The organism is Candidatus Methylobacter oryzae, assembly GCF_003994235.2.
Lineage (GTDB): Bacteria > Pseudomonadota > Gammaproteobacteria > Methylococcales > Methylomonadaceae > Methylobacter_A > Methylobacter_A oryzae.
In genome coordinates, this window is sequence record NZ_RYFG02000014.1 from 1 (window position 1) to 45,491 (window position 45,491).

Annotated in this window: 36 protein-coding genes and 1 riboswitch; of the genes, 24 read left to right on the forward strand and 12 right to left on the reverse strand. The window is 51.8% G+C overall.

Annotated features, from left to right (window positions below; all coding sequences use genetic code 11):
- Positions 1-719: 719 nt before the first annotated feature.
- From EKO24_RS02910 to EKO24_RS02995, 17 genes are all read left to right on the forward strand, one after another.
- The gene (locus tag EKO24_RS02910) at positions 720-2,360 is read left to right on the forward strand and encodes a Na+/H+ antiporter (protein WP_127030743.1); all 1,641 of its coding nucleotides are present in this window, start codon (positions 720-722) and stop codon (positions 2,358-2,360) included.
- Positions 2,361-2,579: 219 nt separating this feature from the next.
- Positions 2,580-2,805: riboswitch (cobalamin riboswitch) on the forward strand.
- 120 nt (positions 2,806-2,925) lie between these two features.
- On the forward strand, positions 2,926-3,123 hold the full coding sequence (locus EKO24_RS02915; RefSeq protein ID WP_127030742.1) for a CbtB domain-containing protein: 198 nt from the start codon (positions 2,926-2,928) through the stop codon (positions 3,121-3,123).
- Positions 3,123-3,800 carry a CbtA family protein gene (locus EKO24_RS02920; RefSeq protein WP_127030741.1) on the forward strand — a complete coding sequence of 226 codons (678 nt, stop codon included), beginning with the start codon at positions 3,123-3,125 and terminating at the stop codon, positions 3,798-3,800. Before EKO24_RS02915 ends, EKO24_RS02920 begins: the two co-directional genes overlap by 1 nt.
- Entirely contained in the window at positions 3,797-4,099 is a 303-nt protein-coding gene (locus EKO24_RS02925) for a (2Fe-2S) ferredoxin domain-containing protein (protein ID WP_127030740.1), read from the forward strand. Before EKO24_RS02920 ends, EKO24_RS02925 begins: the two co-directional genes overlap by 4 nt.
- The gene (locus EKO24_RS02930; RefSeq protein WP_143733151.1) at positions 4,092-8,129 is read left to right on the forward strand and encodes a cobaltochelatase subunit CobN; all 4,038 of its coding nucleotides are present in this window, start codon (positions 4,092-4,094) and stop codon (positions 8,127-8,129) included. The genes EKO24_RS02925 and EKO24_RS02930 overlap by 8 nt, the downstream gene beginning before the upstream one ends.
- A 178-nt stretch (positions 8,130-8,307) precedes the next feature.
- The gene (locus EKO24_RS02935; protein ID WP_127030425.1) at positions 8,308-10,176 is read left to right on the forward strand and encodes a putative cobaltochelatase; all 1,869 of its coding nucleotides are present in this window, start codon (positions 8,308-8,310) and stop codon (positions 10,174-10,176) included.
- A 96-nt stretch (positions 10,177-10,272) separates the two neighbouring features.
- On the forward strand, positions 10,273-11,454 hold the full coding sequence (locus EKO24_RS02940; RefSeq protein ID WP_127030424.1) for a DUF262 domain-containing protein: 1,182 nt from the start codon (positions 10,273-10,275) through the stop codon (positions 11,452-11,454).
- Position 11,455: 1 nt separating this feature from the next.
- The gene (locus tag EKO24_RS02945) at positions 11,456-12,004 is read left to right on the forward strand and encodes a HEPN domain-containing protein (RefSeq protein WP_127030423.1); all 549 of its coding nucleotides are present in this window, start codon (positions 11,456-11,458) and stop codon (positions 12,002-12,004) included.
- Positions 12,005-12,120: 116 nt separating this feature from the next.
- The gene (locus EKO24_RS02950; RefSeq protein WP_127030422.1) at positions 12,121-12,828 is read left to right on the forward strand and encodes a cobalt-precorrin-7 (C(5))-methyltransferase; all 708 of its coding nucleotides are present in this window, start codon (positions 12,121-12,123) and stop codon (positions 12,826-12,828) included.
- Positions 12,828-14,381 carry a precorrin-8X methylmutase gene (locus EKO24_RS02955; RefSeq protein ID WP_127030421.1) on the forward strand — a complete coding sequence of 518 codons (1,554 nt, stop codon included), beginning with the start codon at positions 12,828-12,830 and terminating at the stop codon, positions 14,379-14,381. Before EKO24_RS02950 ends, EKO24_RS02955 begins: the two co-directional genes overlap by 1 nt.
- 73 nt (positions 14,382-14,454) lie before the next feature.
- Positions 14,455-15,582: a cobalt-precorrin-5B (C(1))-methyltransferase CbiD gene (gene cbiD / locus EKO24_RS02960; RefSeq protein WP_127030420.1), complete on the forward strand. Its 1,128-nt coding sequence runs from the start codon at positions 14,455-14,457 to the stop codon at positions 15,580-15,582.
- A gap of 133 nt (positions 15,583-15,715) precedes the next feature.
- Positions 15,716-16,450, forward strand: coding sequence for a precorrin-2 C(20)-methyltransferase (gene cobI / locus EKO24_RS02965; protein ID WP_127030419.1), 735 nt, complete (start codon positions 15,716-15,718; stop codon positions 16,448-16,450).
- A gap of 106 nt (positions 16,451-16,556) precedes the next feature.
- The gene (gene cobM, locus EKO24_RS02970; protein WP_127030418.1) at positions 16,557-17,324 is read left to right on the forward strand and encodes a precorrin-4 C(11)-methyltransferase; all 768 of its coding nucleotides are present in this window, start codon (positions 16,557-16,559) and stop codon (positions 17,322-17,324) included.
- 81 nt (positions 17,325-17,405) lie between these two features.
- Positions 17,406-18,176 (forward strand): cobalamin biosynthesis protein, encoded by a 771-nt coding sequence (locus tag EKO24_RS02975; protein ID WP_127030417.1) that lies wholly within the window; start codon positions 17,406-17,408, stop codon positions 18,174-18,176.
- Between the two features lie 339 nt (positions 18,177-18,515).
- The gene (gene cobJ, locus EKO24_RS02985) at positions 18,516-20,069 is read left to right on the forward strand and encodes a precorrin-3B C(17)-methyltransferase (RefSeq protein WP_127030415.1); all 1,554 of its coding nucleotides are present in this window, start codon (positions 18,516-18,518) and stop codon (positions 20,067-20,069) included.
- Between the two features lie 139 nt (positions 20,070-20,208).
- Positions 20,209-21,336, forward strand: coding sequence for a CobW family GTP-binding protein (locus EKO24_RS02990; RefSeq protein WP_127030414.1), 1,128 nt, complete (start codon positions 20,209-20,211; stop codon positions 21,334-21,336).
- 2 nt (positions 21,337-21,338) lie between these two features.
- Positions 21,339-22,661, forward strand: a complete 1,323-nt coding sequence (locus EKO24_RS02995) for a cobyrinic acid a,c-diamide synthase CobB (protein ID WP_241674375.1) — start codon at positions 21,339-21,341, stop codon at positions 22,659-22,661.
- A 40-nt stretch (positions 22,662-22,701) separates the two neighbouring features.
- Here EKO24_RS02995 and EKO24_RS03000 read toward each other — a convergent pair whose 3' ends face one another.
- From EKO24_RS03000 to EKO24_RS03035, 8 genes are all read right to left on the reverse strand, one after another.
- Positions 22,702-25,512 carry a methyl-accepting chemotaxis protein gene (locus tag EKO24_RS03000; RefSeq protein WP_143733152.1) on the reverse strand — a complete coding sequence of 937 codons (2,811 nt, stop codon included), beginning with the start codon at positions 25,510-25,512 and terminating at the stop codon, positions 22,702-22,704.
- A gap of 250 nt (positions 25,513-25,762) precedes the next feature.
- Positions 25,763-27,469, reverse strand: a complete 1,707-nt coding sequence (locus EKO24_RS03005; protein WP_143733153.1) for a methyl-accepting chemotaxis protein — start codon at positions 27,467-27,469, stop codon at positions 25,763-25,765.
- 21 nt (positions 27,470-27,490) lie between these two features.
- Positions 27,491-28,057 (reverse strand): chemotaxis protein CheW, encoded by a 567-nt coding sequence (locus tag EKO24_RS03010; protein WP_127030788.1) that lies wholly within the window; start codon positions 28,055-28,057, stop codon positions 27,491-27,493.
- 14 nt (positions 28,058-28,071) lie between these two features.
- Entirely contained in the window at positions 28,072-29,586 is a 1,515-nt protein-coding gene (locus EKO24_RS03015; RefSeq protein WP_143733154.1) for a methyl-accepting chemotaxis protein, read from the reverse strand.
- A gap of 107 nt (positions 29,587-29,693) precedes the next feature.
- On the reverse strand, positions 29,694-31,883 hold the full coding sequence (locus EKO24_RS03020) for a chemotaxis protein CheA (protein ID WP_127030526.1): 2,190 nt from the start codon (positions 31,881-31,883) through the stop codon (positions 29,694-29,696).
- Positions 31,880-32,212 carry an STAS domain-containing protein gene (locus tag EKO24_RS03025; RefSeq protein ID WP_127030527.1) on the reverse strand — a complete coding sequence of 111 codons (333 nt, stop codon included), beginning with the start codon at positions 32,210-32,212 and terminating at the stop codon, positions 31,880-31,882. The genes EKO24_RS03020 and EKO24_RS03025 overlap by 4 nt, the downstream gene beginning before the upstream one ends.
- 28 nt (positions 32,213-32,240) lie before the next feature.
- Positions 32,241-32,609: a response regulator gene (locus tag EKO24_RS03030; protein ID WP_127030528.1), complete on the reverse strand. Its 369-nt coding sequence runs from the start codon at positions 32,607-32,609 to the stop codon at positions 32,241-32,243.
- A 34-nt stretch (positions 32,610-32,643) separates the two neighbouring features.
- Positions 32,644-33,492, reverse strand: coding sequence for a hypothetical protein (locus EKO24_RS03035; RefSeq protein WP_127030529.1), 849 nt, complete (start codon positions 33,490-33,492; stop codon positions 32,644-32,646).
- A gap of 164 nt (positions 33,493-33,656) precedes the next feature.
- On the opposite strand from EKO24_RS03035, the gene EKO24_RS03040 reads away from it, so the two are divergent.
- The 5 genes from EKO24_RS03040 to EKO24_RS03060 are packed head-to-tail and all read left to right on the forward strand — an operon-like array spanning position 33,657 to position 37,605.
- A complete protein-coding gene (locus tag EKO24_RS03040; RefSeq protein WP_277752486.1) occupies positions 33,657-34,454 on the forward strand; it encodes a CheR family methyltransferase in 798 nt (265 codons plus the stop codon).
- Positions 34,445-35,071, forward strand: a complete 627-nt coding sequence (locus EKO24_RS03045) for a chemotaxis protein CheD (RefSeq protein WP_127030531.1) — start codon at positions 34,445-34,447, stop codon at positions 35,069-35,071. The genes EKO24_RS03040 and EKO24_RS03045 overlap by 10 nt, the downstream gene beginning before the upstream one ends.
- An 18-nt stretch (positions 35,072-35,089) precedes the next feature.
- On the forward strand, positions 35,090-36,229 hold the full coding sequence (locus EKO24_RS03050; RefSeq protein ID WP_127030532.1) for a protein-glutamate methylesterase/protein-glutamine glutaminase: 1,140 nt from the start codon (positions 35,090-35,092) through the stop codon (positions 36,227-36,229).
- 15 nt (positions 36,230-36,244) lie between these two features.
- Complete coding sequence (locus tag EKO24_RS03055; RefSeq protein WP_127030533.1) at positions 36,245-36,865, forward strand: methyl-accepting chemotaxis protein; 621 nt, start codon at positions 36,245-36,247, stop codon at positions 36,863-36,865.
- Positions 36,862-37,605 (forward strand): oxygen-binding di-iron domain-containing protein, encoded by a 744-nt coding sequence (locus EKO24_RS03060; RefSeq protein WP_127030534.1) that lies wholly within the window; start codon positions 36,862-36,864, stop codon positions 37,603-37,605. The genes EKO24_RS03055 and EKO24_RS03060 overlap by 4 nt, the downstream gene beginning before the upstream one ends.
- 21 nt (positions 37,606-37,626) lie before the next feature.
- On the opposite strand, the gene EKO24_RS03065 is transcribed toward EKO24_RS03060, so the two are convergent.
- Positions 37,627-39,012, reverse strand: coding sequence for an L-lactate MFS transporter (locus EKO24_RS03065; RefSeq protein ID WP_127030535.1), 1,386 nt, complete (start codon positions 39,010-39,012; stop codon positions 37,627-37,629).
- Positions 39,013-39,467: 455 nt separating this feature from the next.
- Here EKO24_RS03065 and EKO24_RS03070 point away from each other — a divergent pair, with 455 nt between their 5' ends.
- Both EKO24_RS03070 and EKO24_RS22515 read left to right on the forward strand, forming a co-directional pair.
- On the forward strand, positions 39,468-41,969 hold the full coding sequence (locus EKO24_RS03070) for a GAF domain-containing hybrid sensor histidine kinase/response regulator (RefSeq protein ID WP_127030536.1): 2,502 nt from the start codon (positions 39,468-39,470) through the stop codon (positions 41,967-41,969).
- Positions 41,970-41,986: 17 nt separating this feature from the next.
- Positions 41,987-43,936, forward strand: coding sequence for an EAL domain-containing protein (locus EKO24_RS22515; RefSeq protein WP_161990560.1), 1,950 nt, complete (start codon positions 41,987-41,989; stop codon positions 43,934-43,936).
- Positions 43,937-43,955: 19 nt separating this feature from the next.
- Here the strand turns inward: EKO24_RS22515 and EKO24_RS03080 are convergent, their stop codons facing one another.
- The 3 genes from EKO24_RS03080 to EKO24_RS03090 all read right to left on the reverse strand — a co-directional run bounded on the left by EKO24_RS03080 (position 43,956) and on the right by EKO24_RS03090 (position 45,264).
- The gene (locus EKO24_RS03080) at positions 43,956-44,210 is read right to left on the reverse strand and encodes a type II toxin-antitoxin system HigB family toxin (protein ID WP_127030537.1); all 255 of its coding nucleotides are present in this window, start codon (positions 44,208-44,210) and stop codon (positions 43,956-43,958) included.
- The gene (locus tag EKO24_RS03085) at positions 44,207-44,407 is read right to left on the reverse strand and encodes a hypothetical protein (protein WP_143733156.1); all 201 of its coding nucleotides are present in this window, start codon (positions 44,405-44,407) and stop codon (positions 44,207-44,209) included. The genes EKO24_RS03080 and EKO24_RS03085 overlap by 4 nt, the downstream gene beginning before the upstream one ends.
- Positions 44,408-44,541: 134 nt before the next feature.
- On the reverse strand, positions 44,542-45,264 hold the full coding sequence (locus EKO24_RS03090; protein WP_127030539.1) for a hypothetical protein: 723 nt from the start codon (positions 45,262-45,264) through the stop codon (positions 44,542-44,544).
- Positions 45,265-45,491 lie beyond the last annotated feature (227 nt).

Below are 45,491 nucleotides of genomic sequence, written 5' to 3' on the forward strand. Positions count from 1 at the left end.
TCGGTGTGCAGATCAAGTATTCCACATAACGTTGCTTGGTGATCATGCCGGATAACATAACCTATTTGGTTAGGATTGCGAAAGTCCTACTGATGTTACTCATACAGATGATAAAAAGCGTCGTTCACGAAAACCACGAAATCGGTTCCCTCGGCAACTGCTCCTGCATTGCTAAGCCACAAGGATGTGGTGAATGTAGAAAATGCAGGAGCGGTTTTCTGCCGACCTCCTGCGTTCCTGGCAGTCGTACCGATTGCGACACTTCTGACCTCCATGGATGGAGGAAATGCCGGGGACTGCCGGGAGCAGTCTCGGCCCCCATCCATGGCAGTCGTAAAACCTGGAAGGTCTAACCGGCAACGTTCTGATCAGGCGGGACCTATTAATAAATGCCGGATATGACACTGTTGGCAAGAAACCTACGACTGATATTTTTTCGTACTTTTCGTAGACACTGCGTAACATCAGAATTTAAGCTAAATCTATCCATGAATAGCGATTTTTATCGGCAAATGCTAAATTGTACAAAAGCCCGGACGCTGTCGATGTCATGACAAACAACGCCGGCGATTCAACAAACGACATTCATTCCAAAAAATCCAAGTTTTACACGTCAATCTGTATTTCAAGCCTCACTTAAGTACCTGTTTTAATTTTGCCGGCAAATAAAGCTCGATTTAGGCTTTTGAATCCTTGCCGCAAAATACCGAGGATAATATATGGATAACTTTCAACAGCTTAATATAATAATCCTGCTATTGATAGCGGTACTCGCGTTGACGACAATTGCGCGCCGACTTGCCATTCCGTACCCGATTTTGCTGGTCATCGGAGGCTTAGTCTTAAGTTTTATACCCGGCCTGCCCACGATTCGCCTTGACCCTGACCTGATATTCCTGGTTTTCCTGCCGCCGCTGCTATGGGCTGCCGCCTACTTCACATCTTGGCGGGATTTTCGTGCCAACGTTCGCCCGATCACGTTACTGGCGGTCGGACTGGTAATTGCCACAACAGTGGCCGTCGCCAGCGTGGCCCGCGCGGCATTACCGGAACTGGGGTGGACCGGGGCCATTGTTTTAGGAGCCATTGTCTCGCCTCCGGATGCTGTCTCGGCTACCGCGATCATGAAACATCTTCGCATCCCGCGCCGGGCAGTCACGATACTGGAAGGCGAAAGCCTGGTGAACGACGCGACCGCTTTGGTGCTTTATCGGGCGGCGCTTGCAGCGGTGGTCAGCGGAAAATTCGAGTTAAGTCATACCTTCATGGACTTTTTTCTGGTCGCAAGCATGGGCATCGCCGTCGGGATCGTCGTGGGCATTGTGTGCTGCTGGGTTTTAGGCCTGACCGAAGACAGTTTCAGCGAGATCGCGATTACCTTATTGGCGCCTTACATTGCCTGGGTCCTGGCCGAGCAAGCCCACGCCTCTGCCGTATTGGCCTGCGTGACCGGAGGACTCTATATCCGCCAACGCTTCAGCGCAATCGTTGCGCCCATTACCCGCATCCAGGCGCGGGCAGTATGGGATCTCCTGGTCTTCATACTCAACGGCATTATCTTCATCCTGATCGGCCTGCAACTCGATACTCTCCGCGAGGCGGTTCCATCCAGCCGCTTAGCTCAACTGACTATAGACGGCATATTAGTCAGTGCTACAGCCATTGCAGTGCGTCTGGTATGGATTCCTACCGCAGCCTGGGTGCCTCGACTGCTAAATTCTTCGTTACGGGCTCGCGATCCGATGCCGTCCTGGCCGAATCTGTTCATTCTCGGCTGGAGCGGCATGCGCGGCGTGGTTTCCCTTGCGGCAGCCATGGCTCTGCCGTTCGTCACAGCGGACGGTGCTCCTTTTCCGTTTCGAGCGGAAATAATTCTGATCGCGTTCATGGTCATTCTGGTCACTCTGGTGTTTCAAGGTTTATCGCTTCCTTTGCTGATCCGCTTACTGGATTTAGGTGAAGACAAAAGCATTGAATACGAAGTGCGCCAGGCTCGTGAACGTGCTGCAACAGCAGCCCTAAACCTTCTTGATACGATAGTCGATGAAGACTGGCCGGTTCCCGGCCATATCGAACAACTAAGGGTTCACTATGACCAGCGCTTGCAACGTAATGTCGCTACCGAAGCCTCTGATGCGGAATGCACGAAAGAAATCACCGAAGCATTCAGGCGTTTGCGGCACGAAACCCTGACAGCTGAGCGCTTGGCCGTTATTAATCTGCGAAACGAGGACGTGATCAGCGACGAAGTCTTGCATCGTCTTGAGCATGAGCTCGATGTCGAAGCATTACGAATCGGCATCGGCGAGCTGCGAGTCTCACCGGAGCGACAACATACCAAGAAGCCGAAAACATCCTGAAGTTCAAATTCAAACTACTCAGCGTATATTCAATAAAACACGGATTAAACGAATAAACACTGATTTTAAAAGCGTCATCGAACTTGGCTTAGGTTAAAAATCCGTGTCAATCCGTCCTATCTGTGTCATCCGTGTTCCATTTCTTTTTTGCTGCATACTTACCAATACGCACCAACATGACTCATGCTTGCCAGTTCATGGTCGAGTGAATATACTAGCCGCGTATAACTTGCTTCAGGTATTCATGGGCTGTCGTCCCTGGAATTGAAACGGGAAGTTGGTGAGTTTGCTTCACAGAAGCAAATAAAGCCTGCGCTGCCCCCGCAACGGTAAACAAGTAAAAGGTTTGCAATCGCCACTGTGACGTCATGGGAAGGCGCCAACCTTGAAAGCTCAAGACTTTCAACTTGTCAGCCCGGAGACCGGCCTGGAGTAATATTCGTTGTGTGCGCGGAGGGCGCCCGGATGGAAGGCTCTCTCGCGTCCGTCTCGTTTTTCTCCCCATACAGACTATTTCCGCCGCTAAACTACCGGCTTTGCTGTTTCTTTACTCAGGAGAAAACACATGTCATCAACACCCGTTCTGCTCGACAACGATCAAATCCAAGCACGCTCCGACGCATTAAAAGACAGAATATTGCCTGCGATGCTGGCCGCCATGCTGGGTCTGGCGCTGGTCTATGGTGCCGGTTTTGCCGAAACCGCGCAACTCCATAACGCTGCTCACGATGGACGACACTCCGCAAGCTTTCCGTGCCATTAATGATTAATCCGACCGCTTTTAGAGAGCTGGTTATCGCGGCTCTCTGGACAGGCTTGCTGGCGGGTTTGTTACTAACCGCCGTTCAACAAATTCAAGTGATTCCGACCTTGCTTCAAGCTGAGACCTACGAGGAAGCAGCGATTGTTTCCAATATGGAAAACAGCCACGAACACCATGAATGGCAACCTGAAAACGGCTTGGAACGGACCTTTTTTACCGCAGCCGCCAATATCGGCCTGGGCATTGGTTTTGCACTGCTGATCGGTTCGATCATGTGCTTGAAAAGCCGTCCTGCTAACTGGCGTATCGGTTTATTGTGGGGACTGGCCGGCTACCTGACTTTTTTTGTCGCGCCGTCTTTGGGCTTGCCGCCGGAAGTGCCGGGTGCAACAGCCGCTAAACTCGCGGACCGGCAGAATTGGTGGCTGATAACGGTCTTTGATACCGGCTTCGGCTTGTCGCTGCTGGCTTTTGCGCTTACCCGAACCAACAAATTTTTCGGCGCCGTGCTGCTCGTCGCGCCGCATTTAATGGACGCGCCCAAGCCCGAAGTTCCCGGCAGCGCCGCGCCGGTCGAACTGGCGCAATCGTTTATAAACGCCACCGTTTTTGCGAATGCAATCTTCTGGCTGGCTATCGGCGGTTTAATGGGCCGGTTTTACAAAAAGGACTTATGAGAACCCACAACAAGCACGTATTGATGTGTACAGGCCCGCGCTGCTCCGGCAACAATACGGAAGCATTTTTGCAACTGGGCCAAAAAATCGACGCCCGTCCCCGCCTCAAAGTAAAACGCACCCGGTCTCACTGTTTTGCGGTCTGCAAGAATGGCCCTATCCTGGTCGTTTATCCCGAAGGCGTCTGGTATTCCTGCTCCAATGAAGCGGTGTTGGAGCGCATCGTCAGTGAACACTTGGAAAATGACGCCGAAGTCAGCGAGCACATTTTCCACCGTTTAGGCAGCGGCGATGTCTAATATAGCCTTATTGACCCACGCGCCGAACGACTTGACGGTGCTGCAAAACGCGCTCGCACTGGCGCCGGAAGGTTTCCCCGATGTCGCCGGCATCAACCTGCAAACATTGGAAAACGAAGCGCAAATGGCCGAGCTGTTGCAGCACCGGCTCGCATCGGCAGAAATCATTGTATTACGCGTATTGGGCCGGCTCGGCAGCGTACCCGGCTTTAGCGATTTGCTGCGCCATTGCCGCGACCGGCATTTAATCGTCATCAGCGGCACCGGCGAACCCGACCCGGAACTGGCCGCCGCCTCGACCGTTTCGTCGGACGTGTTGCACCAGGTTCAGGCTTATTTCCAGGCCGGCGGCAGCGTTAATATCGCGCAATTGCTGCGCTATTTATCCGATCATTTTTTGCTGACCGGTTTCGGCTTCGAGCCGGCCGTCGAATTGCCGGAGCACGGCATTTACCATCCCGATCTGCCGCAGGATGCCGGCATTGACGACTGGCTGGCATTAACAGATACAACTAAACCCAGCGCCGGCATCGTGTTTTACCGCGCGCATTGGATCAGTGGCAACACCCGCTTTATCGACGCCTTGATCGAACAACTGGAAAAACGCGGCCTGAACGTGCTGCCGGTGTTCACCTCGTCGTTGCGCGCCGGACAAGACGACGACTTGCCGACCGCATTGCGCTTTTTCGACGGCGGCCATATCGACGTGCTGATCAACACCACCGCGTTCGCGATGGGCGAAATAACGTCCGGCGGCGCCACGCCCGCGGGCTGGTCTGTCGGCGTGCTGGAACGGCTGAACGTGCCGGTACTGCAAGCCATCGCCAGCGGCATGATGCGGCAGCAATGGGAGCAATCCACGCGCGGCCTGAATCCGCTGGATGCAGCAATGAACGTGGTATTGCCGGAATTCGACGGCCGTATCGTGACCGTGCCGCTATCGTTCAAAGCCAAAGCGGCTGGTGCCTCGAACGAATTGGTCGGATACCAACCGGTGCCGGATCGCGCCGCGCGCATCGCGCAAGTCGCCGCGCGCTTTGCCCGCTTGAAACACCTGGACAATGCCGACAAGCGCATCGCTTTCGTGTTCACGAACTCCAACAGCAAAGCCTCGCAAATCGGCAACGCGGTCGGCCTGGATGCGCCGGCTTCATTAATGCGCATCCTGCAAGCAATGCAAACGGACGGCTATAACATCAGCGACCTGCCCGACAGCGGCACCGCTTTGATCCACGAACTGGTCGACCGTTGCGCTTACGACAATACCTTTTTGACCAGCGAACAGCTCAACAATGCCGTCGGCCGCGTGCCGGCCGCGCAATACCAAGTCTGGTTCGACGACTTGCCCGCCGACATGCAGCAAAAAATGACCGCGCAATGGGGTCAAGCTCCGGGCGAAGCCTACCTGCACGACGGCCATCTGGCGCTGGCGGGCATCGAACTCGGCAACGCGCTGGTCGTGTTGCAACCGCCGCGCGGCTACGGCATGGACCCGGACGCGATCTACCACCAGCCGGACCTGCCGCCGACGCATCATTATTATGCGCTGTACCGCTGGCTGCGCGATACCTGGCAAGCCGACGCGATCGTTCACGTCGGCAAGCACGGCACGCTGGAATGGCTGCCGGGCAAAGGCGTCGGCTTGTCGGAGAATTGTTTTCCCGACGCGCTGCTGGCTGACCTGCCGCTGTTTTACCCGTTCATCATCAACGATCCCGGCGAAGGCTCGCAGGCCAAGCGCCGCGCCCACGCGACAGTCGTCGATCACCTGACGCCGCCGATGACCACGGCCGACACTTACGGTGCATTGGCGCAACTGACGCAACTGGTCGACGAATACTACCAGGTCGAAGTGCTGGACCCGGCCAAACTGCCGCTGTTGCAGCAGCAGATTTGGGACTTGATCAAGGAAACCAACCTCGATGCCGATTTGCAGGCGCGGCTGTTGCATCATGACCATGATCACGACGATCACCATGACCATCACCACCATCATGAACACATCCACGAACATGGTCACCATCATCATGAACATTGTCATGGACACGATGAACATCATCACGATCATTGCCATGAACTTGATCATGATCACGAGTGTCATCATGACCATCACCACCATGATCATGACGAACACGATCACGACCACCATCACGAGCACGGCGATGACGAACTGCCCGAACCGCTGACTAAAATGGGCGGCGCCGACGTCGCGCATTTGATCGAAGACCTGGACGGCTATCTGTGCGAATTGGGCGCGGCGCAAATTCGCGACGGCCTGCATATCCTCGGCCAAGCCCCGGAAAACGAACAATTGACCGACATGCTGGTGTCGCTGACCCGGCTGCCGAACCAAGACATTCCCGGCTTGCCGGCGTCAATCGCCAAGCTGTTCGGATTGAATCCGGACGAATTGTTGGAACACCAAGGCCGTCGTTTGGCTCAGGCTGTGCCCGAACTCAACCAACTGGCCGGACGTTCGCTCGTAACCCATGCCGACGTGTTGGAAACCATCGAAGCGCTAAGCAAGCAATTATTCGCCGAATTGCTGGCGCACGATTATTCCGAATTAGCCATAGATCAAGCTATTAATAAAGTCCTTAATACCATTACTGATGGTTCCCACGCGGAGCGTGGGAACGATGAAATAGCCCGTGTGCTTAAATACGCCTGTCGCGAACTAGCTCCCAACCTCGCCCGCGCCACCGACGAAATCGACAACCTGCTTCGCGGCCTATCCGGCGGCTACGTCCCGGCCGGCCCCAGCGGTTCGCCGACGCGCGGCATGGCCGGCATTCTGCCGACCGGGCGCAACTTCTATTCGGTCGATCCGCGCAGCGTGCCGTCGCAATCGGCCTGGCGCGTCGGCCGCCAGCTGGCCAACGAAGTGCTGTCGCGTTATGTCCGCGAAACCGGCGCCTACCCCGAAAGCGTCGCAATCAGCATCTGGGGCACCAGCGCGATGCGCACACACGGCGACGACGTCGCGCAAATCCTGGCGCTGCTCGGCGTGCGCCCGGTTTGGCAGCACGAAAACCGCCGCCTGACCGGCGTCGAAATCATCCCGCTGGACGAATTGAAACGCCCGCGCATCGACGTGACGACCCGCATCAGCGGTTTCTTCCGCGACGCGTTCCCGCAACTGATCGATTTGATCGACGATGCGGTCAACGCGGTGATTCAACTGGACGAACCGCTGTCGCAAAATTTCGTCCGCAAGCATTACCTGGCCGAACTGGGCGATTGGATAGGCCAAGGCCTGTCCGAGGACGAAGCCTCGGAGCGCGCCGCGTACCGCATTTTCGGCGCCAAACCCGGCAGTTACGGCGCGGGTATTTTGCCGTTGATCCAGGAAAAAAACTGGCAGGCCGACGCCGACTTCGCCGAAGCTTACGTGAACTGGGGCGGCTATGCCTACGGCCGAGGCCAACAAGGCAACGACCAACGCGACGCATTCCGTACCCGGCTATCCGGCGTCCAGGTCGCGCTGCATAACCAGGACAACCGCGAACACGATATTTTCGACAGCGACGATTACCTGCAATTCCACGGCGGCATGATCGCGACGATCCGCGCCTTGACCGGAACCCAGCCGCGCAAATATTTCGGCGACAGTCACGACCCGGCGCGAGCGCAAGTGCGCGACCTGAAGGAAGAAACCCTGCGCGTGTTCCGCTCGCGCGTGGTCAACCCGAAATGGCTGGACAGCATCCGCCGCCACGGCTACAAAGGCGGCCTGGAGCTGACCGCAACCGTCGATTACCTGTTCGGCTACGACGCGACTGCGCAAATCATGGACGATTGGATGTACGAGCAAGTCGCCGAGACTTACGCAATGGACCCGGACATGCGCAATTTCCTGGAACAAGCCAACCCGTGGGCGCAAAACGCGATTGCCGAGCGTTTATTGGAAGCCGCCAACCGGGGTATGTGGGCCGAGCCAAAACAACAGACGCTGAATGCGTTGCAGGATTTGTACCTGCACAGCGAGACTTTATTGGAGGCGCGCGGCGAGACGTCGCGCAGTACATAATGACTTTTTGTCCACGAAAGGCACGAAAATATCCAAGCAGCTGTCAAGTCTTCATAGACACTAAAATGACATTATCGCTGGAGTGCAGGCTTCGCCTGCTTTGGCAAGCAAAGCTTGCACTCCAAAACACCCTATTGATTTTTTTCGTGCCTTTCGTGGACAAATATTTCTTTTTAAAATGATCCACACCATTTTCCCTTTCTCCGCCATCGTTGAACAAGACCGGCTGAAAACTGCATTGCTGCTGTGCGCAGTCGATCCGTCGCTGGGCGGCGTGCTGATCCGCGGCGACAAAGGCACCGCGAAAAGCACCGCGGCGCGGGCGCTGACCGACATCCTGCCGCCTATCCAGCGCGTTGCCGGCTGCGCCTACAACTGCCTGCCCGGCGCGCCGTATCAACATTGCGAAACCTGCAACCACGAACATGCCGCACCGCAAGCCGACAGCGTGCCTTTCGTCACGTTACCGCTGGGCGCGACCGAAGACCGCGTGATCGGCACGCTGGATTTGGAACAGGCGCTGAAAGGCGGATCGCGCGTGTTCAAGCCGGGCCTGCTGGCTTCGGCGCACCGGGGCATACTGTATATCGACGAAGTCAACCTGCTGCCCGACCACTTGGTCGACGTGCTGCTGGATGCGGCGGCGATGGGCGTCAACGTCGTGCAACGCGAAGGCCTGTCGGTCAGTCACCCTGCCCGCTTCACGCTGATCGGCACGATGAATCTCGAGGAAGGCGATTTGCGCCCGCAACTGCTGGACCGTTTTGGTTTGATGGTCGAAGTAACCGCGCCGCACGACAAAACCCTGCGCGCCGAAGTCGTGCGCCGGCGCATCGCATTCGAAGCCAACCCGGCCGCTTACGCCGCGCAATGGCTGCGCGAGCAGCAGGCGTTGCGCGATCAACTGGCAACCGCGCAGCAATTACTGCCGGGCGTGATGTTGGACGATGCGCTACTCGATTTGATCAGCCATTTATGCTGCGAATTCGAAGTCGCAAGCCTTCGCGCCGACATCGTCATGCATAAAGCCTCGCGCGCGCTGGCGGCGCTGCAAGGCCAAACCGAAGTCACACCTGAGCACGTGCGCGCCGCCGCCGAATTGGTACTACCGCACCGGCGCCGGCGCAAACCGTTCGAACAGCCGGGACTGGATCAAAACCAACTCGATGAATTGATGCAACAAGCCTTGCAGCAGCCGGACGAAACCGAATCCGGCGCCGACAGCGAACAAAACGAAAACGGCGAATCGCAACAAGTCTTCGCCGCCGCGGCCGCCGACGACGCGCGCAAAATAGACGTCGCCGATCCGGTCGGCCGGTTTGCATCCGGCAAGCGCAGCATCACGCAAGACGCGCCGCGCGGCCGTGTCGTCCGCGCCGTGCCGGACCCGAATCCGAGCAGCCTTGCCGTCGATGCAACCCTGCGTAGCGCGGCGCTCAAAGGCCGCGAACCATTCCAGGTCACAAAAGACGACCTGTACCGGCAAGTCCGCGTCGGCAAAACCGCGAACCTGATTTTATTCGTCGTCGATGCGTCCGGCTCGATGGCCGCGCAACGGCGTATGGAAGCGGTCAAAGGCGCGGTATTGTCGCTACTGACCGACGCCTACCAGCAACGCGACCAAGTCGCGGTGATCAGCTTTCGCGGCGAATCCGCGCAACTGCTATTGCCGCCGACCCGTAGCGTCGATATTGCCGAGCAGCATCTGCGCGAACTACCGACCGGCGGCCGCACGCCGCTGCCAAGCGCTTTATCGGTGGCGTTCGAAACGCTGGCAAAAACCGACCTGCCGCCGCTGCTGGTCTTACTCAGCGACGGCAAAGCCAACGTCGCGCTTCAAGACGGCAACGATCCCTGGCAGGAATCGCTACGTTTTGCCGAACTGCTGGCCGAACGCGGCGTACCGAGCTTGGTGCTTGATACCGAAACCGGCTATTTGCGCCTGGGCCGCGCGCGTCAACTGGCGCAGGCTTTGGGAGCCGAATGCCTGGCATTGGAAGAATTGTCGGCGGAAAATCTGGCGTTGACTGTGCGCCAGGCAACTTAAATTTAAAGCGGTAGCGTTGAGTTAGATTGTGTAATACTTGATTTATCTTGCAAATAAGATACTGCTGCGCAAACTAAAAATATTTGGAGATTTTACATGGAAAATAACATTATAGAAGAGCCTGTCTGGATTGATCCTGAAGACGATTTGAGTATTTCATCAGAGGATATAAATTTTACCGAATATGATATTTCAGCATCTCCAAATGACTTTAATATAAAAACATTATTTGATTTTATCGGCTCAGGTATCGTAAAAGTGCCTGGATTTCAGCGCAATTATGTCTGGGATATTAAAAGAGCCTCGAAACTAATTGAATCTATAATTATAGGCATTCCAATTCCTCAAATATTTTTATACGAAGAAGCAAAAAATAAATTTATAGTTATTGATGGTCAACAACGGTATATGACCATCTATTACTTTATGAAAAAAAGATTTCCTAGACATGAAAAGCGCCTTGAACTTCGCATGATCTTTGACCAGAACAAAGGAATTCCTGATTCTATACTAAATAATAATGACTACTTTGTAGACTTTAACCTCAAACTTCCCACTTCTCAACCAGGTCAAATAAATAAACTCAACGGATTAAATTACTTTACCTTAGATGAAGAAGACAAGGTTTCATTTGATTTACGAACCATCAGAAATATCATTATTAAACAAAATGCACCTGATGACGAACACTCTGTCGTATTTGAAATTTTTAATCGTCTTAATTCCGGTGGTGTTAATTTAAAGCCGCAGGAAATAAGAACCAGCCTTTTTCACTCCAAATTCTATGACATGCTTTATAGAATAAATCTTAATCCAGAGTGGAGAAAGTTTACTCCATCTTGTACGCCAGATTTAAACATGAAAGATGTTGAAATACTTCTGAGAGGATTTGCTATGTTGATTGATGGGGAATTTTATAAACCATCAATGACGAAGTTCCTCAATAAATTTTCTCTTAAAGCAAAAAATTTTCCAGACGAAAATATTAATTTTCTCGAATCGCTTTTCATGTCTTTTTTAAACAAAGCAACTACTAATGATGATCGACTTTTCCATAGCAAGACAGGTAGATTTAATATCTCTGTATTTGAATCCATATTTGTTGCTAGCTGCATAAAATCTTTTACAGAAAAAAAAATAGATATAAAAGATATAGATTTTGACAAAGTCGATCTTTTAAAAAACGACACGGGCTTCATTGAAGCAACCCAATCAGATACAGCAAGTGAAAAAAATGTAAAGTTTAGAATCTCCTTGGCAAAAAGTATGCTGGAATAATATGACACCAGTAGAAACATTAAATAAAGAATATGAAACTATCGTCAAGTTTCTGAGAGAACAATCACAACCATCATTGGTCAGCGATGTTGATAGATATTTCAAAAAACTATTCGTTTTGTCTTCTGCTAGTTATTTTGAACATTTAATTCAAGAAATATTGGTTGAATTTATTTCAAAAGAAACAAATAACAACCTAAAAGCAGTTAGTTTTTTCAAGAAAAAAGCTATTGGAATGCAATACCATACTTATTTTAACTGGGGAGAAAAAGGTGATCTTGATAAACCCGGTAAAAATGCTAATACTTTTTTCTCTTTATTCGGAGATGAATTCAAAAAGGAGGTTGAAGCAGAAATTAATACTGATAAAGAACTTGAATTATCAGTTAAAGCCTTCCTTGAAATAGGACATATTAGAAACATATTAATTCATAGTAACTTCGCGGCATATAATCTCGATAATAAAACAGCTAATGAAATCTTTGAACTTTATAAAAAAGGATTTCAATTTATTAATTATCTTAAAACAAAATTTCAGCAAAACACATAGTTACATAATAAAACTCTCAGCCCGGCATTTGGAAAGAAAATTATATAGCACCGGTTCTGTGGAAAAATTATTTAAGGATTTATGACCAAATATTTAGAGATTATCAGAGGGTTGCTATGATTATCTGCATAGGCGCCGGCCCCGGCGATGTCGCTTACCTGACCCAACGCGGCGCGGAGCTGATCCGCAACGCCGACGTCGTGGCCGGGTTCGATGCGGTCGTTAACGTCGTGCAAAGCCTGATTCCCGGAACCGCGCAAGTCGTCACGATGAATTACCGCGACCAAACCGAACGTCTGGCCGAAGTCGCGGCCGCGCACCATGCCGACAAAAACTGCGTCGTCGTGTTCATGGGCGACATTCATTTCAGCGGCTTCCAATACCTGGAACGGGTCGAGCGCGCCTGCGGCCATCCGGTCGAAACCCTGCCCGGCATCTCGTCGGCGCAAATCCTGGCGTCGCGCGCCAAGGTTTGTTTCGATGAAACGACGTTTATTACCCTGCACCGCCGCGGCGACCTGGAACCGTTCAAGCGCCATCTGGTGCATGTGCTGCAAGACTGGCGCAACGCGATCGTAATCCCCTGCCCGTGGGACGAAGCGCGTTCGTTCATGCCGCGCCACATCGCGGCGTATTTGCTGGAACAAGGCATACCGCCGGAACATCCGACCGAAGTTTGGGAAAACCTAACCCGCTCGGAAGCCGAATGGCACGGCACGCTATCCGATTGCGCAAGCCAGGAATTCAGCGACATGAGCATCATGCTGATCCGCACGTTAAGCCCGATGTCCAGTCAGATCGAACCGCCGGGAGCGGCAAGCTGATGCAGAATTACGGCATAGTCATCGCCGGCCACGGCAGCCGCGACGCCGACGGCATACGCGAATTCGAGCAATTGGTCGAACTGGTCAAGCAACGCGCGCCGCAACACTTCGTCAGCCACGGCTACCTGGAATTTGCGACGCCGACCATCGACGAAGCCATTAACCGACAATTGCAGGCCGGCGCGAAACAAATCGTCATGGCGCCCGGCATCCTGCTGGCGGCGACGCACGCGAAAAACGACCTGCCCAGCGAACTGCTAACCGCCGCGCGCGAACATGCCGACACCGATTTTTACTTCGGCGCGCCGCTGGGTTTGCATCCGTTGTTGCTGCAACTGGTCCAGCTGCGCATCGTCGAGGCCGAAGCTACGTCTAGCCAAACCGTGCGTCGCGCCGACACCTGCCTGGTGCTGGTCGGACGCGGCACGACCGACCCCGACGCGAACGGCGAAGTGTCGAAATTCGCGCGCATGATCGAGGAAGGCATGGGCTTTGGCGGCTCTTACGTCTGCTATTCCGGCACCGCCAAACCGCTGATCGCCGACGGCCTGCGCGCGGCGGCAAAACTCGGCTACGCGCGGCTGATCGTGGTGCCGTTTTTCCTGTTCGACGGCATCCTGGTCAAGCGCATTTACGATGCGGCCGATGCGTTGCAGCAACGCGAGCCGGAACTTGAAGTGTTAAAAGCCGGTTACCTCGGCGTGCATCCGAACGTCGCAGATGCGTTGCTGGCCCGTGCGCAGGAAGCCGTCGAAGGCCGGGCGGAGATGAATTGCTCGCTGTGCAAATACCGCGTACAAATCGTCGGCTTCGAACAGCAAGTCGGCGAACCGCAAAAGCCGCATCATTTGCAGGTGCGCGGCGGAAGCGAAAAAACTGTCGAGGCCGAAGCCGAATTCGCGCCTTACGTGCCGCACCCGATAGAAGCCGAAAGTTTCCGCATCATCGCCGCCGGCCGCGACTGGTCGGCGTTCCCGAAAGAACACCTGACCGTGCTGCAACGCCTGGTGCATACCAGCGGCGATTTTAATGCGGTCGACGATATTTATTTTTCGCCCGGCGCGGTCGAAACCGGCATCCGCGCGCTGATGCGCTGCAAACGTGTGGTCACCGACGTGACCATGGTGCAAACCGGCCTGAAACGGCAACTGCTGGAACAGTTGGGCGTCGAAACCTGGTGCGGCGTGCACGACCGCGAAACGGTGCTGATGGCGCAAACGCAAAACATCACCCGTTCCGCCGCCGGCATCCGCCGCGCGTTCGAAAAATTCGGCAACGACATCGTGCTGGCGATAGGCGACGCGCCGACCGCGATTATCGAAGCGGTGCGCTTGATTCGCGAACACGGCTGGCGGCCGCAATTGGTGGTCGGCTTACCGGTCGGTTTTGTCGGCACTTGCGAGTCCAAAGCCGAACTGAAACGCTGCCTGCAAGTGCCGCGCATCACCAACAGCGGCACGCGCGGCGGCTCGCCGTGGGCTGCTACCGTCGTTAACGGCTTGATGATCGATGCGGTCAACCGGCTTGCGGAATATGGTTCGGACGGCGTTTGAAGAATCTTGTTCTGCTGGCTCCCAAGCCAAATAAGGTACGCACTGCGTACCCTACGGAAATTGCCCGAACAGCATGAACCCAAGCAGGCTTAAAGAATTCGACCTTAGCATTCCGGCGCCGAACGGCTTGCGGCGCGGCCGCACGACCGGCAGTTGCGCGACGGCGGCGGTTAAAGCCGCGCTGTATTTGTTGCTGTACGGCGAGCGCCGAGCCCAGGTGCAAATCGTGCTGCCGGACGGCGAGCATTACCTGACTGTGCCGATTCAGCATTGCTACAAAATGGATGAGCAAACAGCCCGAGCCGAAGTGCTTAAAGACGGCGGCGACGATCCGGACAACACGCACGGCGCGACGATTTTCGCCGAAGTGCGCAAAAACGGCCAAGGCCGGCTGCGCTTTTTCTCCGGCGAAGGCGTCGGCACCGCGACCCAACCGGGCCTGCGCGTACCGGTAGGCGAGCCGGCAATTAATCCAACGCCGCGCGCGATGATGCGGTTGGCGGTGCTGGACGTAACGGATAACGACGAAGGCTACGACCTGATCATCGGGTGTATCGGCGGCGAAACGATTGCAAAAAAAACGTTCAATCCGAAGTTGGGCATAGTCGGCGGCATTTCGATACTGGGCACGTCCGGCATCGTCGAGCCGCTGTCGCAGGCGTCGTGGATTGCGTCGATCGAAGTGTATATCCGCGTCGCGCTGGGCGATGACACCGATTGCATCGCGCTATTGCCGGGCAAGATCGGCCGTGTTTATGCTAAAGAAACGCTGGAGCTGCCGGAACATCGCTCTGTGCAAATCGCCAATTTTCTCGGCGATGCGCTGGACTTTACCCAACAGGCGTTGGCAGAACAGCAACGCGAGCTGGACGTATTATGGCTATTGGGCCATCCGGGCAAATTGGCAAAAGTGCTGGACGGCGTATGGGATACGCACTCGGGCAAAAGCGGCATGGCAATGGATGCTGTCGCTCGGGTCGCGGCAGAGCTTGATTTCGATAACAGTATGGTGCGGGCGCTGGAACAAGCAAATACCGTCGAAGCGGCAACGGAGATATTGAAGAATCAGCCGAACGGCCGCGCTTTATGGACGAATATTGAACAGCGCATTGCCGAACTTGCTCAAGCGCGAGTCCCTAATGCGCGAAAGGTTAAAGTGCGGTTGTTTAACTTGCAAGGGGATGGCTTGGGAGCGGCGTGAAAATCAGCGCGGTTTTTAGACCTTCCAGGTTTTAAAAACCTGGAAGGTCTGACTTGACGGACTGTCAACTAAGTAGCAATGCCAAATACTATTTCAAGATGTGTATAACAACACAAGTTTAAAGAGAAACAACATGACTTCATTAGGCACCTTCTGGGGCATAGGCGTAGGCCCCGGCCCGGCGGGTTACATTCCGCTGGCCGCAGTCGAGGCATTGCAGCAAGCCGACATCGTCTATGCGCCCCGCGCCCGCACGGCGGACTCGTCGGTCGCGCTGCAATGCCTGGCGGGCATAGACATCGATCCAAGCCGGATACGCGAAATCGAATTCAACATGGACCCGGACCGCTCCGTGCTCAGCGAGCATTACGCGCAACTGGCGCAAACTATAGCTGCCGATTTGCGCGAAGGCTTTAACGTCGCCTACCTGACTATCGGCGACAGCCTGACTTATTCGACTTACGGCTATATCCTGGCCGCATTGCGCGAGTATCTGCCCGGCTTGCCGCAGCGCACGTTTCCCGGCATCACCAGCTACGCATCCGCGGCCGCGGCAATAGGTTGGCCGTTGGGCGTCGGCAAGGAGCGCACGCTGATCCTGCCCTGCCCCGAAGACGCCGAGGCGCTACGCCAAGACATCGAAACGCACGACATTGTGATACTGATGAAAATCGGCGTGCGCCTGCCGTGGGTGCTGGCGCTGCTGCGCGATATGGGCATCGCCGAACATTGCGCATTCGCCCGCCGCATCGGCTTGGCCGACGAAATGCTGGCCGATGATGTCAGCGATTTATGCGCGACCGAAGCTATGGGCTATCTCGCCACGTTATTGATCCGTAAAACGCCAACCGAAAAACGACACGCATGAATCCGGCAAAATTATTTCATCTACGAAAAGCACGAAAGACACGAAAAATCATCGGGCGAAATTTTCGTTCTTTTCGTGCCTTTCGTGGACAAACAGAGGTTTTAAAATGAAAGTTTACTTTATCGGCGCCGGCCCCGGCGCTGCCGACCTGATTACGTTGCGCGGCGCGAACATCCTCGGCCGGGTCGACATGGTGCTGTACGCAGGCTCGCTGGTTGCTACCGACATGCTACAACATTGCAAACCCGGCACCGAGTTGATCGACACCGCCAAGCTCGACCTGGACCAGCAGGAAGCCTGTTACCGCCGCGCGCAACAAGCAGGACACGACGTGGCCCGGCTGCACTCCGGCGACCCCGCGATTTACGGAGCCACCGCCGAGCAAATGCGCCGGCTGGAAGCGTTGGGCATAGAGTATGAAATCGTACCGGGCGTATCCTCGTTCACGTCGGCGGCCGCCGAAATCAAAGCCGAACTGACCAAGCCGGAAGTTTCGCAAACGGTAATCCTGACCCGGGTTTCCGGCCGCGCTTCGGCAGTGCCGGAACTGGAGTCAATCGACAAGCTGGCCGGGCATCAGGCAACGATGTGCATTTTCCTGTCCGGGCCGCATTTGAAGAAAATCGTTGCCGACTTGAAAAAACATTATCCGGACGATACTCCGGTCGCTTTGGTGTACCGGGCGACTTGGCCGGAACAACGGTCTTATCAGGGAACCTTGGGCACGATGCTGGACGAGATTAAAAGCAGCGATTGGAACCTGACCACGATGCTGCTGGTCGGCGAGGCTTTGGGGCGCGGCGAGCAAACCGAATCGAGTTTGTATTCGAAGGATTTCTCGCATATTTTCCGGGTGGTGAAGAAAAAAGCATAGTCCACGAAAAGCACGAAAGACACGAAAATCTTGTGGTCGAACTTTCGTGTTTTTCGTGGACAATTTCTATGGGTTATTTAGATGTTGGATCAGCATGATTGCGGAATCTGGCTGGTGCGGCCGGACAGCGAAGCTTTGGCGTTGGTGCTGCAACAGCGGCTTGGCGGCGCGATTTATCGTCCCTGGTTAATCAAGGACGAACAACCGGTCGCTCAGAAACAGCAGTTTGCGGAAGCTTATCGCCGGCATCCGCAATGGATCGTGATTGCCGCCAGCGGCATCGCGGTGCGCTTCCTGGACGGCCTGCCGCAGGATAAACACAGCGATCCGGCCGTCGTCGTACTGGACGAAGCCGGACGCTTTGCGGTATCGCTGCTGGCCGGCCACGAAGGCGGCGCTAACCGCTTGGCTTACCGCGTCGCCAACGTGACCGGCGCGATGCCGATCGTCACGACGGCGACCGAAGCACTGAAACCGCTGGTCGTCGGCATAGGCTGTCGCAAAGGCGCATCAGTCGAACAAATCACCGCCGCCGTGAAACTGGCGTTGAGCGAGCGGCAATTGAACGAAGTGCGCGAGATGGCGACTATCGACCTGAAAGCCGATGAGCCGGGCTTGCTGGCGTTCTGCGAACAGAATGATTTGCCGCTACGGGTATTGGCGAGCTCGGCGGTAGCGGCGCGACCTTGGGTCACGAAAGCGTCGGATTGGGTGCAACAAATCGTCGGCTTGCCGGGTGTTTGCGAACCTTGCGCCCTAATTGCGAACCCGCGCGGCAAGTTAATCGTGCCGAAAACGGCTTTGAACGGCGTGGCCGTGGCGGTGGTTGAAGATATGGGATGGCATGTTTAGATTCCAAGCCTCTTCTATAAAAGGCGGCTGGTCAGCTCCGGCTACCGGAAACGCCTCCCTGGCTGACGCCGGGCGGGCTTACTTGTGCCCTATGGGTATTCCGGCCTACATTTTATATTGCTCGTTCCCAAGCTCCAGCTTGGGAATGCCGTCCTGGAAGCTCCAGCTTCCCGAAACACTGAAAGCTACGACTGCATGGATGCAGGAGGTAGAGTAACGCAGGAGCAGTTACCGAGAGCTTTCGAAACTGGGTTCCCAAACTGGAGCTTGGGGACCAGCGTAAATAAAACTTCGCGCCCTTCGTGTCTTCGTGGTGCAACTATTAAATAAAAACAAAATATGGATAAAACGGTAAAAGGTGTATTGAATTTAGTGTCGGTCGGTCCGGGTTATAGCGACCTGATCGTCCCGCGCGCCGAAACGGCATTACGAGACAGCGACGTGATCGTCGCTTACGAGCTGTATTTGCGCTGGATAGAACCGTGGATTACCGGTAAGGAAATCCACACGCCGCCGCTGACGCAGGAACGCGAACGCGCGCTGCTGGCCATCGAAAAAGCCCGTAGCGGCGCTAAAGTCGCGCTGATTTCCAGTGGCGACATCGGCATTTACGCCATGGCCGCGCTGGCGTTCGAGGAGATGCGCGAAGACGACGATTACGACGTCAACGTGATCCCCGGCATCACCTCGGCAAACGCCTGCGCCTCGCTGCTGGGTTCGCCGCTGTCGCACGACTTTGCGACTCTGAGCCTGTCCGACCTGCTGTGCCCATGGGACTGGATAGAACAGCGCGGCCGCCATATCGCCCAGGCCGACCTCGCCTGCGTGCTGTATAACGTGCAAAGCGCCGGCCGCCAGCAAGGTGTATACCGCATCCTGAATATCATGCTGGAGTCGAAATCGCCGAAGACCTTGTGCGGCGTGATACACAACGCTTACCGGCCGGGGCAGAAAGTCAGCATTCATCATCTGGACGAGCTGCCGACGCTGCAATTCGACATGCTGACCACGATTGTGATCGGCAACCGCTTCACCCAGCGCAAACGCGGTTTTATTTTCACGCCGCGCGGTTACAACAGTTGGAAAGGCGACGAGCGTCCGGCCGCCGACGATTTACCGGAAAATGCGCTGTGGGTCTTTTCCGGCACCAGCGATGGCAACGCGCTCGCTAACGAACTGACGCAACAAGGCTATCCTGTTGTGGTATCGGCCGCGACCGAATACGGCGGCGAAATCGCGGCCCGGCATTGCGCCGGCGTGTCGGTTTGGGCCGGCCACCAAGGTGTCGAAGCGCAAAAACAGGCCTTAAGCCGGCACCGTGCCAAGGCGATTGTCGATGCGACGCATCCTTACGCAAAGCTGATTTCCGAGCAGTTGATGGGTTTGTCGGAGAGCCTGGACATCCCTTACCTGCGCTTCGAACGGCCCGGTTCCATAGGATGTGCCGAACAGAGTGAGGCGCATCATGCCGATTCCGTCGAACAAGCCGCCGAACTGGCAATCAAGCTGGGCCGGCGCATTTTCCTGAGCACCGGCTCCAAGAACCTGGCGACGTTCTTAACAGCGCAGGGAGCAAACGAACGCGACTGGTTCGCACGGATGGCGCCGGAGCCGGAATTTATCCAGCGCGCGATCGACCTGGGCCTGCCTCGCAGCCGTATTTGCGCGATGCAAGGGCCGTTTTCCGAAGCGTTCAACATCGCGTTGTGGCGGGATTGGAATATCGATTGCGTGGTGACCAAGGATTCCGGCGATGCCGGCGGCTTCCAGGCCAAAGCGGCCGCGGCCGAAGCGCTGGGCATCCCGTTGCTGGTCATAGCCCGGCCGAAACTGGATTATCCGGCCGTTGCGTCGACTTTCGATGAAGTCTTACAGCAATTACAGGTGCTATAACCTTAATTCACCACGAAGGCGCGAACGACTGCATGGATGCAGGAGGTAGAGCAACGCAGGGAGCGGTTGCCGAGGGCACGAAGAAATAAAAACTTCGTGTCTTCGTGGTGATATTCATCTCTTTTAACAAGAAGTCATCATGGAGCATCAACAACTAATCCCCGTCACCATCGTCACCGGCTTTCTCGGTTCCGGCAAGACCACGCTGCTCGGCAGCCTGATTAAGAACCGGCAATCCCGCCGCCTGGCGATATTGATCAACGAGTTCGGCGAAGTGTCTATCGACGGCGCACTAATCAACGATTGCTCCGGCAGCGACCAACATGTGCGGATACACGATTTCCCTTACGGCCTGATCGCCTACGGCGAGGACGAACATTTCCTGCCGACGATGCGCGCCATCGCCGAACGCCGCGCCAACGTCGATCATGTATTGATTGAAACGTCGGGGCTGGCGCTGCCTTCGGCGGTCATGGAACAACTGCAAACGCCGGAACTGGCCGGGGATTTTATCCTGGATGCGACGCTGGCCGTGGTCGATACGCCGTTGCTGCTGTCCGAGCAGTTCGACCGCAACCCGGCCGATAACACACACGCCGCGGTCCAGGATTCGGTCGCCGCGCTATTCGAGCAGCAAATTGGATATGCCGACGTCGTCGTGTTGAACAAAATTGACGATTTGGATGAGGATGCGTTGCTGGCCGCAGAACAGCGGGTCCGCGACCGCGCGCCGAACGTGCGTTTTTTGGAACTGGCTTACAACGCCAAACTGGACACTCGTCTTGCATTAGGCTTGCGCCTGCACCAGCCGGCGTTCAGCCCGCATGGACACAAGTTTACGCTGATCCAGGCTCCCGGCGCCGATACGCCGACATTGGCCAGCCATACGCGCTTAAACGGCCACAGCCATTCCGGCTTGGCCAACCATAGCCACGGATTGACAACGCACAAACATTTCCACGAACAAGATCCCGGCTGGCTGTCGTTCGTATTGCGCAGCCGGGATGCCCAGGACGCGGAAACGATCCGGCAAGCGCTGGTCGAAATCGCCAAAGCCGAACCCTTGCTGCGCTGCAAAGGTTTTATCCAACTTGCCGACCCCGATCAATCCGTTCTGGTGCAAGGCGTGCGCACACGCGTCGTAATAACTGCCGATGCCGGTGAACGTTCAGCAACGGGATCGGAATTGGTTTTTATCGGTTATCACCTTAACCGCCAGCCGGTCGCGGCGCGGTTGTCGGAATTGGCCGGGACTGCTTGGAAATGAGTGTGCAAAACAATATAGGATGTGCCGGAAGCGATAACGTAGTTTTCTGCCCCGCCCTGTTCATCACCGCGCCCGGCTCCAACCACGGCAAAACGACAATTACCGCTGCTCTGGCCCGTTATCATGTCGAGCAAGGCCGCAAAGTCCGGGTATTTAAATCCGGCCCCGATTTTCTCGACCCGATGATACTCGAACGCGCTTGCGGTTTGCCGGTACACCAGATCGACCTGTGGATGATGGGCGAAAGCGAATGCCGCCGCTTATTATACGAGGCCGCGCAAGAAGCCGATTTGATTTTGATCGAAGGCGTGATGGGCTTGTTCGACGGCGAGCCGTGTTGCGCCGATATTGCCGAACTGTTTTCGCTGCCGGTGCTGGCGGTGATTAATGCGGCCGGCACGGCCCAAACGCTCGCAGCCATTGCCTACGGACTTGCCAACTATCGGCCGGGACTGCCGTTCGCCGGCGTTTTAGCCAATAACGTTGCCAGCCCGCGCCATGCCGAAATGATCGTGCAAGGCATGCCGCCCGGCTTGCGTTATTTCGGCGGCATCATGCGCGACAGCCGGTTCGTGTTGCCGGAACGGCATTTGGGCCTGGTTCAGGCTGAAGAAGTATCGGACCTGGAACCGCGAATATCAGCCGCAGCCGGCGCAATCGCATCAACCGAATTGGCGAATTTGCCGGAAGCGGTGGCATTTGCATTGCCAAAACAACAAACGCCGCTCCAATTGTTGTCTGGCGTCCGTATCGGCATTGCCCGCGACACCGCGTTTTCGTTTATTTATGCCGCCAACCTGGATTTGCTGCGCGCGATGGGCGCGGCGCTGGTTTTCTTTTCGCCGCTTGCGGATGCCGCACTGCCCGACGTTGACTGCATTTACCTGCCCGGCGGTTACCCCGAACTGCATTTGCAAACGCTACAGGCTAATGCGGGCATGAAGTCGGCACTGCAAACGCATTTTCAGCTGGGTAAACCGGTTTATGCCGAATGCGGGGGGATGTTGTACTTGCTGGAATCGCTTGAAGATAAAGCCGGCAATCGCGGCGAAATGGTCGGCCTGTTACCCGGCCGCGCGGTAATGCAATCGCGGCTGAAAGGCTTGGGCTATCAATCCGCGCCGATGCCCGGCGGCTTATTGCGCGGCCATACTTTCCACCATTCGCTGATCGAAACGCCGCTTGGCGCTGCCGCGTTCGGCGAGCGCCTGCATAACACTTCAGCCGGGGAAGCTATTTATCGGCTAAAGCGCTTAACAGCCAGTTATCTGCACTGTTATTTCGCTTCAAATCCGGCTGCCGCGGCGCAATTGTTTTTGCCTTAGGATCTGGCTTCAAATAACGTCCCTATTTAAGCGGGTTGGGTTAAAACTCTTCCCAACCACCGCTATTTGCAGAGTGTGGATCCAGTTTGACGATATGCCCCACTGGATCACGATGCGCTTTAGTTTCTTTTTTATCCAGTTCTAAAAAATCACCCTCGTCGTTATCGCTTTCCATTTTAAAATGCGCTACCGCGACCGTCATCTGTTGCGTTTGTTCTTCCAGGGATGCGGCAGCGGCTGAAGCCTGCTCTACCAAGGCGGCATTTTGCTGGGTGACGTCGTCCATCTGGCAAATAGCCAGATTCACTTGCTCAATACCGGACGTTTGCTCCATGGAAGCGGCACTTATCTGCGACATAATTGCAGTAACACCGCGAATAGAATTAACGATGTCTTCCATTGTCTTTCCGGCTTGAGTGACCAGCTTGCTGCCGTCTTCAACCTTTTCAACCGAATCGCCAATCAGGTTTTTGATCTCCCCGGCGGCGGCGGCGGCGCGCTGTGCAAGATTGCGCACCTCTCCGGCGACGACAGCAAAACCCCGTCCCTGCTCTCCAGCGCGAGCCGCTTCGACTGCGGCATTCAGCGCAAGTATATTGGTCTGGAAAGCGATGCTGTCGATTACGGCAATAATCTCAACGACTTTGCGCGAGGATTCATTGATCGCTTCCATCATTTTTACAACTTGTCCAATGACTACAACACCTTTGCCGGCAGTATCGGAAGCGCCAATAGCAAGCTCGCTGGCATGTTTGGCGTTATCGCTATTCTGATGCACGGTTGAAGTCAGTCTTTGCATGCTGGCTGTCGTTTGCTGCAAACTGGAAGCTTGCACTTCGGTACGATGGGACAACGACATGTTGCCGGAGGCAATGTTTCTTGCCGCCGTGTGGATCGAAACGGCGATTTCGTGAATTTGGCCGATGACCGTGTTCAGGTCATCTACAGTGGAATTGGCATCCTCTTTAAGCTGCCCGAAGGTACCCGTATAGTGATTGACAATTTTTTCGTTCAGTTTTCCACGAGATAAAGCATTGAATACGCGTACCGCTTCGTTCAGGCCGCTTTCGCTGGTTTGCATCAGTTGGTTGATGGATTCGCTCAACTCGCGATAAAAACCTGTCTTGCCTTGCATGACAATGCGTTGAGTAAAATCGCCCATAACGGCGGCAACTAAAATAACGGCCACTTCTTTTTCCACCATGACCTCAGCGGTGCGGTCCAACCATTCGGCGACCGCCCCCATGCGTTTGCCTTGCGAGTTGATTACCGGACTGGCCGTGACGACCATAGAACGATTGCCTAATTCGATACTGGCAGTGCTGGAACTGGTGAAATCAGAGATTAACTGTGCCTGAAGCGAAGGGTTTTTATGGAAAGTATCGATATTGCTGCCTATCAAATTGTTAACATCAAAATTCGGTAACAGCTTGCGGATATCCGCTTCTGCTTTACTGAACATATCAATCACCGACTTATTGGCATAAATAATATTGCGGTTGCTGTCGGCAATCATTACGCTGGTGCTGACATTGTCCAACGCAATCTTAACGCGAAGATTCTCATCGGCAACGCGTTTAGCTTCTGCCACATCGAAACCTAATTTGATTTGCATCGCCTTAAGGGCGGCTAGTACCTGTCCAATTTCATTCTTGCCTTTGATTTCAATAATATCGTTGTAATTGCCTTGAGCGATTTGGCCGAAATGGCTAATAGCGCTATTGAGAGGGCTCACAATGCAACGTAGCAAAGAAAGAGTCAGCCAGAGCGCCAACAAAATACCTGAAGCGATTAAAATGCCGGCAATCATCCGGGTACTGTAGTAGCGAGATTCGCCTGCGTCGAACTCCTGTTTGGCAATTCTTATCTGCAATTGCAACAACTTTTGAATCCCGTCGCCGACCGGTTCGTAAAGAGAGTTAACCTTGTTTTCTATAATCGTACTCGCAAGAGCGGCATTATTATTGCGCAATGCGGTAATAGCCGGCTGCAAACCTTCCATTACAAAGCGGTTTTTATCATTAGTAACCTGATCCGCCAGAATTTTTTCTTCCGGACTCAACGAGCTTTTGGTGTATGCATCCCAAATACTGGCGATGTCTACGATATTTTTTTCCACTTCAACGATATTTTTTTGAATCGATTCAGGAGTCGAGTTGAACAGGCTGGCCGTAATACGCAACCGGTTAGTCAGCAGTAATTTTTGAACCTGGAAAATTTGGTTTGAGGGCAGCATGCGATCGTCATGAACGCTACGCAAGCCCTCGCTGGCCTTGCTCATGCCCAAGATTCCCATACTGCCTATAACCAGCAGCAAAGCTGACATGATAGCGATAACCATCAATAAACGGGCTTTGATGCTAATATTTTTTAATGACGGAAGCCTCCCGAGCAGTGTTTTCCGGACAATTTTTCCATCCCGTATTTTTAAATTGCCGGCGTTGCTTTCACGAAATTTCTCGTAAGCTTCAGCAGCTTCTGTAACTTGCTTTTGACCGGGCTTGCTGCGTACCGACATATAGCCCACTAATTTATCGTTTTCGTAATAAGGCGTCACATTAGCCAGCACCCAGTAAAAATCGCCGTTTTTGCAACGGTTCTTAATCACTCCGGTCCATGGGCTGCCTGCTTTCATCGTTTTCCATAAGTCCTCAAACACTGCTGCCGGCATATCCGGATGCCGTATCATATTGTGCGGCGAACCGATCAGTTCTTCCCGGCTAAATCCGGAAATCTGAACAAAATCATCATTCGCATAAGTAATTATCCCCTTTAGGTCGGTCTTAGTAACAATGGAGTCAGTCTCTGCCAGAGCATGTTCAACATTGGTGATCGGCGTATTAATTTTCATGGGGCGTTTTTTTGGAATAGAAGCTAAATAATTTAAAAACTTTTATTGGGGATTGGAGGCGTAAATCCCTATATATGTATTGATGCATAAAAACCACAAAGAATGCATAAAAGACACGAAATTTTACCTTAGTTTTTCTTCGTGAACTTCATGTTCTTTGTGGTCTGTATTTTATTGATCGAATATGCGGGCTGTCTGTTTAAGTTTGGTGGTTATTGAAATTGAGTTAGCCCGTAAGCTCCCGATTAAATTAATGACTATCGACTTTAAAGAATGCCATTACCTGTTGCAGTTGCATGGCTTGACCGCTCAACTCTTCCGCTGTCGCGGCCAGTTGTTCCGACCCTGACGCATTCTGTTGCGCCGCCTTATCCAGCTGCCCGACCGCATCGCTGATTTGGCCAATGCCTTGCGCCTGTTCTTCGGAAGAAGCGGTGATTTCCTCGACCAAATCCGCGGTCTTCTGGATGTTCGGCACCATTTGCGCTAACAGGTNTACCACGGTAAAGCCTTTGCCGTGCTCGCCGGCTCTGGCCGCCTCAATCGCCGCATTCAGCGATAACAGGTTGGTTTTATAAGCGATGTCTTCAATCAAGCCGATTTTATCGGCAATTTCCTTCATCGCCTCGACCGTGCGTTTGACGGCTTCCCCGCCATTGGCGGCTTCTTCCGCCGCTGTAGTCGCCANGACCCCTGAAGCTTGCTCGGTCGCACTTTGGCTGATCGCTTGCGCGGTCGCGCTGATTTGCTGCGAGGAGCTGCCTAAGGCATCAGAATTTCTGCGCACTTGCTGCACAACGTTGCTGAGCTGGTCGCGCATGGTTTGTAAAGCACTGGCCAAAACCCCGATTTCATCTTTCTGGTCGATATCGATGCGCGCGGTTAAATCCCCTTCCGATAACGATTCGGCAAATTTAACGCCGAGAATAATCGGTTTGGTGATCATCGATGCTAAGAACAACGCAATGATCACACCCAGCACTATTGATAGAATAATGGTGCCGATAATGATTTTGTTGGCATCGCCAACTAATTGCTCGGCTTCGGTGCGCGCCGTGCCTAATTGGGCATAGCCGGCTCCCTCCGCGTCCTGGGCTTGCTTAATGACGTTTTGACCTAGACTCGCCATATCGGCCAAGATGATTTTTAGCTTGTCGTCGTTATCTATCCAACTTTTCGCGGATTGCGTGTAATCGCGTGTCGCACTGCGTGCTTCGTTAATTAATTTAAGCCCGCCGTCATCGGTGGTGATTTTTTGCAGATCGTCATACAGGCCCATCAGTTCCGGCAACAGAATTTCCATTTTCTTCCAGGCAACACGATCCTTGTAATTCACTTCTTCTTTCTCGGCGCGCATGATCTGCATCGCTTTGACGTAAATGTTGGTTGCAATAATGTAACGTTGCACGTATTGATCCAGCTCCTGCCCGCTGACGCCTTTTTTCATCGCTTCGCTATATAGATTCACCTGCCTTTTCAGAAAAGTGTCCGCAGCATTGGCGACGGCATTGCCTTTGTCGACCATGTCCGCCACGGACTGCTTATTGGACTTCAACGCGGCCACGCCGGCCCGGTACTTGTCAGCGTATTGCGATGTCCCTTCGCGGGCCGTTTTCGACTGATCCAACAATTGCGTGTTGTTGTACTGTTTAGCTACGGCATCGACTTTGTCGAGAAAGCCCATCAATTCCTTAACGTTCTGCTCGGCGCGTTGGTGCACTTCGTCTTTTTCCAATAGCAGGTAGTTCTTTTCTTCCATGATCGTTCCCAGCGCCATCCGCTCGACACCGGTTGCGTATTCGACGGCTTTACCGTTGTTGTCAGTGATGCCAAATAGCGCATCCGAGACTTTGCCTATATAGATTTTCGACAATATACCAAACCCGCAGGTAATCAATACCAACAGCAAGGCGCCAGCTAATATCTTGGTTTTTATGCTTAAGTCTTTTATGTTCATAAAATGATCCTTGTGTTGATATCAGTTTAGTGAGGCAATACCAGCTTCTTTATTTCCGTTACCGCCTTCGTAATCAGCCACCTGTTTGAGCTGGGCCAATTCTTTTATCGAAAGTACGCGGTTGATATTCAATAAGATAATAAACTCATCGCCAACACGCCCCATCGATTGAATAAAGTCGGTTCGAATATCAGCACCGAAATCGGGCGGAGGCATAATGTTCGCTTCGGGTATTTCCAGAATTTCATCAACCGCATCGACCAGCATCCCCAATAGCTGGGCATCTTCGTTATATTCAACCTGTACCAGTACAATACAGCTGCGTTTGCTTATTTCGCTGCTTTGCCTGCCCAAACGCGCGGACAAATCGATGACCGGAACGACATTACCGCGCAGGTTAATAACGCCGCGTATGTACTCAGGCGTCATCGGTACGTTTGTAATTGTGTTGATTTCAATAATTTCTTTGACGTCGAGAATACTCATGGCCAAGTTCTCATTACCTGCCTGAAAAGTAAGATACTGGCGTAGTTGATCTTGAGCCATTAACTCGGTTTTATTTTCTTTTTTATGTATTAATTGGTTCATGGTTGATCTACCCGTCAAAATTTTTCAAAATCATCCTCATTAAACTCAGGTTTGACGATTCCTACCTTAGTAGCCGGCATAGGCTTTATTGTTGAAGAATAGTCAACCGGAGCAAAATGAGGCGCTGTTTTTTTGTTTACCGATGTCTTCTTTGTGGAATGAGGCGGTTGAGTTTTAATTATGCGGCCTTGATTTGCATCGACTTTGAAGAATGCCATCACCTGTTGCAGTTGCATGGCTTGACCGCTCAACTCTTCCGCTGTCGCGGCCAGTTGTTCCGACCCCGACGCATTCTGTTGCGCCGCCTTATCCAACTGCCCGACCGCATCGCTGATTTGGCCGATGCCTTGCGCCTGTTCTTCGGAAGAAGCGGTGATTTCCTCGACCAAATCCGCGGTCTTCTGGATGTTCGGCACCATTTGCGCTAACAGGTNGACCACGGTAAAGCCTTTGCCGTGCTCGCCGGCTAACGCCGCCTCAATCGCCGCATTCAGCGATAACAGGTTGGTTTTATAAGCAATGTCTTCAATCAAACCGATTTTATCGGCAATTTCCTTCATCGCCTCGACCGTGCGTTTGACGGCTTCCCCGCCATTGGCGGCTTCTTCCGCCGCTGTAGTCGCCANAACTCCTGAAGCTTGCTCGGTCGCACTTTGGCTGATCGCTTGCGCGGTCGCGCTGATTTGCTGCGAAGCGCTGCCTAAAGCGTCGGAATTAGCACGCACTTGCTGCACGACATCGATCAATTGCCGGCGCATATCTTTCAAGGAATTCGCCACTACGCCGATTTCGTCTTCCCGTTCGATGTTGATTGCTTTAGTAAAATCGCCTTGCGCCAAAGTTTCAACCACCTGTTTCAATTCGTCGAGTGGCTGGATAATGCCTCTGGCAATCAACCAGCCCAGCACCGCTGTAAATACCAGAATAATGCCGGCGATGATATTCATCGTCCAAACTGCATCGGCTTTGGCTGATACGGCGTCTTCCGCGCCTTTTTTCGCGATGACGGAGTTGTAATCCATGTCAGCTTGGAACGCAGCATTCACCTTTTCGGCGACATCGGCATATTGAGTGGTTGTCGCAAGAGCTTGGTCGTTTTTACGCGCCCTAGATAACTCCAGTATTTTCGGTACGCCAACTAGATACTCTTTATAAGCAACGACCGCATCGTTAAACAGCTTCTTATCTTTTTCGTCGGCAAAACAACTTTTGCCAAAACAGCCATCCACTTCATATTTTTTCAGTGCGTTAGATAACGTATCTTGGGCTTCCTTGATCTTGGCTTCGATTTCCGCCATTTTGGACTCGTCGCTATTTAATACATGCCGATAGACACGGACACGCAAACGACCGAACGATACCGAGGCTTCATCCAAAATCAGTATGCTCGGAACGGAGTTGATATTGCCGAAATTGGCTTTGTCATACACTGTATCCATACTGCTCTGCCCAATCCATGCCAGCGTCGCTAAACCTATAATTGCGGTGGCAATCAACAAAATCATTTTTCTAACGATGGTCATTTTCATTTTTTATTACCCTATGGGTTTAAAGCAGCTAATGTAAGGCCCTGACAACCAATGCCTATCAAATATCCTTGATTTTTTTTATGCTTGCAGATGGATGCTTGAGTACCTTAAATACCTGATGACAATGCTAAAGTGGGATTCACCCGCTTTCTTGCGTACTGAATGAGTCCTTGTACATCCAGAATTAGCGCAACGTCGCCACTACCCAACACAGTTGCTCCTCCGATTCCGTTAAGGTTCTCAAACAGTTTACCGAGCGGTTTAATCACAGTTTGATTCTCACCGTGCAATTCATCCACGACGAAACCTGCCTTTGCCTCGCCAAAACGAACCACGACCAGACTTTCTCTCTGAGTATGTGTGTGTTTTTTATTCTTATGGAAAAAGTCTCCCAAACGCAAATAAGGTAAAACTTGACCGCGCAAATTGACGTAATGTTGAACGTCGTCAATTTGCCATTCTTCGCTGCTCATTTCGACGCATTCTTCGACCATACTCAGCGGGATGATATAGCGCTCTTTTTGCGCTTCGACCATGAAGCCATCAATAATTGCCAGCGTCAACGGCAAGTGTATGGTTACCACCGTGCCCTGCCCCAACTCGCTATCGACGGAGACAGTGCCGCGCAAAGCCTCGATATTGCGCTTGACCACGTCCATGCCGACGCCTCGGCCGGACAGGTTGTTGGCCTCTTCTTTTGTGCTTAGGCCGGGTTCGAATATAAGATGATAAATTTCGCTTTTGCTAAGCATTTGATCCGGCTTGATCAAGCCTTTAGCTACCGCTTTGGCAAAAATTCTATCCGGGTCCAAACCTTTGCCGTCATCACTGATCTGGATCACAATGCGGCCCGAGTCATGATAGGCATTAAGCTGGATGGTGCCTTTTTCAGGCTTACCTGCACGCAGCCGTTCCGCCGGGGTTTCAATACCGTGATCGAGCGAATTTCGCACTAGATGTGTCAGCGGGTCGTTGATTTTTTCCACGACGGTTTTATCCAATTCGGATTCACCACCGGTAATTTGCAGTTGAATTTGCTTGCCTAATTCCTTGCTGACGTCGTGCACCACTCGCTGAAAGCGCGTAAAGGTTTCGCCGATTTGCACCATTCGTAATTGCAAGGCGGTATCGCGTATGTCTTCGACTAAATGGCTCATCGTCGAGGCGACGTCATCGACATCGGATAAGCCGTGCTTATCGACCATCAACCGCATTGCGGCGCCTGAAATGACTAACTCGCCGACCAAATTAATCAGATAACCCAGTTTAGCCGCATCGACGCGAATATAATTGGATTCCTTGTTGACTTTTTGTTTGACCGATTCTTGTTTTTTCAGTGCCTGCTCAATAACCGGTTGCTGCAAAATATTTTTTTCTAACAGCATTTCACCAAGAGGTTTAGGCTCGTCATTAGCGTCATCCCACTGTTCGTGGAGCGTACGCATGACTTCTTTTTCCGTTAAGGCGCCAATCTCGACAAGCATTTCTCCCAATCGTTTGACTTGATCTTCCGGCAAATTGTCCAGCAATTGCAGGTAATGCTCCTGCCTGGAATTCGGCGGCAAGATATGAATATTGCAATCGTCTTCAGCGAACTCAAACACATCCTCGATGGTTTTTTTATCGCAACCGCTGTTAAAAATTATTTTAAAGCTCAAGTAACAACTTTGGGGATTCACATCCTCAAAATTGAGAAGCTCCGGCATGGTAATAATCGCTTCCACGATTTTGCCGAGCGTTTGCAGATAGCGAATAAACGATAACGGATCCATGCCGTTACGCAGGGCATCCGGTTTAAACGCCAGACTGATAACCCAGTTGTCGCTGCTATCCGTGGTGTTCGGGTCGACTTCAAAATGATCGGCTTTCTCCTCTTGTGTAGAAGGTACGCCAGCCGCGGCAGCCGATTGCCCGGTTAACCCGGCAATCAACATTTGGCTTTGCTGTTGCAGCTCCTCAGGTAGCGGTTCATCCTCGTTGAAAAGAACGTGTTGAACGATCTGTGCGGTATGATCTTTACAGGCTAGCAAAACGGCAATCAACTCGGAGTCAATCGAGCGTTCACCGTTTCTTACCTTATCTAAAACGGTTTCAACCTGATGCGTGAAAGAAACGATATCGTCAAAGCCGAATAATCCCGACGAGCCTTTGATCGTGTGCATGGCTCGGAAAATGCTGTTAATGCAATCCGCATCATCCGGCGCGGCTTCCAAACCCAGCAAGGCATCTTCCATTGCCGTCAGTAATTCATCGACTTCCTGGGAAAAGGTTTCTAAGGCGGGACTTATATCGCTCATGATTTTTTCCAATTAGCTGGGATGACAATAGGATCGCCAAAATACATACCGAGTTTAAGCAACTCAAAAACCTCAATAACCGCTTCGCTATGCCGCAACAAGCGTAAGATAAAGCCGCGCCGCTGTGCTTCAGCCTTGAGCAGCAACAATAACTGCAAGCCCGCACTGTCTATTTCCGCAACAGCCGATAAATCAAGCTGCAGCTCCCGCGTATCCGGACGACAATAGCCCAACAAGGTTTCCTTGAGGGCTTCCGCATTGTAAATAGTCATGTCATCCTTAATAGACAATTGCAGTATCCCATCGTTTTTCTTAGCTTTTGCGGTCATGGCATATGTCTCGGAATTAAGGTTAAAGTTAAGGTAATACTAGTTTGGCAATAGCCGCGAGCAAAATAGGCGGCTGAAAGGGTTTAGTCACCCAAGCTTTGGCACCGGCTTCTTTGGCTGCCCGTTTTTTATCCTCTTCCATTTCGGTGGTTAGCATAATAATAGGAGTGAATTTATATTGATCGAGCTGCTTAACCTCTTTAACAAAGCTAATGCCATCCATAACAGGCATATTAATATCGCTGACAATAAGATGAATTTTAACGCCCGTCAGTTTGCTCAACGCATCTTTACCGTCACTTGCTTCGATTACTTCATAACCCGCGCCTTTTAATGCAATGCCGACCACCTGCCGCATTGAAGCCGAGTCATCCACAATCATAATTGTCTTCGCCATAAGTTAAAGCCTACCCTTTGTATGAAAAAAGCGATTAAAAAAAAGTTAACTCGTCAGAGTTGTCGGCCCTATCATTGGGCAATGAGCTGACCGATTTGTAGTTTTCTTCTATATGCTCTACAGCTTTATCGACCTCAAGCATATTGCTGTCACGGTTATTGCCTTGCTGTTGTATTTTTTCTATGGTTTTTTGCAAATTCAGCAAGTTGTTTTCGACCTGAGTCAATATCTGGCTAACACGGTCCTGAAACTGTAAGGCCACCAACACATTATTGATCTCATTACAAATTTGCTCGGCGTTGTTTCTAAGCGCTTCGACATCATTGTGATAATGGGTTAACGCCATGCTCAAAAGGGACAACGTTTCGTTGATATTGGCTTCAGCCAGGGACAATGCTGCATCATCAACGGCATTCTGTTCTATCTGATGAATTTGCTTGAGCGAATCCAGGACCGGTTGCAGCAAATTACGACTGGTATTGATGACCGTATCCAAATGGTAAGTTTGCTGACCGGTCAATGCATTATCGGTACTATTGACGATCTGCCGGAGTTCATCGACCATTCCGGAAAAACGACTTGATAGCGAGGTAATTTCCTGCTCGGTATGCTCCCGAGAAGCCATTACGTGCTGGGAAAGTATGGGACTTATGGTTAGCAGCAAGCGCTCCAACTCGGCAGTATACGTGTAAACTTCAGCTATTTTGCTGCTTTCGTCTTGAGCCCAGCGGGACTCGATATTCGCCAACTCATCCACATGACGACGCCATAAAAACAAACCGCTTCCGATACCGCAAAACGCCAGAATCAAGCTAAGTAACACATTATGTAAAACAAAACCATTTTGCCAAATAACGATCACTCCACTCAAAATTACCGGCATTGCAGGGAGTGAACTGTACAAAAGCTTACTATCACGGCTATTTTGGAATTGTGGCATTCAAATCCCCGTTGTCCTTGTAAAGCTCATAGTCTAGTATGTATTTATACTTAGTGTCATCCTAAATTTCATTACAAAGTAAGGAGTTTATTATCAGTCTTGAACCTATCAGCGCCGAAGAATTTGCCCATTTCAGGCGCCTCATTTACGATCATGCAGGCATAGCACTTGCACCGGAAAAAAAAATCATGGTGGCCAGCCGGCTAGCCAAACGCTTACTACATTACGGCTTGCAAACTTATAGTCAGTATTATCAATTACTAAATTCCGGACAACATTCCCAGGAGTTTCAAATAATGGTTAATATTTTGACCACCAATGAAACTTATTTTTTTCGCGAACCCAAGCATTTTAGTTTTCTTCAAGAGCAAATTATCAAACCTTGGCGGGGCGATAACTTCCGTCTGTGGAGCGCAGCCAGCTCTACCGGCGAAGAAAGTTATTCGCTCGGCATGGTTCTGGCCGAAGGATTAGGCATGAGAAAGTGGGAGATTTTCGGTTCCGATGTTAATACCGACGTACTGGAAACTGCACGAAGAGGCGTGTATTTGATGGACAGGCTGGATAATATGGACGCCCATTATCTGGATAAATATTGCCTGAAAGGCGTACGCTCTCAGGAAGGCTATTTTCGTGTCGATGAAAAAATCAGGAGTCACGTCAGTTTCGGGCAGATCAACCTTAAAAATTCGCTACCGAAAAACCTCGGACAATTCGACGTCATTTTTTTGCGCAACGTATTAATCTACTTTGACACAGAAACTAAACAGGATATAGTCCGGCGCGTTATTTCGGTATTAAAGCCGGGCGGCTATTTTTTTATCAGCCATTCCGAAACCCTGCATAGTATTAAGACCGAATTGTCCATGATCACTCCCTCTATTTATCGAAAACCATGCAAGTAGGTACTTACAAAGGATTGCCCCGGATCATCATTGATCCGGGCGAAAGTTACGTCACTAAAAAAAATGAAATTATTTCGACCTTATTGGGATCATGCGTAGCCGCGTGTTTGTACGATCCGGTTAACCGCGTTATCGGCATGAACCACTTTTTACTGGCCCAGCAACATTCGGCCCATACTGCCGCCTTATTAGGTACGGCCCATAAAGCAACGTTATTAGGCACAGAAAGCGGGCGTTACGGTATTCATGCGATGGAATTACTGATTAACCAGATGCTGAAACAAGGCGCGCAACGCATCCATTTAAAAGCCAAAGCCTTTGGCGGCGGCGATGTGCTAAAACTGGGCAATGAATTGCGCGGCGGAAAATCGATTGGTGCGATCAATTGCGAATTTATAAAAACTTTTTTACGAACCGAAAAAATCCCATTGGTAGCTTCCGCTTTAGGCGGCGATATAGGCCGCAATATTTTTTTCCTAACGAGCGATTTTTCCGTCTACGTCAAAAGTATTGAACGCGATGAAGAACTAACTATTCTTCATCAGGAACGGCGCTTCCTGAAAAAGAACACCGGCATTACCCTTCCACAGCCCTTGGATCAGGCTGATTTCTGGTAGACGAACATTTGGATAACAATGATTAAAGTATTAATAGTTGATGACTCTGCCGTAGTAAGACAGGTATTAAGCGGTTTATTGAACAGCGTGCCGGGCATAGAAGTAATCGGCGCAGCGCCCGATCCTATTTTCGCGATGAAGAAAATGGAAACCGAATGGCCAGACGTGATCGTGCTGGATATTGAAATGCCGCGCATGGACGGAGTGACTTTCCTAAAAAAACTGATGAGTGAACGCCCAACTCCGGTCGTTATTTGTTCGACCTTGACCGAAAAAGGGGCGGAAATCACTATGCAGGCGATGAGTGCCGGCGCGGTCGATATTATCACCAAGCCGAAAATAAACTTACGTAACTTCCTGCAAGAATCCAGGTCCCTGATTACCGACGTAATCAAAGCCGCCGCCGGTTCACGCCCCCGTACAATCAAATCGAATACGGCTACACCCGGCACGGCTGCAAACACTAACAGCCTGTTCGGCGCCAGTGCGTCTAGGCCGATGTTACAGACGACCGACCGGGTTATCGTCATCGGCACGTCAACAGGAGGCACACAGGCTTTGGAATACTTGTTCACCCAGTTGCCGCGTACAGCACCGCCGATTGTAGTCGTTCAACACATGCCGGAACATTTCACGGCAGCTTTTGCAAAGCGGTTGGACGGCATCTGCCAAGTCACGGTAAAAGAAGCCGCACAAAATGACCGCGTTCTACCCGGCGTCGTTTTAATCGCTCCCGGCGGCAAACACATGTTATTGCACCGTAGCGGAGCGCAATATCAAGTTGATGTTAAAGACGGCCCCCTGGTCAGCAGGCATCGCCCGTCAGTCGACGTATTGTTCCGTTCCAGCGCACAGTCCGCAGGAGCCAACGCAATAGGCATCATCCTGACCGGCATGGGCGATGACGGTGCCCACGGCATGAAAGAAATGCACGATGCCGGCGCTTTGACCATAGCACAGGATGAAACCAGCTGCATAGTCTATGGAATGCCTAAAGAAGCTGTTAAGCTAGGCGCCGTCGATGGCATACTACCTTTGTCAGCCATACCTCAGCTGATTATGCAGGCACCTACCCGAGCGCTGTTTAAAAATAATAAAGCTGAGTTGAGCAGCTTGCCTGCTCAAACGAAACTTATGCCCTCTGGGTATAAAAATTAATTATGCAGGTTCAAAATGGCACAAGCACTGAACGACGTACATTATGATACTGCCGCACATTTGGCGCGGCTTGAGCTGACCTTGATCATCTGCGAAGACATAAAGCTCATTATTGAAATTCCTTTCAAAACTAATTTAATCGCCGTTAATGCCATGCTGATTACCCGGCGCGCAGGTATTAAATCCCGTGGCTTCGGCATCATCGCCCGCGAGCTACGCCTGCTAAGCGCTAAACTGCGCGAATTAATGAGCGAAGTATCCAAGACAATCAGCATGATGATTTATGACGTGACTATTTTGTGCAAGTCTCAGCGTATGATCGGTTATTTGCAGCGAGCTTCGATCGGCGATCAACACGGGTTAATTAATTCAGCCATCTTGCGTAAACAAGCCGATATGAATAAGCTCAACCAAGGCATCGAACAGGGCCTATCTTCACTGTTATTGACGCTGGAAAGTGCTTACGAATATTGCAGAGCCAGCGAAGCACTCAGCCGCAATGCCAAAATCGAAGCCGCCTACGGGCAGGAATTGAGCGGTGAACTAAAACTGGTCGCCGAACGCATCGAAACCACGATGAATGAAATCACCTCTTCCCTGCAAACACTTATCCATAATATCCGCGCATCAACATGAAAAAAATCGAATATATTTACAGTAAAGGCGAACACCGTTGGGCAGCCGTCACCCATGATCCGGAAAGACCCAATTACCTGATCGACACTAATGAATACCTGATCATTAACCGTAATGAAGCACTGTTAACCGACCCGGGCGGCATTGAAATTTTCCCGAGCGTATTTTCCGCGATCAGTACCGAATTCGACCCGAAAAAAATCCGCGCTTTATTTGCCTCGCACCAAGATCCCGACATCATCTCCTCATTGTCGCTCTGGCTGGACATCAGTCCTGGAATCAAATGCTACATTTCATGGCTTTGGGAGACATTCGTTCCCCATTTCGGCGGTAACAATACGACCTTTCTCTCTATCCCCGACGAAGGCATGCCGATACAGCTGGGCGATTTGACATTGCAAGCGGTGCCGGCCCACTACATGCATTCCTCCGGGAATTTCAACTTATACGACCCTCAAGCCAAAATACTGTTTTCCGGCGACGTAGGCGCAGCCCTGTTACCGCACGGGCAAGAATATTTATTCGTTGAGGATTTCGACAAACACGTACGTTTTATGGAAGGCTTCCATCGCCGCTGGTTTGGCGCCAATGACGCCAAACTGGATTGGTGCGAACGTGTCAGCAAAATGAATATCGACATGCTTTGCCCCCAGCACGGCGCGATCTTCCAAGGCCCCGATGTGGCTCGTTTTATCAATTGGCTTGCAGACCTGAAAGTCGGCTTGCAAGCCAAAAAATAACGTTAGCGATCAGATGCGGCCTTACGCCGCATCATACTCGTCATCGACCTGGTCATGCTTCAGATGATGTTTCTCATCAACGGCCTTAATGGCCAAATTACAAAAGAATCCAACCAGCAATAGTCCGGCCATAATCTGCATGGTCATATTATAAGCATCGGCTTTCGGCACGCCCTGCGCAATCTGGCTTTCCCTCAGATAATTGACCAACACCGGTCCAGCAACGCCGGCCGTGGACCAAGCGGTCAACAACCGGCCATGAATCGCGCCAACGTATTTCGTGCCGAAAATATCGGCCAGATAAGCAGGAATAGTTGAAAAACCGCCGCCGTACATGCTCATAATCACCGCATAGCAGCCCATGAACAGCAGCACGTTATTCATTTTGCCGGTATACGGCACCAGCGAATACAGCACACAGCCCAGCATGAAAAAAGTGAAATAGGTGTTTTTCCTGCCCAGGTAATCGGACATCGTCGACCAGAAAAAGCGCCCGCCCATATTGAAAAAACTGAGCATGCCGACAAACGCCGCCGCTTTTTCGGGCGTGATCTGATCCTTGAACATTTCCTGGCTCATCGCCGACGCCTGCCCCAACACACCGATTCCGGCAGTCACGTTCAGGCACAGCACCAACCACAACAAATAAAACTGCGGCGTTTTAAGCACTTGCTCGACATGCACGTGATTGTCGGTGATCAACTTGTTTTTACGTACTTCCGGCTGGAAATTGGCCGGCAGCCAGCCCTCTTCCGGCAAACGGATGCTGAACGCGCCGATCATCATGAAAACCAGGTAAATACAGCCCATCGTCATAAAAGTCTCGGCAACTCCAACCGAGGTAGGCGAAGAAAAATGCTTCATCAAAAATACGCTTAGCGGCGCGCCGATCATCGCGCCGCCGCCGAAACCCATGATTGCCAAACCGGTCGCCATGCCGCGCCGGTCCGGAAACCATTTGATCAACGTCGAAACCGGCGACACGTAGCCCAAGCCCAAACCGATACCGCCCAACACGCCGTAGCCCAAATACAGCAGCCAGATTTGATGCAACTCCACGCCGGCTGCTGCGATAAAAAAACCGCCGCTAAAGCACAGCGCCGAACAAAACATCGTCACTCGCGGCCCGACTTTTTCCAGCCATTTACCGGCAAACGCGGCCGACAATCCTAAAAACACGATAGCCAGGCTGAATATCCAGCCCAGAGTCGTCAACTTCCAATCTTCCGGCAACGATTGCGTCACGCCCAACACCTTGGTCAACGGCAGGTTGAAAACACTGAATGCGTAAACCTGGCCGATACACAAATGCACCGCCAGCGCCGCCGGAGCGACCAGCCAGCGGTTAAAACCGGGTTTTGCGATAATTCTGTCTTTTGCAAGAAAAGATGAAGCTAACCATGACATAAAGTTTATTCCTGTTGTTATTAAGGTTTTATTCCATCCGGATATTATCGCCGAACAAGCACTATAAATCGAACCCGACGCCCCCCCTGGTTTATCTAACTGGACAAAATGCAGATATTCTTCAAAAAGCGATGCAACTGTTATCCATAAATGGAGCCCATCAAGAAGAACAGCTATACACAAACAGGACAAAGCTCCAACATATAAGATTTAGTTTCGTTATCTAACAACAATCGCTACAATCGCTACCAAGAAACGGCGCAACTTGGATTGCCGGCGCAAGGCAACTCAACCCGCTTATTAGTGTGGATATTTCTTGGAGAAAACACCTTAATCGAAATATATAGAGCATTGTCAAGCAATGACGGGGCTTATCAACCCAAAACGATGACTTTTACTGTCAACGAAACTGAACTTAATTTCAATGATCGGCGATTACAGATAAGGCGTTTAAGATGGATGGTCATCATTACTGCATAGCAACAGACTATGAACCAATACCGAGTTTTTGGTACGCGCATGCGATGGAACAGCTGGTTGAAGTTGTGCAACAGCTTTCCCTGGCTCGCGATTTGGCCACAGTGATGGACATTGTCCGCCATGCCGCGCGCAAGCTGACCGGAGCCGACGGCGCGACTTTCGTATTGCGCGACAATGACAAATGCTTCTATGCCGAAGAAGACGCTATCAGCCCGCTCTGGAAAGGCCAGCGCTTCCCGATGAGTTCGTGCATCAGCGGCTGGGCCATGATTAACCGGCAGCCGGCGGTGATTGAAGACATCTACGCCGACTCGCGCATTCCGACCGACGCTTACCGCCCAACCTTTGTTCGCAGCTTGGTCATGGTGCCGATCCGCACTTGCGATCCGGTCGGCGCAATCGGCAATTACTGGGCGACAAAATCCCTTCCCTCTCCAGAGCAGGTCAAAGTGCTGCAAGCGTTGGCCGACGTAACTGCCGTCACGATGGAAAACGTAAGAATGTACGAGGAGCTGGAGCAACGCGTGCAACAACGCACCTGGGAGCTGCAATCCATACTCGACAACATTCAAGTCGGCGTCATATTTGCCGTCGGCAATCAGATCGTCCGCGCCAACCCCAAATCCGCGGAAATTTTCGATTACTCATCTCCGGACGCCATGCTGAACATAGCTCTGCCGGACCTTTTGCGTGCGAAAGACACTAACTTATCGCTGATCGACATTGCCCGGTCGAAGCTTATCGAAGGAAAAGTATTCAATATCGAAACACGTATTTGTTCACAGAACAAAATAGCATTTTGGGGCCACCTGATCGCCAAATCGCTTGATGCAACAGCCGACCCCGGCAGTGAAATCTGGGTGATCGAAGACATTAGCGAAGCGAAAGCAAAAGAAAAAACACTGAATGAACTAAAAATCGCGGCGGAAAATGCCAATCAAGCCAAAGACTCTTTTCTTGCGACTATGAGCCATGAAATCCGCACCCCGCTGACCGGCATTTTGGGCATGATGGAATTGCTATCCTTGAGCCAGCTCGACAGCACGCAACGCATGACGCTGGACAGGGCCTGGGGTTCGAGCAGGAGCCTGCTGCGCATAGTCAACGACATTCTCGATTGGTCAAAGATTGAGGAAGGCAAACTCGAACTTGCGCAACAACCCACCTCGATTCCCCAACTGCTGCAAGACGTGGTGAATACCTATTCGCGCGTAGCCAGCGCCAAGAACCTGATGCTGTCGCAACGCACCGATAACCGCATGAGCCCCGCGCATATCGTCGACCCGTTGCGTCTGTCGCAAGTGCTGAACAACTTTGTCAGCAATGCGATCAAGTTCACTCAGCAAGGCAAAATCGCGTTGTATGCCGAGCTTATCGAACATCACGACGGCGCCGAACGGATACGCTTTTCCGTTAAAGACACCGGCATCGGCATTGCTAAGAACGTCCAGGAACATTTATTCGAGCGTTATCGCCAAGAAAGCGCCGATACCGCCCGCATGTACGGCGGTACGGGCTTAGGTTTGGCGATTTGCCGGCGTTTGGCCGAATTAATGGACGGGCAAATTACCTTGGCCAGCGAACCGGGCCTGGGGACGACTTTCAGCATCGAGCTGACGCTCCCTATCTCCAACGCGACCGGCATCGTTCTGGAAAGCCTGCATCTGGAAGTCGAGCAACGGGCAGTAACGCCATTGTTCAAAAACGATGCCGAAGCCCCCAAGATATTGGCTGTCGATGACCATCCGATCAATCGCGATCTGCTGGCAAGCCAGCTCAAATTACTAGGGCTACGGGCTGAGACGGCAGTCAACGGAGAAATGGGCTTATCGATGTGGCGAAAGGGACCGTTTGCGCTAGTCATTACCGATTGCCATATGCCCGAAATGGACGGTTATACACTGGCTCGAACGATCCGTCAGATTGAAGCGGAAGAAATGCGCCCCCGAACAACGGTCATTGCCTGGACGGCTAATGCACTTGCCGAAGAAACCGAGCGCTGCCATGCGGCCGGCATGGACGAGTTATTGGTCAAGCCGGCCAATCTAAGCCAATTGAAACAAGTTTTGGCTAAATGCCTGGCTGTCGCCGATACCGGCACTGTTCCCTCCTCGTCTTTAAAACCCGATACCGATCATGATCCAAACATTGCACCGATCGACTATAGCGTGCTGAATCAGATTGTGCCTAACAGCGGGGCGCAAATTCAAATCTTGCTCGATTTCCAAACGCATATTCGCTCGGATTACGCGGCATTGCTGCAATACCTGCAACAAAGCGATTTTAGCAACGCCGGAAGCACGGCCCATCGGATGAAAGGCTCCTGCCGCATGGTTGGCGCGGAATCGTTGGCGCAAGCTTGCGCCGCAATCGAACACGCCACCTGCAACATGAATTTAACGGGCGTTTGGGCGGCAAAAACTGTCTTGGACGAAGCGATCAGGCAGTTCGAAAAATATCTTGTTGAAATTGTATAGCGTAAGGGAAAATCTCTATGAAAATAAACGAGCTCAATATTCTTGTTGTCGAGGATGATAGCTTTCAGCGCCAGGTTCTGGGCACCATGTTGCGTTCGCTCGGCGTGGAAAACATCACCGAAGCCAATAACGGCAAACAGGCTTTGGATATTATCCGGGCCCCCAACACCTCTCCGATTAACGTCGCGCTGTGCGATTTGAACATGCCGGAAATGGACGGCATGGAATTCCTGCGCCATCTAGGTGAAGAACAACATAGCATCGCCATCATTATTAGCAGCTCACTGGATAGCAAGCTGCTTACCTCGGTAGCCAAAATGGTCAAAATGTACGGCATAAGACTGCTGGGCACGATTGAAAAACCTATCACCTTGGCGAATGTTAAAGAGTTATTAACCGAATATAACTGCTTGCCGGATAAGCAATATCAATCTAAAGACAACTACAGCTTTTCGCTGGACGAAGTCTTGCAAGGGATTCGCGCCAAACAGTTTCAACCGTTCTTTCAACCTAAAGTCGATCTGCAAACCGGAAGATTAGTCGGCGCCGAAGCGTTAGCCCGCTGGCTGCATCCCGAATACGGCGTTATCGGCCCTTCCGCCTTTATTCCACTGCTTGAGCAACACGGCAATATCGACGAATTGACTTTCCTGATACTGCAAGAATCGGCGGCTGCGTGCCGCCGTTTTCTCGATCGAGGACACGCTCTTACCCTATCGATCAATCTGTCGGTGACTTCGTTGAGCGACGCGATGCTGGCCGACAAAATCATTCAGTTGGTCAACAACGCCGGAGTCGAGCCGCAATACATCGTTTTGGAAATCACCGAGTCGGCGGCGATGACCCACGAGGCGCATGCGTTGGAAAACCTCGCTCGCTTGTGCATGAACGGCTTCGCGCTGTCGATCGACGATTACGGAACCGGTTATTCCAGCATGCAGCAGCTTACCCGCATAGCTTTTAGCGAATTGAAGATCGACCAATCGTTCGTGAAAGATTTTACCGGCAACGAAGCCTTGAGCATTGTCGTCGAATCCAGCATCGACATGGCGCATAAGCTACAGATCAAAAGCGTTGCCGAAGGAGTGGAGACGCAGCAGGATTGGGACAAACTGAAGAATATGAAATGCGATATTGCGCAGGGTTATTTTATCGCCAAGCCCATGGATGCAGAGGCATTCCGCGATTTTATCGATACCTACGAATCCAAGGCCGACAACGTCCCGCAGCCTTCCATACAGGAGTATAACAACATCAATATTCTGATTGTCGAGGACGACAGCTTTTCCCGTAAGTTGATTATCCGTGTACTCCGCGACCTAGGATTCACCCGGATCACCGATACCGAAAGCGCCGAATCCGCGCTGAAATTATTCGAGCACAATAGTTTCGATTTAATTCTTACCGATGTCGATATTCCCGGATTAAACGGCTTGACATTTATCCAACTGATCCGTACCGGTAAAACATTCGCCAAGAAAGAAACCAGAATCGTCGTATTAACGTCGTTTTCCAATACCGAAATCGTGGGCTCGGCGCTGGCGTTGGATATTAACGGCTTTATGCTTAAGCCCGTCGTGCCGTCGCTGTTAAACGAAAAGATCGGCAAAGCGATGTCCGAGTGTCTAAACCTGCGTCCGCCGTTGGCGTATGAGTTTGTTAAAACCGAATTGAAGGATATTGCACAGCAGCAAAACCAGTCAGCCAATAGCCGCTCAGGGGCATCCATAGTCCTGGATAAACCGAAGAGCGAGTACCGTAACCCAAAAATAAATCCGAGACGCGTTTCACTGCAACGGCTACGTCCGGGAATGATTTTAAAAGACAGCATTTATCTGGAAAACGGGACGTTGATTTTACAGACAGGCGCAAAACTGACCGAAACATCGATTAACCGCTTGCACGATATTAAAGCGTTGTTGAAGGAAACTCATTTTAGTGTGCAGGCAATAGGGGGTAGTAAATAGAGTCCCTTTGAGCGCCATATTAGGTAAGCAGCCTGTCATATTCGGCATGAGTACCAATCCAAACCCAAAGAAAACCACTTTCAATGGGTGCTGCAAGTGCTCGGTAATGTGAACCGACACGAACAGACCAGACCTTGCCGACTTTCTTGAATTGTAAAGATGGATGGGAAGGATCTGCTTTGAGCAGTTTGAAGTTTTTGTCTGCAAGCCCGCGAATTTCCAACGGAAGTTTTTCGTAACATACCCGGAAGCTGGAAGCCGTTTTGTGTTTCAAAGGTCTCTTGTTTTTCCGGCTTGATGCTCAGCTAACGCAGGATTAATAAGAAAATCCAGCTTTCCGGCATTTGAATCGGCTTCAATTTGCTTATCCCACCGAGATTGGTCGAATTCAATAAACCAATCACGAAGCTTGGAAAATGAAGCGTTATCTAATTCCGCGATTTGCTCTTCTATTGTTTCTACACTTGTCATAAGGCGTACTCACAAAAATTAACTATGCTGAAATTATAACTCTCATATTGGTTATTGATGATTTTTTCATAGGTATAGCAATCTTGGATTACGTGAGTCTAACGCATAGCACTGGTGGAATGCAGGGTTAGCTTTCACTTTGAAAACCATATGTCTAGAAATCTCTTTTCGCTACCTTTGAACCACAGGTAGGCGGCGGACCAAATGGAGCCACAGAGCACCGACAAAAAGACGAATAGAACCCACGCACCCGCAGGCTTTTCGGTTTTTGCGTCGTTGAATATCTTTACAAGCTCATGAAATGGTTCCGTGAGCCCCGCAGCAAGAAAGAACATGATGCCAGCCGAAAACGCCAGCATTCCAAAGTACGCGACGAGCCACCACGAAGATTTTGGCTTTCCGACGGCAATGGGTGCGTCTACTGTCTCCCTAAATTCGCAATAGGGGATTCTGCGCGGTTCACTCCCCCGGAAAAACCAAGGGTGCACCTCTCGTTTGGCCCGCTCCCAATCGTGCTTAAGCAACAACGCCATCCGGTCGGTGAATTCTTTGACTTGACCGTCTAGGTCAGTAGCACCGGGGAATTTCTTGGCGACTTCGACGAGGGCTTTGTCTTCAGCATCAAACGGGTTTACGTTCAGTGCCAACTGAGCACATTGTCTTTCCATTTCTTTGGCATTTCCATCGCGCGCGGCCTTGATGAGGGCGTCGGCGAGTGCGCGCATTGCACTACGCCATTTGGCGCGCTCCTGCGTAACATTCTCCACATGTATCTTTTGTTCGCTACTGCGAAGCAAAATGAGAGCAGCAACCAAGCCAGCCAAAACAGTTGATAACAAAACGGTAGATAAGTCCAAGGTGGGGGACTCCTGTGAAAGTTAATGTTTGAGTTCAGCGGCGGCCCGTCAGGGCCGTCCTCCGCTGGAGCGAATTGTGTACGCCCAGCATGGGCGTGAACTTATGGGGTGAAAGTCCCCTGTCGGAGAACCGACGTTGATTAACATTTAACATATGTTGACGATTATAACGACTAGCCGACGGCAAGGGCAATACTGCGAAGTGTTGTCCGGAGGAAGCCCGAGTG

Coding starts and splice junctions, on each gene's coding strand:
- EKO24_RS02910 (WP_127030743.1), top strand. CDS start 720: ATGGATAACTTTCAACAGCTTAATATAATAATCCTGCTATTGATAGCG.
- EKO24_RS02915 (WP_127030742.1), top strand. CDS start 2,926: ATGTCATCAACACCCGTTCTGCTCGACAACGATCAAATCCAAGCACGC.
- EKO24_RS02920 (WP_127030741.1), top strand. CDS start 3,123: ATGATTAATCCGACCGCTTTTAGAGAGCTGGTTATCGCGGCTCTCTGG.
- EKO24_RS02925 (WP_127030740.1), top strand. CDS start 3,797: ATGAGAACCCACAACAAGCACGTATTGATGTGTACAGGCCCGCGCTGC.
- EKO24_RS02930 (WP_143733151.1), top strand. CDS start 4,092: ATGTCTAATATAGCCTTATTGACCCACGCGCCGAACGACTTGACGGTG.
- EKO24_RS02935 (WP_127030425.1), top strand. CDS start 8,308: ATGATCCACACCATTTTCCCTTTCTCCGCCATCGTTGAACAAGACCGG.
- EKO24_RS02940 (WP_127030424.1), top strand. CDS start 10,273: ATGGAAAATAACATTATAGAAGAGCCTGTCTGGATTGATCCTGAAGAC.
- EKO24_RS02945 (WP_127030423.1), top strand. CDS start 11,456: ATGACACCAGTAGAAACATTAAATAAAGAATATGAAACTATCGTCAAG.
- EKO24_RS02950 (WP_127030422.1), top strand. CDS start 12,121: ATGATTATCTGCATAGGCGCCGGCCCCGGCGATGTCGCTTACCTGACC.
- EKO24_RS02955 (WP_127030421.1), top strand. CDS start 12,828: ATGCAGAATTACGGCATAGTCATCGCCGGCCACGGCAGCCGCGACGCC.
- cbiD (WP_127030420.1), top strand. CDS start 14,455: ATGAACCCAAGCAGGCTTAAAGAATTCGACCTTAGCATTCCGGCGCCG.
- cobI (WP_127030419.1), top strand. CDS start 15,716: ATGACTTCATTAGGCACCTTCTGGGGCATAGGCGTAGGCCCCGGCCCG.
- cobM (WP_127030418.1), top strand. CDS start 16,557: ATGAAAGTTTACTTTATCGGCGCCGGCCCCGGCGCTGCCGACCTGATT.
- EKO24_RS02975 (WP_127030417.1), top strand. CDS start 17,406: ATGTTGGATCAGCATGATTGCGGAATCTGGCTGGTGCGGCCGGACAGC.
- cobJ (WP_127030415.1), top strand. CDS start 18,516: ATGGATAAAACGGTAAAAGGTGTATTGAATTTAGTGTCGGTCGGTCCG.
- EKO24_RS02990 (WP_127030414.1), top strand. CDS start 20,209: ATGGAGCATCAACAACTAATCCCCGTCACCATCGTCACCGGCTTTCTC.
- EKO24_RS03000 (WP_143733152.1), bottom strand. CDS start 25,512: ATGAAAATTAATACGCCGATCACCAATGTTGAACATGCTCTGGCAGAG.
- EKO24_RS03010 (WP_127030788.1), bottom strand. CDS start 28,057: ATGAACCAATTAATACATAAAAAAGAAAATAAAACCGAGTTAATGGCT.
- EKO24_RS03020 (WP_127030526.1), bottom strand. CDS start 31,883: ATGAGCGATATAAGTCCCGCCTTAGAAACCTTTTCCCAGGAAGTCGAT.
- EKO24_RS03025 (WP_127030527.1), bottom strand. CDS start 32,212: ATGACCGCAAAAGCTAAGAAAAACGATGGGATACTGCAATTGTCTATT.
- EKO24_RS03030 (WP_127030528.1), bottom strand. CDS start 32,609: ATGGCGAAGACAATTATGATTGTGGATGACTCGGCTTCAATGCGGCAG.
- EKO24_RS03035 (WP_127030529.1), bottom strand. CDS start 33,492: ATGCCGGTAATTTTGAGTGGAGTGATCGTTATTTGGCAAAATGGTTTT.
- EKO24_RS03045 (WP_127030531.1), top strand. CDS start 34,445: ATGCAAGTAGGTACTTACAAAGGATTGCCCCGGATCATCATTGATCCG.
- EKO24_RS03050 (WP_127030532.1), top strand. CDS start 35,090: ATGATTAAAGTATTAATAGTTGATGACTCTGCCGTAGTAAGACAGGTA.
- EKO24_RS03055 (WP_127030533.1), top strand. CDS start 36,245: ATGGCACAAGCACTGAACGACGTACATTATGATACTGCCGCACATTTG.
- EKO24_RS03060 (WP_127030534.1), top strand. CDS start 36,862: ATGAAAAAAATCGAATATATTTACAGTAAAGGCGAACACCGTTGGGCA.
- EKO24_RS03065 (WP_127030535.1), bottom strand. CDS start 39,012: ATGTCATGGTTAGCTTCATCTTTTCTTGCAAAAGACAGAATTATCGCA.
- EKO24_RS03070 (WP_127030536.1), top strand. CDS start 39,468: ATGGATGGTCATCATTACTGCATAGCAACAGACTATGAACCAATACCG.
- EKO24_RS22515 (WP_161990560.1), top strand. CDS start 41,987: ATGAAAATAAACGAGCTCAATATTCTTGTTGTCGAGGATGATAGCTTT.
- EKO24_RS03085 (WP_143733156.1), bottom strand. CDS start 44,407: ATGACAAGTGTAGAAACAATAGAAGAGCAAATCGCGGAATTAGATAAC.